The organism is Noviherbaspirillum aridicola, from assembly GCF_019656455.1.
Classification (GTDB): Bacteria; Pseudomonadota; Gammaproteobacteria; order Burkholderiales; family Burkholderiaceae_D; genus Noviherbaspirillum; species Noviherbaspirillum aridicola.
Genome location: NZ_BPMK01000017.1, coordinates 53,432 through 109,360 on the forward strand (window position 1 = coordinate 53,432; position 55,929 = coordinate 109,360).

Below are 55,929 nucleotides of genomic sequence, written 5' to 3' on the forward strand. Positions count from 1 at the left end.
CAGCTCCAGCGTCACGTTGCGCAGGTTGTTGCCGGAGGCGCCGGCGATCACCAGCTGGCGCTCCGGGTCGGCCGGCGTGCGCTTCTTCGGCACGTGGATGGCCAGCGTGCCGTTCAGGTACTTGGCGGTCAGCGATTTCTTGTTCTTCAGGATGTCGTTGAGCGGGCCGCGCGCGATGACCTCGCCGCCATGCACGCCGGCGCCCACGCCCATGTCGACGATATAGTCGGCACAGCGGATCGCATCTTCGTCATGCTCCACCACCAGCACGCTGTTGCCGATGTCGCGCAGGTGCTTGAGGGTGGCGATCAGGCGGTCGTTGTCGCGCTGATGCAGGCCGATGGACGGCTCGTCGAGCACATACATGACGCCGGTCAGACCGGAGCCGATCTGCGACGCCAGGCGGATGCGCTGCGCCTCGCCGCCGGACAGGGTGTCGGCGCTGCGTTCCAGCGAGAGATAGTCGAGGCCGACATTGTTGAGGAACTTCAGGCGCGAGACGATTTCCTTGATGATCCTGTCGGCGATCTCCTTCTTGGCGCCGGTCAGCTTGAGCGATTCGAAGAATTCCAGCGTCTCGCGCAGCGGCGTCGCCGATACCTCGTAGATCGCGCGCTGCTGCTTGCCGTTGCCCACCTTGACGTGGCAGGCCTCCAGCCGCAGGCGCGCGCCCTTGCAGGTCGGACATTCCTTCTGGTTGATGAACTTCGCCAGTTCTTCCTTGACCGCCATCGAGTCGGTCTCGCGGTAGCGCCGCTGGAGGTTGTTCACCACGCCTTCGAAAGTGTGCTCGCGCACCACGGTCCGGCCGCGTTCATTGATGTAGGAGAACGGCACCGTCTGCCGGCCCGAGCCGTACAGCACCACCTGCCGCGCCGATTCCGGCAGCTTGTCGAACGGCGTGTCGATATCGAAGCCGTAGTGCTCGGCCAGGTTCGACAGCATCTGGAAATAGAACTGGTTGCGACGGTCCCATCCCTTGACCGCGCCGCTGGCGAGCGACAGGTTGGGGAAGGCGACGATGCGCTTGGGGTCGAAGAACTCGATGTGGCCGAGGCCGTCGCACTCCGGGCAGGCGCCCATCGGATTGTTGAACGAGAACAGGCGCGGCTCCAGCTCCTGCAGCGAATAGCCGCAGACGGCGCAGGCGAACTTGTTGGAATAGAGATGTTCCTTGCCGCTGTCCATTTCCAGCACGATCGCGCGCCCGTCGGCGAGGCGCAGCGCCGTTTCGAAGCTTTCGGCCAGCCGCTGCTTGGCATCGGCCTTCACCTTCAGGCGGTCGATCACGACGTCGATGGTGTGCTTTTCGGTTTTCTTCAGTTTCGGCAGGTCGTCGACCTCGTAGATCTTCGCCGCGTGCGTGCCGCTCTGAATGCGGAAACGGATGAAGCCCTGCGCCTGCATTTGTTCGAACAGGTCGACGTGCTCGCCCTTGCGGTTGGCCACCACCGGCGCCAGGATCATCAGCTTGGTGTCTTCAGGCATGCCCAGCACCGCGTCCACCATCTGCGATACCGACTGCGCGGCCAGCGGATGCTCATTGTGGTCGGGGCAGTAGGGCGTGCCGACGCGGGCATACAGCAGGCGCAGGTAGTCGTGGATCTCGGTGACGGTGCCGACGGTGGAGCGCGGATTGTGCGAGGTCGCCTTCTGCTCGATCGAGATCGCGGGCGACAGGCCCTCGATCAGGTCGACATCCGGCTTTTCCATCAGCTGCAGGAACTGGCGCGCATAGGCCGACAGCGATTCGACATAGCGCCGCTGGCCTTCCGCATAGAGCGTGTCGAAGGCGAGCGACGACTTGCCGGAACCCGACAGGCCGGTAATCACGATGAGCTGGTTGCGCGGTAATTCGAGATTGATGTTTTTCAGGTTGTGGGTACGGGCACCACGAATTCTGATTTCTTCCATGAACAGCCTTTACTTGTTACAAGTCCTTCAAGTCCTTGCAGGCAGCCGCTTGTTGCGGGTCAACCTGTTACTATAACGGGTTTTGAAGCCCGTCGTATCAGGCCGCACCCTCCATGTCTTCCAGCCCCGCCGTCGCTCCCGGCTCCCGCATGAGCGCAACCGAAATCCGCGCCAGCGTCTCGCTGGCGTCGATTTTTGCGCTGCGCATGCTCGGCATGTTCCTGATCCTCCCGGTGTTCTCGGTCCATGCGCGATCCATGCCCGGCGGTGAGAGCGCGACCCTGGTCGGACTGGCGCTCGGCATCTACGGCCTGACGCAGTCCTTCGGCCAGATTCCCTATGGCATGGCGTCGGACAAATACGGGCGCAAGCCGGTCATCGTGATCGGGCTGTTGTTGTTTGCACTCGGTTCCTTCATCGCCGCCGTCGCCGAGACCCTGCCCTGGGTCATCGCCGGCCGCGCGATACAGGGCGCGGGCGCCATCTCCGCCGCGGTTACCGCCTTCATCGCCGACAGCACGCGGGAAGAGCACCGGACCAAGGCGATGGCCATGGTCGGAGGCTCGATCGGACTGACTTTCGCGTTTTCCCTGATCGCGGCGCCGGCGATGTATGCGGCGATCGGCATGGGCGGCATCTTCGCGCTCACCGGCGTGCTCTCGCTCCTGGCAATCCTGGTGGTGATCTATGTGGTGCCGCCGGCGCCGCAGGTGATCGCGACCAGTCGCGTGCCGTTCAGCGAGATATTGCGCAATCCCGAACTGATGCGTCTGAACTTCGGCGTATTCGCGCTGCACATGACGCAGATGGCCATGTTCGTCGTGGTGCCCTCCGCCCTGGTGCAATATGCCGGTCTGCCGGTGGCCGCGCACTGGAAGGTCTATCTGCCGGTAGTGCTGGCATCGTTTGCGCTGATGCTGCCGCCTGTTTTCGCCGGCGAGCGGCACGGCAAGATGAAGCAGGTCTTCGTCGGCGCCGTGGCGCTGATGCTGCTGGTGCAGCTCGGCCTTGCCGCCTTCCTCGGTGCCGGCAGCCTGCACTGGTCGCTGCTGGTGGCGCTGCTGCTGGCATTCTTTGTCGCATTCAACATTCTCGAGGCCTGCCAGCCCTCGCTGGTGTCGCGCATTGCGCCGCCCGCGGGCAAGGGCAGCGCGCTCGGCGTCTACAACACCCTGCAGGCGCTCGGCCTGTTCTGCGGCGGCGCGGTCGGCGGCTGGCTGCAGCAGCACGCGGGCGCGGCTTCGGTGTTCGTCCTCGGGGCGGTTCTCACTATTGCCTGGCTTATAATTGCCGCGCGCATGAAAGAATTGCCGCGCCGCGCCGCCGCGGCAGCCGCCTGAGCCTTCGCTCTCATCACTATCGATTCCGCTTTAGGAGAAATTTATGGCATCAGTCAACAAAGTCATCATCGTCGGCAACCTCGGGCGGGATCCGGAAACGCGTTACATGCCCAATGGCGACGCGGTCACCAACGTTGCCGTCGCCACCACCGAAAGCTGGAAGGACAAGAACACCGGCGAGAAGAAAGAACTCACCGAGTGGCACCGCATCACCTTCTATCGCAAGCTCGCGGAGATCGCCGGCCAGTACCTGAAGAAGGGCAGCCAGGTCTACGTCGAAGGCCGCCTGCAGACCCGCAAGTGGACCGACAAGGATGGCGTCGAGCGCTACACCACCGAAATCATCGCCGACACCATGCAGATGCTGGGCAGCCGCCAGGGTTCGGGCGGCGGCGGCGCGCCGGCCGGCGGCGGCTACGGCGGCGGCATGGACGACGACTATGGCAGCCCGGCGCCCGCCCAGCGCCAGGGCGGTGGCGGCGGTTCCGCTCCCCGCAGCGCCCCGCGTCCGGCGCCGAACTTCAGCGACATGGATGACGACATCCCGTTCTGATCGGCTCGCTTCACCGTGCCCCCGAAAAGCCCCGCAATCTGCGGGGCTTTTCTTTTTTAAATCAGGCACATGTTTCTTTTTGTGCAGTTTCTCGTTTAAGATTTCCCGATATCATCTTTCTTGACTACAATCTGTTAGTAAGCGCAACAGTTTCGGCTGGCGCTGCCGCTAATCAGGGTATGCGGCACGCCCCTTTACCCACTTGACATGTTTTCCGTTCGCCGAGACCGCCAGCAACTGGGCCCGACCCAGGTAGACAGCCTCATGGAAGCCGCCGGTGATGCGGTTTTTCGTCTTGGCACGGACGGCCGCATTCTGTTTGCCAGCAAGCGGGCCCGCGCGCTGACGGGATGCGAAGTCGGCCTGGAAGGCAGGCTGATGGCGGAACTGATCCCGCGCGACAACCATCCCGCCGTGCTTGCCGCCCTGCGCGAGGCGCTCGAGTCTCCGGGGCTTCCGAGCCGGGTCAACGCCCGCCTGAACACCCCCACGGTCGCACTCTGGATGGAGCTTCAGGTCAGCGCCTATCGCAACGAAGCGGGCCACGCCGAACTGCTGGTGGTGGGCAGGGATATCTCGGGGCAGCTGGCGACCGAGGAAAGGCTGCGGCACATGGCGACCCACGACGCGCTGACCGGCCTGCCGAACCGCTCGCTGCTGTCCGACCGCATCCGCATGAGCATCAGCCAGGCGCGCCGCACCGGCCGCGGCTTTGCCATCCTCGCGCTCGATCTCGACGGTTTCAAGAAAGTCAACGACGCGCTCGGCCATCCCGTCGGCGACGCGCTGCTGCGGATAGCGGCTTCACGCCTGGCCGAGACGCTGCGGCACGTGGATACCCTGGCGCGCGTCGGCGGCGACGAGTTCGTCGCGGTGCTGCCCGGCGCCGTTTCGGAACCCGAGATACAGATGATCGGACGGCGCATGATTTCGACCATGCAGCTGCCGTTCGAAATCGACGGCCACACGTTATACGTCGGCTGCTCCATCGGCGGCGCCGTCTTCCCCGAACATGGCGACAGCGAGGTCAAGCTGCTCGCCCACGCCGACGCCGCGATGTACCGCGCCAAGGAGACCGGCAAGGCGCGCTGCGTAGTCTACAACCACGCACGCTTCACCCAGCCGGAGCATGACGTGTCGATGGAAGCCGCGATGTTCCAGGCGGTGCGCGACGGCGAATTCCTGCTTCACTACCAGCCCATCGTCGATGCCCGCACGCGCCAGATCATGGGCTTCGAGGCGCTGATGCGATGGAACCGGCCCGGCCAGGGCATGGTGTCGCCGGCGCAGTTCATTCCCATGGCCGAGAGCAACGGGCTGATCAACCTGCTCGGCGCCTGGGCGATGAAGGCCGCCTGCGTGCAGATCAAGCGCTTCGAGGAAATCGCGGGCCGTCCGCTGTATGTGTCGGTCAACGTCAGCCCGCGCCAGTTCCGCAACGACCAGTTCATCGATGTCGTGGACGAGGCGCTGGCCCTGTCCGGCCTGGACGGCGAGAAGCTGCTGCTGGAGATTACCGAAGGCATCCTGATGGCCGATCCGGAGCATGCCGAGAGTCTGCTGACGGCGATGACCGCGCGCCGGCTGAAGATCGCCATCGACGACTTCGGCACCGGCTATTCGTCGCTGGCCTACCTCAAGCGCTTCCCCATCGCCACGCTCAAGATCGATCGCGCCTTCATCAAGGATTTGCCGTCCTCGGTCAAGGATGTGGCCATCTGCAACGTGATGCTGAGCCTGGCCAGCCACTTGAACCTGAACACCGTGGCCGAAGGCGTGGAGAAGGAAGAACAGATGGACTTCCTTGCCGCCCACGGCTGCAGCATGATCCAGGGGTTCCTCACCGGCCGGCCCCTGATGCCGTCCGACGCCGCCGCCCTGCTCAAGGCCCAGGCGGCGGCGGAAACCGCGGCGCACCAGATCGGATAGGGAATGGATATTCAGGTAGCCTCCCACGCCGACATCGCCCAGCAGACCATGCAGCTGCTGTGGTCGCGCGTGCGCCAGCGCGGCGACCTGCCGGGTTTCTCCAAGGTCGTGAGCGCCATCATCGGCGCCATGCGCGGCGACGATGACCGCGAGTTCAGCATGACCAGCACCGTGCTGCAGGATCCCGCCCTCACGCAGAAAGTGCTGCGCCTGGCCAACAGCGCCATGTACTCGGTGTTCGGCCAGGGCATCAATACGGTGTCGAAAGCGGTGATCGTGCTCGGCACCGAGGCGATCGGGCATCTCGCGCTCGGGCTGAAACTGGTGGACGGACTGTCGGCGGCGTCGGCGGGATCCGAGCATGCGCGCGCTGAGATGGAAAACGCCGTGCTGGCGGGCCATATCGCCCGGCAGCTCACCAGCGGCGCCGCCACCCGCGATTCGGAAGAGGCCGTCGTATGCGCAATGCTGCATTCGCTCGGGCGCATGATGACCACCTTCTACCTGCCCGACAGATGGCAGCAGGTGCTCGCGCACAGCGCCGCCAACGGTTGCGACGAAAACGAATCCGCCTTCGTCCTGCTCGGCATGGGCCTCGACGACATCGGCCGCGAGGCCGCCCGCCACTGGGGATTGCCCACGCCGCTGGTGCAGAGCATGGCCGACATGCCGGCGCAGTCCAGCGGCGACCCGCTCGACCATCAGGACTGGCTGTGCGCCGTGTCCACGCTGTCGTCGCGCTGCGCGACCGTGCTCAACAGCGAGGAGGGCGACACCGACGGCGAACTGGCGCGCCTGGCCGGCAGCTATGCCGACATGCTGGGCATGGATGCCGCCCATGTGCAGGCGGCGCTGGCCGCGGCGCAGCGCACCGCAGCGGAAGAAGATTCACTGGTGCCGCGCTCACAGCGGCGCGAGGACGTGCAGCCTGCGCCCGCGCTGGCCGGCAAGCCGGCCGACTGCATCGCGATGCTTGCGCGCGGCGTGGTCGACGTCAAGAGCGCGCTCAGCACCGCCAGCAGCGGCCAGATCATGTCGATGGCCCTGGAAACCATCTACCAGGCCTACGGATTCTCCCGCAGCATCGCCTTCCTGCGCGACCGCGACCGCCGCCAGTACATCGCCACCATGTCGCTGGGGGAGGGCGTGCAGGAAAGAGTGTCGCGGCTGGCGTTCGGCGACGCCTACGAGCCCAATGTCTTCCATGCCGCGCTCGCCAACGACAAGATGATCTTTGTCGAGAACGCCCGCGACCCGAAACTGCACAGCAAACTGCCGCGCTGGTGGAAGACTTCTCTGCCCGAGGTGCGCAGCTTCCTGCTGCTGCCGCTGACGGTCAACCGCCAGCCCGTGGGTTTCCTTTACGGCGACTGGGACCAATGCAAGCCGCCGGGCCGGATCGAGCAGCGCGAGATCGCGCCGCTGACCGCGCTGCGGGTGCTCGTGGTGCGCATGCTGGAACAGCGCCGCCGCGCGGAACCGACCTGGCTGCGCAAACTCTGACTTCGCGCGCTTCGGTGTGACCGGCGTCAAGACGCGCCGACCCCGTGCCCGGCAAGCTGCTTGGCATCCTCCATTTCGCGCTTCCACCGCCCGGCAATGACTGAGCCGCTCGTCCAATCCTCCCCGGCGCAAGCCGCCGCCCGCGATATCACAGTCATCCTCAATCTCGGCTCCGGCTCGGCCAGCAAGCAGCAGCTGCGCGAGCAGATCGAGCAGGCCCTGTCCGCGCATGCGGGCAGCTGGCGCGTCATCGCCGTGAAACGGGGGAGCGACATCGCCAGGATCGGTGCAGAAGCGGTGGAAGCCGCGCGGCGCAACGGCGGCATCGTCGTCGCCGCCGGCGGCGACGGCACGATCGGCACCATCGCCAGCCTGTGCTGCGGCAGCGGCGTTCCGCTCGGCATCATTCCCGCCGGGACCTTCAACTATTTCGCGCGTGAACTGAATATCCCCGGCGATGCCGCCGGCGCGGCGACCCTGCTGATGACCGGCACCCCGAGGCGGGTGGCCGTCGGCTTCGTGAACGATCGCCTGTTTCTGGTCAACGCCAGCTTCGGCCTGTACAGCAAGGTGATCCGTTCCCGCGAGCAGGACGTGTCGCGATTCGGCCGTTCGCGCATCGTCGCCGTGCTTTCCGCGCTCGGCGCCCTGCTGCGCGGCCGTCATCGCTACGCCGTCAGGATCAGCGCCAACGGCGTCGAGCAGGTGCGGCGCACGGCCATGGTCTTCGCTGGCAACAGCAGCCTGCAACTGGAAAAGCTGGCCCTGGAGATCGCCCGCTGCACCGAGGAGGACAGGCTCGCGGTGCTGGTGCTGCGGCCGGCTTCCCCGCTGGGGATGCTGCGGCTGTTGCTGCGGGCCGCCCTCAAGACGCTCGATGGCGATGAACTGCTGGAAGCCTTCTGCGCCGATGCCTTCGAAATCGAAACCCGCAGGCGCTACGTGGATGTGGTGGCCGACGGCGAAATCGTGCGCTGCCGTACGCCGCTGCGCTTCCGGGTGGAGCGGTCCGCGTTGCAGGTGATCGTCCCGCCGGAGCCGCAGTGACGCGCATTGCGCACCTGTCCGATACCCATTTCGGCACCGAGCTGCCGCAGGTCGCCGAGGCCCTGCTGGATTGCCTGACCGGCCTCAGGCCGGACCTCACCGTGGTCAGCGGCGATGTGACGCAGCGCGCCCGGCCCAGCGAATTCGCCGCCGCCGTCGACTATTTCCGGCGTCTGCCGTCGCCGTTCATGGTCCTGCCCGGCAACCACGACATTCCCCTGTTCGATCTCGCCTCGCGGCTTTTGCGCCCATACAGGAATTTCCGCGCCGCCTTCCGCGCCGGCGCCGAACTCTGGCAGGGCGAGGCCGCGGCAGTGCTCGGCCTCGATACCACGCTGCCGCTGCGTCATACCCGCGGGCGCCTCGACACGGCCCAGCTTTCGCGGCTCACGGCGCAACTGCCGCAGGAGGCCGCAGGGAAGATGCGCATATCCGCCGTGCACCAGCCGTTGCATGCGGCCTGGCCGGAGGATCGCGACGAAGTGCTGCTCAATGCGGAAGAAGCGGCGCATGCCTTCGCAAGGGAGCGGATCGACGTCGTCCTCAGCGGTCACGTCCACGTACCGGTGGTCACCACCACCCGGCAGCTGTTTCCGCGCCTGCGCCGGCACTTCATCCTTGCCGGCGCGGGCACCGCGATCTCCTACCGCACGCGCCCGGGAGCGCCCAATTCCTTCAACCTGCTGTCCTGTGAGCCCGGGCAGGGGAGCGTCGAAGTGCAAAGCTTTCACTTCGCCAAAGACAGCCGCGCCTTTCACCCGCACGCCCGCTTCGCGTTCAGCCTTGCACTGGACGGCTGGACGGAAAGTTCCGTCTGACCCTGCTCAGTGTTTGATTCGCGACAAAAAGAATAAAAAAGACAATTCGGAATATAGCCAAAAAGGTAACGAAATGTTAAATTCTTGTTGAATAAATAAGAATCAGGGGGTGCCATGCCCGACGCTATTCTTTTCTTCGGCATTGTGTTCGCCGGCCTGGCGGGCTGGTTCTTCTGCCATCGCGAGCAGAAGCCGCGGTTTCGCCAGAAGCAGATTCTGACCGGCAGCGAAGCCGAACTTTTCGAATCCCTTCGCGCCGCGCTGCCGGATTGCGTGGTGGCGCCCCGCGTCGCGGTGTCGTCGCTGATCGAGCCGACCGGGGCGCTCGCCGCCCGGCGCGCAGGTCGCCGCAGGCTGGCGGGACAGCGCGTCGATTTCGCGGTCTTCGACGAGGGCATGCACCTGCTGGCGGTGATCGAGGTCGTGCATCGCTCCCGCCGCAGCCGGGAGGAAGCGGAGCGGGAGCGGTTTTTCTCCACCGCCGGCGTCGCCGTCATTCGGCTCCGCGCCGGGCGGCTGCCGTCCGACCTGAAGATACGTGCGGCGGTCTTCGGCAAGTCCCGGCGCTCGCACCCGGCCGCCGAGGCGCTCGCCTACACCCCCGTGCGGACGCCCTGGCGCAACACCGTCAACGCGCATATCTGATCCCGGCGGGCGGCGCGGGCCGTACAATGCCGCCATTCGCAACGCGCCGTTACTCGCCATGGCCCGACTTCCCAGGCTGGTCGCGCCCGACCAGCCCCACCATGTAATCCAGTCCGGAATAGACGGCCTGACCATCTTCCGGGACGACGAAGACCACCAGGCTTTCCTGCGCTTTCTGCGCGACGCCGCCCGTCAGTTCGGCCTGGCCGTTCACGCCTATGTGCTGCTGCCGGGCCGCGTGCATCTGCTCGCCACGCCGCGGCAGTCGGACACGCTTGGCCGGGTCATGCAGTGGGTCGGGCGCCAGTATGTTCCTTATTTCAATGCGAGATACGGACGCAGCGGCACGCTCTGGCAAAGCCGCTACAAGGCGACGGTGGTGGAGTCGGAGCGCTACTTCCTGTTGTGCAGCAAGTATGTCGAGGCGCTGCCCATGCTCGAGAACCTGGTCGCGTCGCCGGAGGACTATCGCTGGTCGAGCTGCGGACACCATGCCGGCGTCCGGTCCGACCCGCTGATCACGGATCACCCGCTTTTCTGGGCGCTCGGCAACACCCCCTTCGAGCGGGAGGCCGCGTACCGCGCGGTGCTCGAACAGATTCCTACTGCGAGCGAAACCAGGCTGATCGACGAAGCGACGCGCAAGGGCTGGGCACTGGGTTCCGAGCAATTCAAGGCCGGCCTGAGCAGACAGCTCAGCCGCCGCGTGGCCCCGGCAAAACGCGGAAGGCCGCGCAAAGTCAGCGCGGACGCACCGGGATGACTCTGTCCCTTTTTATTTTGGTGCGAAATTCCCGGGTGCGGCAATTCTACTCTGACCCCATTTTATTTCGGTTGATCTAACTATTGCACTGCACTATCCTTCAACTTCGAATTTAACCGAAGTTGCGGAGAAAGTTATGCACGCGCAAGGTCTGTACGATCCTTCCAACGAACACGATGCCTGTGGCGTCGGTTTCATCGCCCACATCAAGGGCAAAAAAAGCCACTCCATCGTTGAGCAGGGTCTGCTGATCCTCAAGAATCTCGACCACCGGGGCGCCGTCGGCGCCGACAAGCTGATGGGCGACGGCGCGGGCATCCTGATCCAGATCCCCGACCAGTACTACCGCGAAGAGATGGCCAGGCAGGGTGTGACCCTGCCGCCGCCCGGCGAATACGGCGTCGGCATGGTCTTCCTGCCGAAGGAAAACGCCTCCCGCATCGCCTGCGAACAGGAAATCGAACGCGCCGTGCTGGCCGAAGGCCAGGTGGTGCTCGGCTGGCGCGACGTGCCGGTCGACAGCGAAATGCCGATGTCGCCGACGGTGCGCGCCAAGGAACCGGTGATCCGCCAGATCTTCATCGGCCGCGGCCCGGACATCATGGTGACCGACGCGCTCGAGCGCAAGCTGTACGTCATCCGCAAGTCTTCCGGCCACGCGATCCAGGCGCTCAATCTGTTGCATGGCAAGGAATTCTTCGTGCCGTCCATGTCCGCCCGCACCGTGGTCTACAAGGGCCTGCTGCTGGCGGACCAGGTCGGCCTGTATTACAAGGATCTGCAGGACGAGCGTTGCGTGTCGGCCCTGGCCCTGGTCCACCAGCGCTTCTCCACCAACACCTTCCCCGAGTGGCCGCTGGCCCACCCGTACCGCCTGATCGCCCACAACGGCGAAATCAACACCGTCAAGGGCAACTTCAACTGGATGCGCGCACGCGAAGGCGTGATGAAGTCCGCCGTGCTCGGCGACGACCTGCGCAAGCTGTTCCCGCTGATTTATGAAGGCCAGTCCGACACCGCCTGCTTCGACAACGCGCTCGAACTGCTGCTGATGGCCGGCTATCCGCTCGCCCAGGCGATGATGATGATGATCCCGGAAGCCTGGGAAAACCACACGCTGATGGACGACAACCGCCGCGCCTTCTATGAGTACCACGCGGCGATGATGGAGCCGTGGGACGGCCCCGCCGCCATGGCCTTCACCGACGGCCGCCACATCGGCGGCACGCTCGACCGCAACGGCCTGCGTCCGGCCCGCTACATCGTCACCGACGACGACCTCGTCGTCATGGCGTCCGAATCCGGCGTGCTGCCGATCCCGGAATCCAAGATCATCAAGAAATGGCGCCTGCAGCCGGGCAAGATGTTCCTGATCGACCTGGAAGCCGGCCGCATCATCGACGACAAGGAACTCAAGGACACCTACGCCAACGCCAAGCCGTACAAGCAGTGGATCGACTCGGTCCGCATCAAGCTCGACGAACTGGACAAGGAGCCGGAAGAGGCGAAGTCCACGCTGCCGCTGCTGGACCGCCAGCAGGTCTTCGGCTACACGCAGGAAGACCTCAAGTTCCTGATGGCGCCGATGGCCATGAACGGCGAGGAAGCCGTGGGATCGATGGGCAACGACTCGCCGCTGGCAGTCATGTCCAACAAGAACAAGACGCTGTACCACTACTTCAAGCAGCTGTTCGCCCAGGTCACCAACCCGCCGATCGACCCGATCCGCGAAGCGATGGTGATGTCGCTGGTGTCCTTCATCGGCCCGCGTCCGAACCTGCTCGACACCAACAACATCAACCCGCCGATGCGCCTCGAGGTGTCGCAGCCCATCCTCGACTACGCGGACATGGCCAAGCTGCGCAACATCAGCAGGCATACCGGCGGCAAGTTCAAGTCCTACGAACTCAACATCTGCTACCCGGTCGCCTGGGGCAAGGAAGGCATCGAAGCGCGTCTCGCATCGCTGTGCGCGAAGGCGGTCGACGCGGTCAAGTCGGGCCACAACATCCTGATCATCTCCGACCGCAAGTTCGATGGTGAAAACGTCGCGATCCCGGCGCTGCTGGCCACCTCCGCCATCCACCTGCACCTGGTGAGCAAGGGCCTGCGCACCTCCACCGGCCTGGTGGTGGAAACCGGCTCCGCCCGCGAGACGCATCACTTCGCACTGCTGGCGGGCTACGGCGCCGAGGCCATCCATCCCTACCTCGCGATGGACACCCTGTGCGAAATGGCCAAGGGCCTGTCCGGCGAGCTGTCGGCCGACAAGGCGATCTACAACTTCCAGAAGGCGATCGGCAAGGGCCTGATGAAGGTGATGTCCAAGATGGGCATTTCCACCTACATGTCCTACTGCGGCGCGCAGATCTTCGAAGCCATCGGCCTGAACAAGGCGCTGGTCGACAAGTACTTCAAGGGCACCGCGTCCAACGTCGAAGGCATCGGCGTGTTCGAAGTCGCCGAGGAAGCCCTGCGCCTGCACAAGCTGGCCTTCTCCAACGACCCGGTGCTGGCCAACGCGCTCGACGCCGGCGGCGAATACGCATTCCGCGTGCGCGGCGAAGAGCACATGTGGACGCCGGACGCGATCGCCAAGCTGCAGCATTCGACCCGCGCCAACAACTTCAACACCTACAAGGAATACGCGCAGATCATCAACGACCAGTCCAAGCGCCACATGACGCTGCGCGGCCTGTTCGAGTTCAGGATCGATCCTTCGAAGGCGATTCCGCTGGATGAAGTCGAGCCGGCGAAGGATATCGTCAAGCGTTTCGCCACCGGCGCCATGTCGCTCGGCTCGATCTCGACCGAGGCGCATGCCACGCTCGCCATCGCGATGAACCGCATCGGCGGCAAGTCCAACACCGGCGAAGGCGGCGAGGACGAAAACCGCTATCGCCAGGAACTCAAGGGCATCCCGATCAAGAAGGGCGCCACGCTGGCGTCGGTGATCGGCGAGGACCGCGTCGAAGTCGACCTGCCGCTGCTGGAAGGCGATTCGCTGCGCTCCAAGATCAAGCAGGTTGCATCGGGCCGCTTCGGCGTCACCGCCGAGTACCTGACCTCGGCCGACCAGATCCAGATCAAGATGGCGCAGGGCGCGAAGCCGGGCGAGGGCGGTCAGCTGCCGGGCCACAAGGTTTCCGAGTACATCGCCAAGCTGCGCTTCTCGGTGCCGGGCGTGGGCCTGATCTCGCCGCCGCCGCACCACGACATCTACTCGATCGAGGATCTGGCCCAGCTGATCCACGACCTGAAGAACGTCAATCCGAAGGCATCGATCTCGGTCAAGCTGGTCTCCGAAGTCGGCGTCGGCACCATCGCCGCCGGCGTCGCCAAGGCCAAGGCCGACCACGTCGTAATCGCCGGCCATGACGGCGGCACCGGCGCCTCGCCGCTGTCCTCGATCAAGCACGCCGGTTCGCCGTGGGAGCTCGGCCTGGCCGAGACCCAGCAGACCCTGGTGCTCAACCGCCTGCGCAGCCGCATCCGCGTGCAGACCGACGGCCAGATCAAGACCGGCCGCGACGTCGTCATCGGCGCGCTGCTCGGCGCCGACGAGTTCGGTTTCGCCACCGCGCCGCTGGTCGTCGAGGGCTGCATCATGATGCGCAAGTGCCATCTCAACACCTGCCCGGTCGGCGTCGCCACCCAGGATCCGGTGCTGCGCGCCAAGTTCCAGGGCAAGCCCGAGCACGTGGTCAACTACTTCTTCTTCGTCGCCGAAGAAGTCCGCCAGATCATGGCCCAGCTCGGCATCCGCAAGTTCGACGACCTGATCGGCCGTTCCGATCTGCTCGACAAGACCAAGGCGGTCGCCCACTGGAAGGCCAAGGGCCTCGATTTCGGCAAGATCTTCTATCAGCCGGAGATCGGCTCCGACGAGCCGCGCTACCAGGTGGAAGAGCAGGATCACGGCCTCGAAAAGGCGCTCGACCACAAGCTGATCGCGCAGGCGCGCGCCGCGCTGGACAAGGGCGAGAAGGTGTCCTTCATCTCCCCGGTCAAGAACCTCAACCGCACCGTCGGCGCCATGCTGTCGGGCGAAGTGGCCAAGAAATACGGTCACGAGGGTCTGCCGGACGACACCATCCACATCCAGCTGCAGGGCACCGCGGGCCAGTCGGCCGGCGCCTTCCTTGCGCACGGCATCACGCTGGATCTGGTCGGCGAGGGCAACGACTACGTCGGCAAGGGCCTGTCGGGCGGCCGCATCATCGTGCGTCCGAACACCGAGTTCCGCGGCTGGGCGGTGGATAACATCATCGTCGGCAATACCGTGCTGTACGGCGCGATCTCGGGTGAAGCCTTCATCAACGGCGTCGCCGGCGAGCGCTTCGCCGTGCGCAACTCCGGCGCCATCGCGGTGGTGGAAGGCACCGGCGACCATGGCTGCGAGTACATGACCGGCGGTACCGTGGTCGTGCTCGGCGCCACCGGCCGCAACTTCGCCGCCGGCATGTCGGGCGGTATCGCCTACGTGTACGACCCGGACGGCGAGTTCGCGAAGAAGTGCAACATGGCGATGGTCGCACTCGATCCGGTGCTGTCGTCCGCCGACCAGGAAGCGAAGATCGACCGCGCGATCTGGCACGCCACCACCCGCGGCGGCGAAGGCCAGACCGACGAGGCGATCCTCAAGGGCCTGATCGAGCGTCACTTCAAGTACACCGGCAGCACCCGCGCCCGCAACCTGCTCGACGACTGGGCCAACGGCCGCGCCAAGTTCGTGAAGGTCTTCCCGACCGAATACAAGCGCGCGCTCGGCGAGATCAACGCCGCCGCTCAGGTCAAGGAAAAGGTTGCCGCCTAGGTCGCCAGCGATTCACCGATAAACAAAGCCAGACCGGGGTTCCGACGAACCCCGGCGCCAACGATGTGAGTAAAAAATGGGAAAAGTAACCGGCTTTCTGGAGTACCAGCGCCTGCAAGAGGCGAGCGAAGCGCCGCAGCTGCGCAAGAAGCACTACAAGGAATTCGTCGTCCACCTGAGCGACGCCGATGCCAAGGTCCAGAGCGCGCGCTGCATGGACTGCGGCATCCCGTTCTGCAATAACGGCTGCCCGGTCAACAACATCATCCCCGACTGGAACGACCTGGTTTATCACGGCAACCTCAAGGAAGCCCTCGACAACCTGCACTCGACCAACAACTTCCCCGAGTTCACCGGCCGCATCTGCCCGGCGCCCTGCGAGGCCGCCTGCACGCTCGGCATCAACAACGACCCGGTGGGCATCAAGTCGATCGAGCACTACATCATCGACAAGGGCTGGGAAAACGGCTGGGTGATTCCGCAGGTCCCCGTCGCCAGGACCGGCAAGAAGGTCGCGGTGGTCGGCTCCGGCCCGGCCGGCATGGCCGCGGCGCAGCAGCTCGCCCGCGCCGGCCACGACGTGACCGTGTTCGAAAAGAACGACCGCGTCGGCGGCCTGCTGCGCTACGGCATCCCCGACTTCAAGATGGAAAAGAGCCTGATCGACCGCCGCGTCGAGCAGATGAAGGCCGAGGGCGTCACCTTCCGCACCGGCGTCTTCGTCGGCAAGGACTTCACGCCCAACGTCTACAACTGGGCCAAGGAAACCATCTCCCCCGAGCAGCTGAAGAAGGACTTCGACGCCGTCGTCATCTCAGGCGGCGCCGAGCAGCCGCGCGACCTGCCGGTTCCCGGCCGCGAGCTCAAGGGCGTGCACTTCGCGATGGAATTCCTGCCGCTGCAGAACAAGGTCAATGCCGGCGACAAGGTCAAGGACCAGATCATGGCCACCGGCAAGCACGTCGTCGTGATCGGCGGCGGCGACACCGGTTCCGACTGCGTCGGCACCTCCAACCGCCATGGCGCGGCGTCCGTCGTCCAGTTCGAGCTGCTGCCCCAGCCGCCCGAGCAGGAAAACAAGCCGCTGGTGTGGCCGTACTGGCCGACCAAGCTGCGCACCTCTTCTTCCCACGAGGAAGGCTGCGAGCGCGACTGGGCAGTGGCGACCAAGCGCCTCGAAGGCAAGAACGGCAAGGTCGAAAAGCTGATCGCCGCCCGCGTCGAATGGAAGGACGGCAAGATGGTCGAAGTGCCGGGTTCCGAATTCGAACTGAAGGCTGACCTGGTGCTGCTGGCCATGGGCTTCGTCTCGCCGGTGCAGACCGTGCTCGACGCCTTCGGCGTGGACAAGGATGCGCGCGGCAACGCCCGCGCCACGACCGACGGCGACGGCTGCTACAAGACCTCGGTCGACAAGGTTTTCGCGGCGGGCGACATGCGCCGCGGCCAGTCGCTGGTCGTGTGGGCGATCCGTGAAGGCCGGCAGTGCGCGCGCGCGGTGGATGAATACCTGATGGGCAGCAGCGTCCTCCCTCGCTAAGCGCATGACGCCGGTCACCCCGGCGCCGGAAGAACTTGAAAAGCCTGCAATATCCTGTGGATTTGCGGGCTTTTTAACTATTCCTCCGTGTTGTTATCCAACCGGCCGTCCGATGCCAATCCCTTTTCTGAACTACAATCTCGGTTTTGCAAAAAAAACTTCTGTTTGTGCCGAACCTCGTTGAAATCCGCGACCTCCATTTTGCCTACGGCGACCGTTCCATCCTCAGCGGACTGGAAATGGACTTCCCGCGCGGGAAAGTGGTGGCCGTCATGGGCGGGTCCGGCTCCGGCAAGACGACCATCCTGCGCCTGATCGGCGGGCAGGTGCGCGCCCAGCGCGGCGCCATCAGCGTCGACGGACAGCCGGTCGACACGCGCGATACCCGGGGGCTGTACGTCATGCGCCGCAAGATGGGGATGCTGTTTCAGCACGGCGCGCTGTTCACCGATCTCTCGGTGTTCGAGAACGTGGCGTTTCCGCTGCGGGAGCACACCGATCTGCCCGAGCCGCTCATCCGCGACCTGGTGCTGCTGAAGCTGCATGCGGTCGGCCTGCGCAATGCCGCGCAGCTCAAGCCTTCCGAAATCTCCGGCGGCATGGCCCGGCGCGTGGCGCTGGCGCGGGCGGTGGCGCTCGATCCGCAGCTGATCATGTACGACGAACCCTTTGCCGGCCTCGATCCGATTTCCATGGGCGTGACCGCCAACCTGATCCGCCGTCTCAACGATGCGCTCGGCTCGACCTCGATCGTGGTGTCGCATGACGTGCATGAGACCTTCCACATCGCCGACTACGTCTATTTCCTGTCGCAGGGGAAGATCGTCGCGCACGGCACGCCGGCGCAGATGCAGACCTCCGACCATCCCTACGTGAAGCAGTTCGTGCATGCCGAAGCCGACGGCCCGGTGCCTTTCCACTATCCCGGCCGCAGCCTGGCGGACGACCTGATGCAGGAGCACCGGAAATGAAGCGGCTGCTTGAGGCAATCGGGCGCGGCGCGCGCGAGTGGCTGCAGAATCTCGGTTACGGCACGCGCACCTTCTTTTCGCTGCTGTTCGCCACGGGCGGCATGCTGCGGCGGCCGCGGCTGGTGACCGACCAGATTCATTTCATCGGCAACTACTCGCTGGTGATCATTGCCGTATCCGGCCTGTTCGTTGGTTTCGTGCTCGGCCTGCAGGGTTACTACACCCTCAACCGTTACGGCTCGGAACAGGCACTCGGCTTGCTTGTGGCATTGTCGCTGACACGCGAGCTCGGTCCGGTCGTGACCGCGCTGCTGTTCGCCGGCCGGGCAGGAACCTCGCTGACGGCGGAAATCGGCCTGATGAAGGCGGGCGAGCAACTGTCGGCGATGGAAATGATGGCGGTCAACCCGATGCAGCGGGTGATCGCGCCCCGTTTCTGGGCAGGCGTCATCGCGATGCCGTTGCTGGCGACCATCTTCAGCGCGGTCGGCGTGCTCGGCGGCTACGTGGTCGGCGTGCAGATGATCGGCGTCGACGAAGGCGCGTTCTGGTCGCAGATGCAGGCCGGCGTCGATGTCTGGGACGATATCGCCAACGGCTTCATCAAGAGCGTGGTGTTCGGTTTCGCGGTCACCTTCATCGCCCTGTTCCAGGGCTATGAGGCGCAGCCGACACCGGAGGGTGTATCGCGTGCGACGACGCGCACCGTGGTGATCGCGTCGCTGACGGTGCTGTGGCTGGACTTCCTGCTCACCGCATTGATGTTCAACTGAATTCGAGTGAAATGGCGCAGCCGATCGCGGTTGCGCCACCTATGATGAGTAATCGGTCATGCAAAGAAAATCCTTAGACTTGTGGGTGGGGCTGTTCGTGCTGCTCGGCGCGGCGGCATTGTTTTTCCTTGCCATGAAAGCAGGGAACATGAGCACCATTTCCTTCGCCGAAACCTATCCTGTCATCACCAAGTTCGACAACATCGGCGGACTCAAGCCGCGTGCACCGGTCAAGAGCGCCGGCGTGGTGGTCGGCCGGGTCGGCGACATCAGCTTCGACGACAAGACCTTCCAGGCCGTGGTCACGCTCAATCTCGAGTCGAACTACAAGTTTCCCAAGGATTCGTCCGCCAAGATCCTGACCTCCGGACTGCTCGGCGAGCAGTACATCGGCATCGAACCGGGCGGGGACACCAACAATCTGGCGGCCGGCGACCGCATTCGCATGACCCAGTCGGCGGTGGTGCTCGAAAGCCTGATCAGCCAGTTCCTCTACAGCAAGGCCGCCGAGGGCAAGGAGGGCGACCAATGAAATCCCGTCATTCCGCGGCAGTCATTCTGCTCGCGCTCGCGATGAGCGGTTGCGCGACCACGGGCGGCGACCCCCGTGACCCGTTCGAGGGATACAACCGCGCGGTGTTCAGCTTCAACGACAAGCTCGACGAAGTGGCGGTCAAGCCCGCCGCCGAAGCCTACCGCGCCGCCCTGCCGCAATTCGTGCAGACCGGCATCAGTAACTTCTTCGGCAACCTCGGGGATGTCTGGATCGCCGCCAACAATTACATGCAGGGCAAGTTCGAGCATGGCGTCAATGACACCATGCGCTTCGCGGTCAATTCCACTCTCGGCATTTTCGGCGTGCTCGACATCGCCACCGAGGCCGGGCTGCCCAAGCATAGCGAGGACTTCGGCCAGACGCTGGGCAAGTGGGGCGTCGCCTCCGGTCCGTATTTCGTTCTGCCGCTGCTCGGGCCCTCGACGGTGCGGGATTCGCTCGCGACGCCGGTCGACCTGGCCGGGGACGGCTGGGCCTATGTTTCCTCGCAGCCTTGGACGGCCGCCGGCACCGTGACCCGGGTGGTGGACCTGCGTGCCCGCGCGCTCGACGCATCGAATCTGCTTGAAGAAGCGGCGCTCGATCGTTATGTATTCGTACGTGACGCCTACCTGCAGCGGCGCCAGAGCCGGGTGTACGATGGCGAGGTGCCGACGTCGAAATACGACTATGACATCGGACCGACACAGGAAACGAGCCACGCCGGCGCGCCGGCATCGGAACCCGGCAAGGAGTCGGTTGTCAAACTGGAAAGCAATGGCGCGGCGGAAAGCAGTGCCGCCGGCAGCAAGTAGCGGCGGCGCCCGGACATGAAGCACGCGCGCGTCTCCCACTCAATCCTCTATCGATAATCAACGCCATGAATCTGTTGAAGAAACTATTTGCCGTATTCAGTCTGGTCAGCGCGGCGGCATTCGCGCCGTCCGCCCACGCGCAGGAGGCGGCGGACGCCTTCATCAAGCGCATCACGCAGGAAGTGATGGAAGCCGCCAAGACCGACAAGGACGTGCAGGCCGGCAATCACAAGAAAGTGCTCGACCTGGTGGAATCCAAGGTCCTGCCGCACGTGGACTTTCAGCGCATGACCGCACTGGCGGCCGGCCGCTACTGGCGCGAGGCCACGCCCGAGCAGCAGAAGCAGCTGACCAGTGAATTCCGTTCGCTGCTGGTCTATACCTACTCCGGCGCGGTCTCCCAGGTGCGCGACCTGCAGGTGGAGTACAAGCCGCTGCGCGCCGAGCCGACCGACACCGACGTCGAGGTCCGTTCGCAGGTCGTGCAGCCGGGCCGCGGCGAACCGATCCAGCTCAGCTACCGGCTCTCCAGGCAAAACGGCGGCTGGAAGATCTACGACGTCAATGTGCTGGGTGCCTGGCTGGTCGAGACCTACAAGGGCAATTTCGCATCCGAGATCAGCAAGGGCGGGATCGACGGTCTGATCAAGACCCTGGCCGAACGCAACAAGCGTCTCGCCGCCAGCGCGGCCAAGGCCCCGAGCAAGTCCTGATGCCGATGTTCCGACCCGACGCCAGCCTCACTGTCGGCAATGCCCGGGCCGTGCTTGCCGCCGGCCTCGAGGCAATCCGCGGCGGACAGACCGAGTTCGACCTGGGCGGCCTGGCCGCCGTCGACTCGTCCGCCGTCGCGACCCTCATTGCCTGGCAGCGCGCCGCGCGCGAAGCCGGCCGGCAGCTCGCCTTCATCGGCCTGCCGGCCAACCTGCGCTCCCTCGTCGACCTGTACGGCGCGGCGGAGCTGTTGCATCTCTCCGCGGACCCGCTGCATCGCCGCGACCTGCCGCATCACTGATCCCCGCGCATCTCCCGTCCCGGTTTCTCACCGGGAAATCCCATATAATCAAGGGTTTCGCCGTCGCCGCCATCCGGGCGGCTCCCGGCTTCCCCGCTAAACTGAACGAGCCATCATGGCTGCCCTCCAGATCCTCAATGTCGAGAAACGCTACAAGTCGCTGCAGGCGCTCGGCGGCGTCACGTTCTCCGTCGAACCGGGAGAATTCTTTGGCCTGCTCGGGCCGAACGGCGCCGGCAAGACGACGCTGATCTCCATCATCGCCGGCCTGTCGCGCGCCGATGCCGGCACGGTCAGCATTCTCGGGCACGACGTGGTCAGCGATTACCGCGAGGCCCGCAGCAGGCTCGGCGTGGTGCCCCAGGAGCTGGTGTTCGATCCCTTCTTCACCGTGCGCGAAACGCTGCGCATGCAGTCCGGCTACTTCGGCCTGCGCAAGAACGACGCGTGGATCGACGAGGTGATGGACAATCTCGACCTCACCGACAAGGCCGATACCAACATGCGCGCGCTTTCCGGCGGCATGAAGCGCCGCGTGCTGGTGGCGCAGGCGCTGGTGCACAAGCCGCCGGTCATCGTCCTCGACGAACCCACCGCCGGCGTCGACGTCGAGCTGCGGCAGACCTTGTGGAAGTTCATCTCCCGCCTCAACCGCGAGGGGCACACCATCGTTCTCACGACCCACTACCTCGAGGAAGCGCAGGCCTTGTGCAACCGCGTGGCCATGCTCAAGGCCGGCAAGGTGGTGGCGCTGGACAAGACCTCGTCGCTGATCCGGCGCATCTCCGGCTCGCAGCTCGTCGTCAGCCTCGCACGGGGCACGCTTCCCGATGCGCTCAAGCCGCTCGTCTCGCATCCCGACGAACTCGTCAGCGGCAGCAAGTACACCCTGCGGGTGAACGAGTACAGCGACGTGGAACCCATCCTGGCGACGCTGCGCCAATCCGGCGCGGTGATCGAAGACATGCAGCTGCAGCAGGCCGACCTCGAGGATGTGTTCATCCAGATCATGGAGGGCGAGAAATGACGGGCTTCCAGACCCTGTTCTACAAGGAAGTGCTGCGCTTCTGGAAAGTCGCGACGCAGACGATCTCGGCACCCATCCTGACCGCGATGCTGTACCTGCTGATCTTCGGCCACGTGCTCGAAGAGCATGTGCAGGTCTATCCGGGCGTCAGCTACACCTCCTTCCTGATCCCGGGCCTGGTGATGATGAGCGTGCTGCAGAACTCCTTCGCCAACAGCTCGTCCTCGCTGATCCAGTCCAAGATCACCGGCAACCTGGTGTTCGTGCTGCTGCCGCCGCTGTCGCACTGGGAGCTGTTCGGCGCCTATGTGCTGGCGTCGGCGGTGCGCGGCCTGACGGTGGGCGCCGGCGTGTTCCTGATCACAGCCTGGTTTGCCGACCTGTCGTTCGCCGCGCCGTTGTGGATCGGCGCATTCGCGCTGCTGGGCGCGGCCATCCTCGGCACCATGGGCCTGATCGCGGGCATCTGGGCGGAGAAGTTCGATCAGCTCGCCGCTTTCCAGAATTTCCTGATCATGCCGGCAACCTTCCTGTCCGGCGTGTTCTATTCGATCCACTCGCTGCCGCCTTTCTGGCAGGGCGTGTCGCACTTCAACCCGTTTTTTTATATGATTGACGGCTTCCGGTACGGCTTCTTCGGCCAGTCCGACGTCAGTCCCCTGTTCAGTTTTTCCATCGTCAGCGTGTTCTTCCTGCTGCTGGCGGCTTTCGCAATCCGCATGCTCAGGAGCGGCTACAAGCTGCGCCACTGAGCGGCACCCTGCGCACGAAAGGAAACACCCATGCTGCCCACACCCGATCTCGTCAAGAGCTATATTGCCGCCGGCCTCGAATGCACCCACCTCGAAGTGGAAGGCGACGGCCAGCATTTCAACGCCGTCATCGTCTCGCCCGCGTTCGCCGGCAAGCGACCGATCCAGCGCCACCAGCTGGTCTATGCCGCGCTCGGCGACCGCATGCGCCAGGAAATCCACGCGCTGTCGATGAAGACACTCACCCCTGAAGAATTCCAGCAACAGTAATGGACAAACTGCTCATCACGGGCGGTCGCCGCCTGTCCGGCGACATTCCCATCTCCGGCGCCAAGAACGCCGCGCTGCCCATCCTCTGCGCGGGCCTGCTTACCGCCGACACGCTGCAACTGTCCAACGTGCCGCACCTGCAGGACGTCAACACCATGCTCAAGCTGCTGAGGCAGATGGGCCTGGGCGTCGAGCAGGACGGCGAGCGCATGGCGCTCAACGGCGGCAGCGTCGACAAGTACGAAGCGCCGTATGAAATGGTCAAGACCATGCGCGCGTCCATCCTGGTGCTCGGCCCGCTGCTGGCGCGCTTCGGCGAAGCCAAGGTGTCGCTGCCCGGCGGCTGCGCCATCGGCTCGCGGCCGGTCGACCAGCACATCAAGGGCCTGCAGGCGATGGGCGCCGAGATCAGCATCGAAGCCGGCTACATCAATGCGCGCGCCAAGCGGCTGCGCGGCGCGCGCATCGTGACCGACATGATCACCGTCACCGGCACCGAAAACCTGCTGATGGCCGCCGTGCTGGCCGACGGCGAGACCGTGCTGGAAAACGCCGCGCGCGAGCCGGAAGTCACCGACCTCGCCAACCTGCTGGTGGCGATGGGCGCGAAGATCGACGGCATCGGAACCGACCGCCTCGTGATCCAGGGCGTGGAGCGCCTGCATGGCGCGTCCCACACCGTGATCGCCGACCGCATCGAGACCGGCACCTTCCTGTGCGCGGCGGCCGCGGCCGGCGGCGACGTCACGCTCACCCGTACCCGCAGCGATATCCTCGAGGTCGCGCTCGACAAGCTGCGCGAAGCCGGCGCGGTGATCACCACCGGGCCCGACTGGATCCGCCTGCAGATGGCGGCGCGGCCGAAGGCGGTCAGCTTCCGCACCACCGAATACCCGGGCTTCCCGACCGACATGCAGGCGCAGTTCATGGCGCTCAACTGCATCGCCGACGGCAGCAGCCGCATCACCGAGACCATCTTCGAGAACCGCTTCATGCACGTGCAGGAGCTCAACCGTCTCGGCGCCTCGATCGACATCGACGGCCACACCGCGCTGGTGCAGGGCGTCGAGCGGCTGGTCGGCGCGCCGGTGATGGCGACCGATCTGCGCGCCTCGGCCTCGCTGGTCATCGCCGGCCTGGTCGCGCAGGGCCAGACCCTGGTCGACCGCATCTATCACCTCGACCGCGGCTATGACCGGATGGAAGCGAAGCTTTCCGCCGTCGGCGCCGACATCCAGCGAGTCAAGGAATGAGCCGCCAGCTGACCCTGGCCCTGTCCAAGGGCCGCATCTTCGAAGAGACGCTGCCCCTGCTGCAGGCCGCCGGCATCACCGTCGCCGAGGACCCGGAAAAATCGCGCAAGCTGATCCTGCCGACCAACGATCCCGATGTGCGCGTGATCATCGTGCGCGCCTCAGACGTGCCGACCTATGTCCAGTACGGCGCCGCCGACTTCGGCGTGGCCGGCAAGGATGTGCTGCTCGAGCACGGCGGCGAGGGCCTGTACCAGCCGATCGACCTCAATATCGCCAGGTGCCGCCTGTCGGTCGCGGTACCCGCCGGCTTCGACTACGCCAGCGCGGTGCGCCAGGGCGCGCGCCTGCGCGTGGTCACCAAGTACGTCAAGTGCGCGCGCGAGCATTTCGCCGCCAAGGGCGTGCACGTGGACCTGATCAAGCTCTACGGCTCGATGGAACTCGGGCCGCTGGTCGGCCTGTCGGATGCGATCGTCGACCTCGTCAGCACCGGCAGCACGCTGCGCGCCAACAACCTGGTCGAGGTCGAACACATCCTCGACATTTCCTCGCGCCTGGTGGTCAACCAGGCCGCGCTCAAGCTCAAGCGCGAGCGTCTGCAGCCCATCCTCGACGCGTTCGAAAAAGCCTCGGCCAATCGCTAAACCTGACCGCCATGCCCGTCCAGATCCGCAAACTCGACTCCAGCACCCCCGGCTTCCGGGAACAACTCTCCGCCGTCCTCGCCTTCGAAGCGGGCGAGGATGAAGCCATCGACCGCGCCGCGGCGACCATCCTCGCCGACGTCAAGGCCCGCGGCGACGCTGCCGTGCTCGAGTACACCAACCGTTTCGACAAGCTCGAAGCGCAGGCGGTGGCGGCCCTGGAGATCGGCCGCGAGGAACTGCAGGCGGCGCTGGCCGGCCTCGCGCCGCAGCGCCGCGAAGCGCTGCAGATCGCCGCCGATCGCGTGCGCGACTACCACCAGAGGCAGAAGCAGGAGACCGGCGGCGACGGCTTCACCTACACCGAAGCCGACGGCACCGTGCTCGGACAGAAGGTCACGCCGCTGGACCGCGTCGGCATCTACGTCCCCGGCGGCAAGGCCGCCTATCCGTCCTCGGTGCTGATGAACGCCATCCCGGCCAAGGTCGCCGGCGTGCAGGAAGTGATCATGGTGGTGCCCACGCCGGCCGGCGTGAAGAACGAACTGGTGCTGGCGGCCGCCGCGCTGGCGGGTGTCGACCGCGTGTTCACGATCGGCGGCGCGCAGGCCGTCGGCGCGCTCGCCTACGGCACCGCCACCATCCCCCAGGTGGACAAGATCGTCGGTCCCGGCAATGCCTATGTCGCCGCCGCCAAGCGCCGCGTGTTCGGCATCGTCGGCATCGACATGATCGCCGGCCCGTCGGAAATCCTGGTGCTGTGCGACGGCACCACCGATCCCGACTGGGTGGCGATGGATCTGTTCTCCCAGGCCGAGCATGACGAACTCGCGCAGTCCATCCTGGTATGCCCCGACGCCGCCTACATCGACAAGGTGGAAGCCAGCATCAACCGCCAGCTCGATGGCATGCCGCGCAGGGACGTGATCCGTACCTCGCTGACCAACCGCGGCGCGATGGTCAAGGTGCGCGACATGGACGAGGCCTGCGAGATCGCCAACCTGATCGCCGCCGAGCACCTCGAAATCTCCGCCGAGCAGCCGCAGCAATGGGCGGACAAGATCCGCCACGCGGGCGCGATGTTCCTCGGCCGCTTCTCGTCCGAGTCGCTCGGCGATTACTGCGCCGGACCCAACCACGTGCTGCCGACCTCGCGCACCGCGCGTTTTTCCTCGCCGCTGGGCGTCTACGATTTCCAGAAGCGCTCGTCCATCATCCACGTGAGCGAAGCGGGCGCCCGCACCCTCGGCAAGGTGGCGGCCGAGCTCGCCTATGGCGAAGGCCTGCAGGCGCACGCCGGCAGCGCGGAGTACCGACTCAAATGAGCCTGACGCGGTCCGCGGGCGGGCGGCGCTGAATGGGCGCCTGGCTCAACCGCATCTGGTGCGAGGACGCACTTCAGGGGCTGGCGCGCATTCCCGACGCCAGCGTCGACCTGCTGATCGCCGATCCGCCCTACGGGCTCGGCAAGGATTACGGCAACGACTCCGACAAGCTCGACGCCGGCGCCTACCTGGAATGGACGCGGCAGTGGGTCGATGCGGCGCTGCCCAAGCTCAAGTCCAACGGCAGCCTGTACATCTTCCTGACCTGGCGCTATTCGCCGGAGATTTTCGTCATGCTCAAGCAGCGCATGACGATGATCAACGAGATCATCTGGGACCGCCGCGTGCCCTCGATGGGCGGCAGCACGCGCCGCTTTTCATCGGTGCACGACACGATCGGCTTTTTCGCCCGCGCCCGGGATTATTATTTCGATCTCGACGCGGTGCGCATCCCCTATGACGCCGAGACCAAGAAGGCGCGCTCGCGCTCCATCTTCGTCGGCGCCAAGTGGCTGGAGATCGGCTACAACCCGAAGGATGTCTGGAGCGTGTCGCGCCTGCACCGGGAGCACCGCGAGCGTGCCGACCATCCGACCCAGAAGCCGCTCGAGGTGGTGGAGCGGATGGTGAAAGCCTCCTGTCCGCCGGGCGGCGTGGTGCTCGATCCCTTCATGGGCAGCGGCACCACCGCGGTCGCCGCCCGCCGCTGCGGCCGGAATTACGTGGGCTTCGAACTGAATCCCGACTACTGTGCACTCATAGATAACCGCCTCGCCGGCCTGGACAAGCCGGAAGCGGCCTGAAAAACGCCATGTCACTCATCGAAAACATCATCCGCCCCGAAATCCGCGCGCTCGCCGCCTATCACGTGCCCGAATCGGAAGGCTTCATCAAGCTCGATGCGATGGAAAATCCCTACGAGCTGCCGCAGGACCTGCGGGCGGAACTCGGCCGCCGCCTGGCCGACGTCGCGATGAACCGCTATCCGGTGCCGTCCTATGCCGCGCTCAAGGCCAGGCTGTCGGCCGCGTTCGGCGTGCCGGCCGGCTACGGACTCACGCTGGGCAACGGCTCCGACGAGCTGATCAGCATGCTGTCGGTCGCCTGCGCCCGCCCCGGCGCGAAGGTGCTGGCGCCGTTGCCGGGCTTCGTCATGTATTCGATGTCGGCCCGCTTCGCCGGCCTGGAATTCGTCGGCGTGCCGCTCAGGCCCGACTTCAGCCTCGACAAGCCGGCGATGCTGGCGGCGATCGCCGAACACCGCCCGGCCATCACCTATCTCGCCTATCCGAACAACCCCACCGGCAACCTGTTCGACGCGGCCGACATGGAAGACATCATCCGCGCCGTCGGCGACAGCGGCGTGGTGGTGGCGGACGAGGCCTATCAGCCCTTCGCCCAGGCCAGCTTCATGTCCCGCCTGCCCGCGTTCCCCAATCTGGTGGTGATGCGCACCGTGTCCAAGCTCGGCCTGGCCGGCATCCGGCTCGGCTACATGTCGGCGTCCGAGGCGCTGCTGGCGGAGTTCGAAAAAGTCCGTCCGCCCTACAACATCAATGTCCTGACCCAGGCGGCCGCCGAATTCATGCTCGAGCACGTCCCGGTGCTGGACGCGCAGGCCGCGCAGCTGAGGGAGCAGCGCGCACTGCTGGCGCAGGCGCTCGCCGCGCTGCCGGGCGTGGAAGTCTTCCCCTCGGCCGCGAATTTCTTGCTGGTCCGCATCAAATCCGCGGCGGCGAATGCCGACACCGTCTACTCCGCGCTGCTGGCGCGGAAGGTTTTGGTGAAAAATGTCGGTAAAATGCACGCATTGCTCGAAAACTGCCTGCGGGTGACCGTCAGCACCCCTGAAGAGAACCGGATTTTCCTCGATGCCTTCCAGGCATCGCTCGCATCAACATCAACCGCACCCGCTTAACATGTCCACGCCACGCGTTGCAGAGGTCACACGCAATACCAACGAGACGCAGATCCGCGTCCTGCTCAACCTCGACGGCACCGGCCAGCAGAAGCTGAACACCGGCGTCCCCTTCCTCGACCACATGCTCGACCAGATCGCCCGCCACGGGCTGATCGACCTCGACATCGAGGCCAGGGGCGATCTGCATATCGACGCCCACCACACCGTGGAAGACACCGGCATCACGCTAGGCCAGGCGTTCGCCAGGGCGCTCGGCGACAAGAAGGGGGTGCGCCGCTACGGCCACGCCTACGTGCCGCTCGACGAGGCGCTGTCGCGGGTGGTGGTCGATTTCTCCGGCCGCCCGGGGCTGCATTTCAACGTGCCGTTCACCCGCGCCATGATCGGCGGCTTCGATGTCGACCTCACACGCGAGTTCTTCCAGGGCTTCGTCAATCACGCGCAGGTCACACTTCACATCGATAATCTGCGTGGGGACAACGCGCACCACCAGTGCGAAACCGTGTTCAAGGCCTTCGGCCGCGCGCTGCGCATGGCGGCCGAACTCGACCCGCGCGCGGCGGGCACCATCCCCTCGACCAAGGGCAGCCTGTAACGCCGCCGCGGGCGGCATTGCGATTTCAGACATGAACAAGATCGTTGTAGTGGATTACGGCATGGGCAACCTGCGCTCGGTGGCACAGGCCTTGCGACATGTCGCGCCGGAGGCCGACGTGCGCATTTCCGGTGCGCTGGAGGACATCCGCGCCGCCGACCGCCTGGTGCTGCCGGGGCAGGGCGCCATGCCCGACTGCATGCGCAGCCTGCGCGAGTCCGGCCTGCAGGAGGCCGTCATCGAATCGACCCGCAGCAAGCCGCTGCTCGGCGTATGCGTCGGTGAGCAGTTACTGTTCGACTGGAGCGAGGAAGGCGACACGCCCGGCATCGGCCTGATCCCCGGGAAGGTGGTGCGCTTCCAGCTCGATGGCATGCTGCAGGAGGACGGCTCCCGCTTCAAGGTGCCGCAGATGGGCTGGAACCGGGTCCGCCAGACCCTGGATCATCCGATGTGGGCCGACATACCTGATGACAGCTACTTCTATTTCGTGCACAGTTATTACGCAGTGCCCGCCTCGCCGGAATTCACGGCGGGCGAAACGACCTACGGTGCCCCGTTTACGTGCGCGGTCGCCAGGGACAATATCTTCGCTACCCAGTTTCACCCGGAAAAAAGCGCAGCTGCCGGTCTGCAGCTGTACAGGAATTTCGTACACTGGAATCCGTAGTCGCAAGCCATTGAAGAAGAAGTCAAACCTCACTCACTCGACCCAACCGTAGCCATGCTGCTGATACCTGCCATCGACCTCAAGGACGGTCATTGCGTACGCCTGAAACAGGGCGACATGGACCAAGCTACCGTTTTCTCCGACGATCCCGGCCAGATGGCGCGCCACTGGCTGGCCCAGGGCGCGCGCCGGCTGCACCTGGTCGACCTCAACGGCGCCTTCGCCGGCAAGCCGAAGAACGAGCCCGCGGTCAAGGCCATCATCAAGGCCGTGCGCGACTTCGCCGCGGAGAACGGCACCGAGGAAATCCCGATTCAGCTCGGCGGCGGCATCCGCGATCTCGACACCATCGAGCGCTTCCTCGACGACGGCCTGTCCTACATCATCATCGGCACCGCCGCGGTCAAGAACCCCGGCTTCCTGCACGATGCCTGCAGCGCCTTCCCGGGCCAGATCATCGTCGGCCTCGACGCCAAGGACGGCAAGGTCGCCACCGACGGCTGGAGCAAGCTGTCCGGCCACGAAGTGATCGACCTCGCCAAAAAATTCGAAGACTACGGCTGCGAAGCCATCGTCTACACCGACATCGGCCGCGACGGCATGATGGGCGGCGTCAACATCGACGCCACCGTCAAGCTCGCGCAGAGCATGACCATTCCCGTCATCGCCTCCGGCGGCGTGCACAACATCAAGGATGTGGAAGCCCTGTGCGCGGTGCAGGACGAGGGCATCGAAGGCGTGATCTGCGGCCGCTCCATCTACGAAGGCACGCTCGACCTGGGCGCCGCGCAGAAGCGGGCCGACGAACTGAGCGGCCTCGAACAGGCCGAAGAAGAGTAAGCATGACCCTTGCAAAACGCATCATCCCTTGCCTCGACGTGACCGCCGGCCGCGTCGTCAAGGGCGTCAATTTCGTCGAGCTGCGCGATGCCGGCGACCCGGTCGAGATCGCGCGCCGCTATGACGAGCAGGGCGCCGACGAACTCACCTTCCTCGACATCACCGCCACCTCCGACGACCGCGACCTGATCCTGCACATCATCGAGGACGTCGCCTCCCAGGTCTTCATTCCGCTCACCGTCGGCGGCGGCGTGCGCACCGTCGACGACGTGCGCCGCCTGCTCAATGCCGGCGCCGACAAGATCAGCATCAACAGCGCCGCGGTGGCCAATCCGCAGATGGTGCAGGACGCGGCCCACAAGTACGGTTCGCAGTGCATCGTGGTCGCCATCGACGCCAAGCGCACCGGCGAAGGCAAGTGGGAAGTCTTCACCCACGGCGGCCGCAAGCCGACCGGGCTGGACGTCATCGAGTGGGCCCGCAACATGGAAAGCCGGGGCGTGGGCGAGCTGCTGCTGACCAGCATGGACCGCGACGGCACCAGGAGCGGCTTCGACCTCGACCTGACGCGCGCCGTATCGGATGCGGTCAACATCCCCGTGATCGCTTCCGGCGGCGTGGGCGGCCTGCAGGACCTGGCCGACGGCGTGACCCGCGGCCGCGCCGACGCGGTGCTCGCCGCCAGCATCTTCCACTACGGCGAGCACACCGTGGGCGAAGCCAAGGCCTTCATGGCCCGCCAGGGCATCGCCGTGAGGCAGGCATGAATCCCGACTGGCTCGACAAGATCCGCTGGGATGAAAACGGCCTGGTGCCGGTGATCGCCCAGGAAGCCGGCACCAACGACGTGCTGATGTTCGCCTGGATGAACCGCGAGGCGCTCGCGCGCACCGTCGAACTGGGCGAGGCCGTGTACTGGAGCCGTTCGCGCCGCAAGCTGTGGCACAAGGGCGAGGAATCCGGCCATACCCAGAAAGTGCACGAGATCCGTCTCGACTGCGACGAGGACGTGGTGCTGCTCAAGGTCGAGCAGGCCGGTGCCATCGCCTGCCACACCGGCCGCCATTCCTGCTTCTTCCAGAAGCTCGAGGCGGACGGCTGGCAATCCGTCGAGCCGGTGCTCAAGGACCCGCACAGCATCTACAAGTAAGCAAGCTAACTCCCGCACGGGCGCAGGACCGGCCCTCCAGACATCATGAGCGAAACCCTCAAACGCCTGTCCGCGGTGATCGAATCCCGCAAGCTCGCCAACGGCGGCGACCCGGACAAGTCCTACGTGGCGCGCCTGTTCCAGAAGGGCGACGACGCCATCCTGAAAAAGATCGGCGAGGAAGCCACCGAAACCGTGCTCGCCGCCAAGGACGTGCGCGCCGGCGGCGACAAGTCCAAGCTGCTCTACGAATGCGCCGATCTCTGGTTCCATTCGATGGTCATGCTCGCGCATTTCGACCTCAAGCCGCAGGACGTGCTGGACGAACTCGCCCGCCGAGAGGGCATCTCAGGCATCGAAGAGAAGGCCAGCCGCGGCTGACACCGGCCCTGACATCCAGACAACCGACCAACGCAACCGGGAGACGACATGACCGACTGCATTTTCTGCAAGATCGCATCCAGGCAGATTCCGTCCAAGACGGCCTATGAAGACGAGGAGCTGATTGCCTTTCACGACATCAATCCCGCGGCTCCCGTGCATTTGCTGATCGTCCCGAAAAAACATATCCCGACCTTGGCAGATTGTGATCGCAGCGATGAAGCGTTGTTGGGTAGAATGATGCTCCTCGCGCCGAAGCTGGCGCAGGAGCACGGATGCGGCTATCAGCCCGACGGCGACGGCGGCACCGGCAGCGGCGGTTTCAAGACGCTCTTCAATACCGGACCCGATGGCGGACAGGAGGTGTACCATCTTCACCTGCACGTGATCGGCGGTCCGCGTCCCTGGCGCGGCCAGCGCTGAAGACGCGCAAGCATTTTGATTTCGGGGCGGCAGCGCCCCTCACAGGAGAAAGCAATGGGTTCTTTTAGCATCTGGCACTGGCTGATCGTGCTGGTGGTTGTCATGCTGATCTTCGGCACCAAGAAGCTCGGCAACGTCGGCTCCGACCTCGGCAAGGCGGTCAAGGGCTTCAAGGATGGCGTCAAGGGCGAGGAAGAAAAAACCGCCCAGGAAAAGTCGACCATCGACGTCGACGCCAAGGAAAAGAAGAGCTCCTGATATCCCTTTCGGGACACCGGGCAGCGCGCGCAGGCGCGGCTGCCTCGCCCCCATTTCATAGCCCATGATAGATCTCGGTCTTGACAAACTTGCACTGATTGGCGTCGTCGCGCTGGTCGTGATCGGCCCGGAGCGCCTGCCCAAGGTGGCGCGCATGGCCGGTACGCTGATCGGCCGCGCGCAGCGCTACATCAATGACGTCAAGTCCGAGGTCAGCCGCGAGATCGAGCTCGAAGAGCTGCGCAAGATGCGCACCGACGTGCAGGAAGCCGCCAGCGATGTCGAGCAATCCGTCGCCCAGGAACTGGCGGGCCTCGAGGGCGACATGCGCGACGCGCTGAGCAACCCGCTGCTCGAGCCCGGGCAGGAATACAGCGCGCCCGACCCGGTCGCGGTCAAGGCCAAGGATTTCCGCAAGAAGCGGCTCGCGCGCACCTCCGCCATTCCCGCCTGGTACAAGAAGCAGCACGGCCGCCGCACCCGCGTCATTTCCGGCGCGGCGCGGGTGGCCCGCTACCGGCCAGCCGGCGCGCGCAAATCCACCGTCTCCTTCCATTGATGACCGAAGATCAAAAAACGCCGGGCGAGGGGGATACCTTCATCTCGCATCTGGTCGAGCTGCGTACCCGGGTGGTGCGCGCTTCGATCGCCGTCATTGTCGTATTCCTGTGCCTGATGCCCTGGGCCGGCGCCATCTACGACCTGCTGGCCGCGCCGATGATGCTGGCCCTGCCCGAAGGCAGCCGCATGATCGCCACCGGCGTCATCACGCCCTTCCTGATTCCGGTGAAAGTGACGCTGCTGGTGGCCTTCCTGGTCGCCCTGCCGGTGGTGCTGTACCAGGCCTGGGCCTTCATCGCGCCCGGCCTGTACACGCACGAGAAGAAGCTCGTCATGCCGCTGGTGATTTCCTCCTCGGTGCTGTTCCTGGTCGGCATCGCCTTCTGCTATTTCTTCGTGTTCGGCGTGATCTTCAAGTTCATCAATGAATTCGCGCCGAAGTCGATCGCGGTGGCACCGGACATCGAAAGCTATTTCAGCTTCGTCATGACCCTGTTCATCGCCTTCGGCGTGACCTTCGAAGTGCCGGTGGTGGTGATCGTGCTGGTGCGCATGGGCCTGATGACGGTCGAGAAGCTCAAGCAGATCCGCCCGTACGTGATCGTCGGCGCGTTCGTGATCGCGGCAGTGATCACGCCGCCGGATGTGATGAGTCAGCTGCTGCTGGCGGTGCCGCTCTGCCTGCTCTATGAACTGGGCATCCTGCTGGCGCCGATGTTCGTGCGCGCCACCCGGGCACCGGAAGAAGCCGCCTGAACCTAAGCGGCCTGGCGCAGCCAGGCCACCAGCGGATAGGCATCCCTGAAGCCGGCCGCGAGTTCCTTGCCGAGATCCGCCGGCACCCGCTTGCCGATCGCGGTTTCCTTCCAGACGATGAAGCTCTTCAGCTTCAGGTATTCGATGTGCGGCGCATCGGCGTCGAATCCCTTGGGCGGCCGCGCCAGCTTGCCTTCCTGCTGCAGGTCGCCGTAGGTCTCCTTCAGCTTCCTGTTCTTCAGCATCTTCGAAAAGCCGTCGGCATCGGCGACCACGTGCTGCCGGATCGCGCGCAGCCTGTCCGGCGGCGGCATGTATTCGCCGCCCGCCACCAGCAGCTTGCCCTCGGCATCGACATGGAAGTAATAGGCCGGCCCGCCGCCCTGGCTGGGCTTCTTCAGGCCGCTGGCGGTGATCGCGGCCGAGAACGTGGTCTTGTAGGGGCTCTTGTCGCGCGAGAAGCGCATGTCGCGATTGATGCGGAACAGTGCCTTTTTCGGATTGCAGCCCGCCACTGCCGGATCGAACTTCACGATCTGCGGAATCAGCGCCGTCACCAGTTCCAGAAACTCCGCCCGCAGAATGTCATAGCGCGGCTTGTTCATCACAAACCAGGCGCGGTTGTTGTTCTCCGAGAGTTCGGACAGGAACTGGATCAGGTCGCGGGTATGCATCGATTACTCCCGTTCTTCGCGCCGCGGCTTGGGCCGCTTGCCGACCACCACGTCGATCGTCGACTCCTGGTTCCTGCGCAACACCGTCAGCCTTGCCTTGCTGCCCGGCGTGAGCTGGGCGATCAGGTTGAGCATCGCGGTGGTGTCGGTCACCGGCTTGCCTTCCACCTGCAGCAGGATGTCGCCGGGCCGGATGCCGGCCTTGTCCGCCGGGCCGTTCTTCAGCACGCCTGCGATGATCGCGCCCGATTTGCGCGACAGGCCAAAGCTTTCCGCCAGTTCCGGCGTGATGTCCTGCGGTTCCACGCCGATCCAGCCGCGCACCTTCTGCCCGGTGGCGATGATGGATTCCATCACGTCCTTGACGGTACTCACCGGGATGGCGAAGCCGATGCCGAGCGAGCCGCCGCTGCGGGAGTAGATCGCGGTATTGATGCCGAGCAGATTGCCGTGCACGTCGATCAGCGCGCCGCCGGAATTGCCCGGATTGATCGCGGCATCGGTCTGGATGAAGTTCTCGAAGGTGTTGATGCCGAGATGGCTGCGGCCGAGCGCCGAGACGATGCCCATGGTGACGGTCTGGCCGACGCCGAACGGATTGCCGATGGCAAGCACCACGTCGCCGACCTTGGCCTGGTCCGCGTTGCCGAGCGTGATCGAGGGCAGGTTGTCGAGATTGATCTTGATGACGGCGAGGTCGGTCTCGGGATCGGTGCCGACCACCTTGCCGTCGGCCTTGCGGCCGTCGGCGAGGGCGACTTCGATCTCGTCCGCGGTTTCGATCACGTGGTTGTTGGTCAGCACATAACCCTGCGGGCTGACGACCACGCCGGAGCCCAGGCTGAACTGCTGGTCATCCTGCTGGTCGCCGAAGAAGCGGCGGAACAGCGGGTCGTCCATGAACGGCGATTTGGGCTGGCGCGAACCCTTGGTGGTATAGATGTTGACCACCGCCGGCATCGCGCGCTGGGCCGCCTCCCGGTAGGACGCCTGGGCGCCGGAGGAGGGCGTGGCCTGCAGCACCGGCACTTCGGTGGTGGTTACCTGGCCGCTCTGGCGTGCGGCGCCCACCAATGCCCCGGCCCACTGCGGCTTGAGGCTGGCTACAATGAACCAAAGCGCAAGACCGACGGTGACGGTTTGCGCGAACAACAACCAGAGACGTCGCATAAAGGGTTGAAGATGAGTGGATCAGTCAGCAGGGAAGAATTTGCAAAATACCTTGAGCAAACGCTCGATATTAACCGGTTTCGCGACTATTGCCCAAACGGCCTGCAGGTCGAAGGCAGGTCCGAAATCCGAACGGTCATCAGCGGCGTGACCGCCAGCCTCGCGCTGCTCGAAGCGGCCGCCGAGGCCGGCGCCGACGCCATCCTGGTCCATCACGGCTACTTCTGGCGCGGCGAGGACGCGCGGGTGGTCGGCCCCAAGCACAAGCGGCTGCGCCTGCTGCTGGCGCGCGACATCAACCTGTTCGCCTATCACCTGCCGCTGGACTCGCATCCCGAGTTCGGCAACAACGTGCAGCTGGCCGCGCGGCTCGGGCTGCAACCCGACGGGCGTTTCGGTGAAAACGATATCGGCTGGCTCGGCGCCGCGCAGCCGGGCGGGCCGCAGACGGCGGGCGGATTTGCCCGGCTGGTCGAAGAGCGGCTCGGCCGTGCGCCGATGCTGATCGGCGATCCGGAGCGGCCGGTGCGCCGCGTCGCCTGGTGCACCGGCGCCGCACACAGCATGCTCGACGCCGCGATCGCCGCCGGCGCCGACATCTACCTGAGCGGCGAAATCTCCGAGCCGACCGTCCACCTGTCGCGCGAGAGCCACGTCCCCTACCTCGCCTGCGGCCATCACGCCACCGAGCGCTACGGCGTGCAGGCGCTCGGCGAGCACCTCGCCGAGCGCTTTGGCATCGCTCACCGGTTTATCGACATTGCCAATCCAGTGTAAAAGAATTGAACCAGAAGTAGACCGAATCCCCTATCATATTGAAGATAAGAAACTAGGGAATCATCATGCTGGAGGAAGCAAAGCGCCCGCCGGTCGGCGTCCTGATCGTCGAAGACGAAGCGGTGACCCGCAAGTCGCACTGCCTCGCGGTGGAGTCGTCGCCCGAACTGCGCCTGCTCGACGCGCTCGACAATGTCGGCGCCGCGGTCGCCTGGCTCAAGGAGCGCGGGCCGGATGTGCTGCTGGTCGACCTCGGCCTGCCCGACGGCAGCGGCCTCGATGTGATCCGCGCCTGCGCGGCGAACTGGCCGGCCGCCGACATCATGGTCGTCAGCGCCGACAGCGACGAGGCCAGCGTTCTCTCATGCATCGAGGCCGGCGCCAGCGGTTACGTGCTCAAGAATGCGGTCGGCCCCGACCTGGTGCGCGCGATTCTCGACCTGCGGCAGGGCGGCGCGCCGATGAGCCCCGCCATCGCCCGCATGGTGCTGACCAGGATTCGCGGCAACGCCGCTCCCGAGCCGGCGCCGGTGCCGCAGGCGGAGGAGGCCGCGTCAACCCGGCTGACCAAGCGCGAAACCGTCATTCTCGACCTGATCGCCAAGGGCCAGAGCTACGGCGAGGTGGCCCGCCTGCTGGCCGTCTCGGTCGGCACCGTCCAGACCCACATCAAGAACATCTACGGCAAGCTGTCGGTCCACTCCCGCGGCGAGGCCGTGTTCGAGGCGCACAAGCGCGGCCTGCTGCAATTCGAACAGGCCCGCGGCCAGAAGTGACGGCGGCCTCTACTGTTTTCTGAGCGCGTCGCGGATCTCGCGCAGCAGCAGCGTGTCTTCCGGCGGCGGCGCCGGCTCGGTCTTCTCCGGCGCCGGGTTGCGCCTGGCCTTGTTGATCGCCCTGACCATCTGGAAGATCACGAAAGCCAGGATCACGAAATTCAGCAGGATCGTCGCAAAGCTGCCATAGGCCAGCACCGCGCCCGCTTTCTTGGCCTCGGCCAGCGTCAGCTCGGCGCTCTGGCCGTTGAGCGGCAGGTAGTAGTTGCTGAAATCCAGTCCGCCGACCAGCTTGCCGACCAGCGGCATGATCACGTCGTGCACCAGCGAATCCACGATCTTGCCGAATGCGCCGCCGATGATGACGCCTACCGCCAGGTCGATGACATTGCCCTTGATCGCGAACGACCTGAATTCCGACAGCATTCCCATGTTCTTCCTCCCCGAATACGATGACTGAAAAGCAAGCCGGCGGCCGATGCCGCCGACTCTTGCCGGATTGTCACAGAAAAGCCGGGGAGCGGCGTGGCGGGGCGGTGAAAAGTTCCCTTCAATTGCCCTGGCACATCTTGTATTCGCTTTAATTCGGAAACGCCGTCCGCTATAATCTAAGGTTGCTAGAAGTTTTATTCAGGTTTTTCTTAGATATGGGGTCGGTATGAGTAACGAAAAGCAGGTCGATTCCGGTCGACGCGGCTTGCTCGTCGCCACTGCAGCGGCGGGCGGTGTGGCTGGTTTGGCCACTGCGGGGGCCTTTGTGTCCACCTTCCAGCCGTCGGAGCGGGCAAAGGCCGCCGGCGCGCCGGTCGAAGTGGATATCGCCGGTCTCCAGCCGGGCGAAATGCGGACCGTCGAATGGCGCGGCAAGCCGGTATGGATCCTGAAGCGTTCGCCCGAAATGGTCGAATCGCTGAAGAAGACCGATAACCTGGTCGCCGATCCCAACTCCGAGCGCAATCCGACCGAACTGACCCCGGAATACGCCCGCAACCAGTACCGTTCCCGCAAGCCCGACATCCTCGTCGCGGTCGGTATCTGCTCCCACCTCGGCTGCTCGCCGACGACCAAGCTGCAGTCCGGTCCCCAGCCTTCCCTGCCCGACGACTGGGCCGGCGGCTTCCTCTGCCCGTGCCACGGCTCCACTTTCGACCTGGCCGGCCGCGTGTTCAAGAACGTCCCTGCGCCCGACAACCTCCAGGTTCCGCCGTACATGTTCGAAGGGGACACCAAGCTGGTCATTGGCAAAGACGAGAAAGGCGAGGCGTAATAAATGGGACAACCGACACAACACAAACCGCACGGCACGCCGGTGCCGCTTTCCGGTCGCGCGCTGCAGTGGGTCGATGAGCGCTTCCCGCTGTCCTCCACCTGGAAGGCGCACGTCTCCGAGTACTACGCGCCCAAGAACTTCAACTGGTGGTACATCTTCGGCTCGCTGGCGCTGCTGGTGCTGGTGATCCAGATCGTCACCGGCATCTTCCTGGTCATGCACTACAAGCCGGACGCCAACCTGGCGTTCGCCTCGGTCGAGTACATCATGCGCGACGTGCCCTGGGGCTGGCTGGTGCGCTACATGCACTCGACCGGCGCCTCGGCCTTCTTCATCGTGGTCTACCTGCACATGACCAAGGCGCTGCTGTACGGTTCCTACCGCAAGCCGCGCGAACTGCTGTGGCTGTTCGGCGTGGGCATCTTCCTGGCGCTGATGGCCGAGGCATTCTTCGGCTACCTGCTCCCGTGGGGCCAGATGTCCTTCTGGGGCGCGCAGGTGATCGTCAACCTGTTCGGCGCGATCCCGTTCATCGGTCCGGACCTGTCGCTGTGGATCCGCGGCGACTACGTGGTCTCCGACGCGACCCTGAACCGCTTCTTCTCGTTCCATGTGATCGCCATCCCGCTGATCCTGATCGGCCTGGTGCTGGCGCACATCGTCGCGCTGCATGAAGTCGGTTCCAACAACCCGGACGGCATCGAGATCAAGAAGAACAAGGACGCCAACGGCGTGCCGCTCGACGGCATCCCGTTCCACCCGTACTACTCGGTGCACGACATCTTCGGCGTCTCGATCTTCCTGATCGTGTTCTCGGCCGTGGTGTTCTTCGCGCCGGAAATGGGCGGCTACTTCCTGGAGTACAACAACTTCATCCCGGCCGACCCGCTGAAGACGCCGCCGCACATCGCGCCGGTCTGGTATTTCACGCCGTTCTACTCGATCCTGCGCGCAACCACGTCGCAGTTCATGTACGCGCTCGAAGTCGGCGTCATCGCCTACGTCGCACTGGTCGTCCTGAAGACCCGCCTGGCAGGCGCCGTCAAGATCGGCATCGTGATCGCCGGCGCGGTGCTGCTGATCGCAATGTTCATCTTCGACGCCAAGTTCTGGGGCGTGGTGCTGATGGGCGTGTCGGTGCTGATCCTGGCCGCGCTGCCATGGCTCGACCACTCGCCGGCGAAGTCGCTCCGCTATCGTCCGACCTGGCACGGCTACATCTACCTGGTCTTCGGCATCGCCTTCCTGGTGCTCGGCTATCTCGGCATCCTGCCCCCGACCCCGGGCCGCACGATCGTCGCCCAGATCTGCACCTTCATCTACTTCGGCTTCTTCCTGCTGATGCCGTGGTGGAGCACCATGGGCAAATTCAAGCCCGTGCCCGACCGTGTCACGTTCAAGCCGCACTAAGCCGCAAGGGATAGAACAAGATGAAATTGCTGAAAAAACTGATTGCGGTCCTGGCCCTGGCGCCGATCATGGCGCTGGCTGCCGAAGCCACTTTCCCGCTCGACAGGGCGCCGGACCGTACGCGTGACCTGCCGGCGCTGCAGAACGGCGCCAAGCTGTTCGTCAACTACTGCCTGAACTGCCACTCGGCGTCCGCCATGCGCTACAACCGCCTGCGCGACATCGGGCTGACGGAAGACCAGATCCGCAACAACCTGCTCTTCACGTCGGACAAGGTCGGCGACCTGATGACGATCTCCATGACCGCCAAGGATGCGAAGGACTGGTTCGGCGCCGTGCCGCCGGACCTGTCGGTGATCGCGCGCGCCAAGGCATCCGGCGCGGGATCGGGTGCGGACTGGCTGTACACCTACCTGCGCACCTTCTACAAGGACGATACCCGCCCGACCGGCTGGAACAACCTGGTCTTCCCGAACGTCGGCATGCCGCACGTGTTGTGGGAACTGCAGGGTGTGCGCGCGGCCAAATTTGCGGAGGAAAAAGATCCTCACGACGCCTCGAAGACGGTGCACAAGTTCGTCGGCTTTGAGCAGGTGAAACCCGGTCACCTGTCCAGCATCGACTACGACAACGCGACCGCCGATCTGGTGGCTTACCTCCAGTGGATGGGTGAGCCGGCACAGAACGCACGCGTGCGTCTCGGCGTTATCGTGCTGCTGTTCCTCGGCGTATTCATGGTGCTGGCATGGCGCCTGAACGCGTCGTACTGGAAGGACATCAAGTAAGTTTGTGTCCCGTCAGCCGAGCGAGGCCGACGGGCGTTTGTTTCGGGGTGAGCCGCAAGGTCTCACCCCTTTGTTTCTAAGGAACTGCGACATGATGGTTCTCTATTCGGGCACGACCTGCCCATTTTCCCAGCGCTGCCGACTGGTCCTGTTTGAAAAAGGCATGGACTTCGAGATTCGCGACGTCGACCTGTTCAACAAGCCGGAAGACATCTCGGTCATGAACCCCTATGGCCAGGTACCCATCCTGGTCGAGCGCGACCTGATCCTGTACGAGTCCAACATCATCAACGAGTACATCGACGAGCGTTTCCCGCATCCTCAACTGATGCCGGCCGACCCGCTGATGCGCGCGCGCGCGCGCCTGATGCTGTTCAATTTCGAAAAGGAACTGTTTGTCCACGTCCACACGCTCGAGAACGACAAGAGCAAGGGCGCGGAAAAGGTCCATGACAAGGCCCGCGCGGAGATCCGCGACCGCCTGACCCAGCTGGCACCGCTGTTCCTCAAGAACAAGTACATGCTCGGCGACGAGTTCTCCATGCTCGACGTGGCGATTGCGCCCTTGCTCTGGCGCCTCGACCATTACGGCATCGAACTATCGAAGACGGCTGCGCCTCTGATGAAGTATGCCGAGCGCATCTTCTCGCGCCCGGCGTACATCGAAGCGCTGACGCCTTCTGAAAAGGTCATGCGCCGCTGATCCGGCAAACCAGAACGCCGCGGTCCGCCGCGGCGCCACAACAGGGCAGGCCAACATGTCGGAAATCTCTACCAAGCCATATCTGTTGCGCGCCATTTACGAATGGTGCACCGACAATGGCTACACGCCGTATATCGCGGCGGCGGTCGATGCACATACCCGGGTCCCGCGCGAATTCGTCAAGAATGGCGAAATCGTGCTCAACATCAGCTTCACCGCCACCAGCGGCCTGAAGCTGGGCAACGACTACATCGACTTCAACGCGCGCTTCGGCGGCGTGTCGCGGGAGATTTCGATTCCGGTGTCGAACGTGGTGGCGATCTACGCGCGCGAGAACGGCCAGGGCATGGCCTTCGAGGCCACCCCAATTCAGGCGGAGGAAGCATCCGACGCAGCCGACGAGGGTGCCAGGGCGCCGGCGCTGTCCGCCGTCCCGAGCGCGGAGGCGGAGGGCGCGGACAAGGACAAGCCCGGACCCGACGACGGCGGCGAACCGCCGAAGAAGGGTGGCCGCCCGACACTTACCCGCATCAAATAAAGTACAATACGAAGCTTCAAGTTTTGCCGGCTTAGCTCATCAGGTAGAGCAGTTGATTTGTAATCATCAGGTGGCGGGTTCGAGTCCTGCAGCCGGCACCACCATTCCAGAACTCGCTGCCCAGGCAGCGAGTTTTTCTTTTCAGCGATCGGTTGTGGTAACCGGCCCGCTTCCCTCCGTGCAGCAATTCTCCCGCATGTCGCTAGAATAGTGCTTCGTCGCACAAAGCGGAGCAGCAAAATTAAGACCATACACATCATCGGCAGCGCCGAACTCGGCGGTGCGGAGAGCTTCTTCATCCGGTTCGTCGACGCACTCGCGCAGGCCGGCCATGAAACCATCGCGGTCTCCCGGAAAGGCGGTCCGATCGCGAAGCTGCTGTCGCCGGCGGTCAGGCAGGTTCACCTGCCCTTTGCCTCGAAGTGGGATTACTGGACCCGGTGGCAGCTCGGCCGCCTCATCAAGGCCGAGCAGCCGGCGGTGGTGCAGACCTACATGAGCCGGGCGACCCGACTGACCAGGATGCCCGCGGGCAGCACGGCGGTTCATGTCGCCCGGCTCGGCGGCTACTACACCATCCCGGGCAACTATGACCATGCCGAGGCCTGGGTGGGAAATACCCGCGACATCTGCGACTACCTGATCAAGCAAGGCTTGCCGGCCGAGCGTATATTCCACATCGGGAATTTCGTGCCGCAGCCGCGGAACGTTTCCGCCGACGAGCTCGCCTCGCTGCGCGCTGCCTTGCAACTGCCGGATGACGCCGTCGTTGTCTTCGCGCTCGGCAGGATGATCGAGAAGAAAGGTTTCCAGGATCTGATCGAAGCGTTTGCGACGCTGCCTCCCGACCACGACGGCCGGCCGCTGCGCTTGCTGCTCGTCGGCGACGGCACCGAGCGCGAACGCTATGAAACGCTCGCGAAAAAGCTGGGCGTGATCGACAGGGTGCGCTTCGCCGGCTGGCAGACGGACCCGGTGCCGTATTTCAGGCTCGCGAATGTTTTCGTCTGCCCGTCGCGTCACGAGCCTCTCGGCAATATCCTGCTCGAAGCCTGGACCCACAGGCTGCCGGTGCTGACTACACGTAATGAAGGCGCGCAGGAACTGGTCGGCGATGACGAGAGCGCATTGCTGGTGCCGGTGCGCGACCCGGCGGAAATGGCAAACGGTCTGCGGCGCATGCTGGCGCTGACGGACGCCGAGCGAACGAAGATGGTTGCCGCCGGCGTCGAGACGGTCAGGGTCCACAGCGGCGACGCGGTCATCCGCAAGTACCTCGAACTCTATGAAGAACTGCAACGCCGCAAGAGCAGCGGGTGGGTGAAGGTCGCCTGAGCTACTCGCCCATGCCGCGCCAGCGCGGCGCAAGATGGTGGGCCAGTCCGTACAGGTCGAGCACCCGACCGAGCGTATGGTCGACCATTTCGGCGATGTTCTGCGGCCGGTGGTAGAAGGCGGGCAGCGGGGGGAAGACGATGCCGCCCATTTCGGTCACGGCTGTCATGTTGCGCAGGTGGGCGAGATTGAACGGCGTTTCCCGCACCATCAGCACCAGCCGCCGGCGCTCCTTGAGCACCACGTCCGCTGCGCGGGTGATCAGATTGTCGGAGAGGCCGTGGGCGATCGCGGCCAGGGTCTTCATCGAGCACGGGGCGACGATCATGCCTTCGGACTGGAAGGAGCCGCTGGCGATCGCGGCGCCGACATCGCGCACATTGTGGACGACATCGGCCAGTGCCTCGACTTCCTTGCGGCCCATGTCGAGTTCCTGGTGCAGATTGAGCACGCCGGCGTCGGAGACCAGCAGGTGGGTCTCGACCTCCGGCGCTTCGCGCAGGACCTGCAGCAGGCGCACGCCGTAGATCGCGCCGGTGGCGCCGGTGATGGCAACGATCAGGCGCATCGGGCCGCGGCCGTGATCAGGACTTCAGCAGCGTCTGCAGTTCGCCCGACTCGTACATCTCGGTCATGATGTCGGAGCCGCCGACGAATTCGCCCTTCACATACAGCTGGGGGATGGTCGGCCAGTTCGAGAATTCCTTGATGCCCTGGCGGACTTCCGCGTCTTCCAGGACGTTGACGGTGACGATGTTCTCGACGCCGCATGCGTTCAGGATCTGGATGGCACGGCCGGAAAAGCCGCACTGCGGGAATTGGGCGGTGCCCTTCATGAACAGCACGACCGGGTGCTGGGTAACGGTTTCTTTGATCCAGTTTTGTACATCGCTCATGGCATTGCCTCGGCTAGGTTGGTTTAGGACGTCATTATAGGGAAAAGGCGCGCGCCACGCCGGACGCGAGAACCCTTCTGCAGGCCCCCGCAAACAAAAAAGGGATGCCGGAATGGCATCCGTGGTCCCGGGCCGAAGCCGGGTCAGCGCTTGAGCTTGGCGAAGGCGGCGGCCATGGCATTGTTCGCCGCCGGCTGGGCCCGCTGCTGATGCTGCTGCAGACGGCGCGCATCATTGCGGTCGCCGCGCTGCTCCGGGCGTGCCCCCGCCGGCGCCGGCGTGTCGTTCAGGCGCATGGTCAGGGCGATGCGCTTGCGCTTTTCATCGACTTCCAGCACCTTGACCTTGACCACCTGACCGGCCTTGACCACGGTATGCGGGTCTTTCACGAAGGTGTTGGACAGCGCGGAAATATGGACCAGTCCGTCCTGGTGCACGCCGATGTCGACGAAGGCGCCGAAGGCGGCGACGTTGGTGACCACTCCCTCCAGGATCATGTCCGGGCGCAGGTCGCGGATGTCTTCCACGCCGTCCTTGAAGGTCGCGGTCTTGAACTCCGGCCGCGGATCGCGCCCCGGCTTTTCCAGTTCCTTCAGGATGTCGCTGATGGTCGGCACCCCGAACTTGTCGTCCGCGTACTTGGCCGGCGTGATCGACTTGAGCAGCCGGCCGTCGCCGATCACTTCCTTCACGTTCTTCCGGATGTCGGCCAGGATCTTTTGCACCAGCGGATAGGATTCGGGGTGGACCGCGGAGGCGTCGAGCGGGTTGGCGCCGTTCATGATGCGCAGGAAGCCCGCCGCCTGCTCGAAAGTCTTGTCGCCGAGACGCGGCACCGCACGCAGGTCTTCGCGCGAGGCAAACATGCCCTTCATGTCGCGGTAATTGACGATGCTTTGCGCGACGCTCGCATTGAGGCCGGAAACCCGGGCCAGCAAGGGCACCGAGGCGGTGTTGACGTCGACGCCGACGGCGTTGACGCAGTCTTCCACCACCGCGTCCAGCGAGCGCGCGAGCTGGTTCTGGCTGACGTCATGCTGGTACTGGCCGACGCCGATGGATTTCGGGTCGATCTTCACCAGTTCGGCCAGCGGATCCTGCAGGCGGCGCGCGATCGAGACCGCGCCGCGCAGCGAGACGTCGAGCTCGGGCAGCTCGCGCGAGGCGAATTCGGATGCCGAGTAGACCGAGGCGCCGGCTTCCGACACCACGATCTTGGTCAGCTGGAGTTCCGGATGCTGCTTGATCAGGTCCTGGGCCAGCTTGTCGGTCTCGCGCGAAGCGGTGCCGTTGCCGATCGAAATCAGCGCGACATCATGCTTCTTCGCGAGCGCGGCGAGGGTGTGGATGGAACCGTGCCAGTCGTTGCGCGGCGCGTGCGGATAAATCGTCGTGGTGTCGACCACCTTGCCCGTCGCATCCACCACCGCCACCTTGACGCCGGTGCGCAGGCCGGGGTCGAGGCCGATGGTCGCGCGCGGGCCGGCCGGCGCGGCCAGCAGCAGGTCCTTGAGATTGCGCGCGAAGACATTGATCGCCTCGATTTCGGCGCGCTCGCGCAGCGCCGTCATCAGTTCCGTCTCCAGGTGCATGAAGACTTTCACGCGCCATGCCCAGCGCACGGTATCGGCCAGCCACTTGTCGGCGGGACGGCCCTGGTTGCTGATGCCGAAACGCACCGCGATGCGGCCCTCGCAGGGATTGTGCGGCGCATCCCACTTCGGCTTTTCTTCCTCGCTGTCGAGCCGCAGCGCGACGTTGAGGATTTCCTCGCGGCGGCCGCGGAACAGCGCCAGCGCGCGGTGCGAGGGGATGGTCGAGATGGTCTCGGAATAGTCGAAATAGTCGGCGAACTTGGCGCCTTCATCCTGCTTGCCCTCGACCACCTTCGATTCGACCACGCCGTGCTCGTTCAGGTATTCGCGCAGCGTCTGCAGCAGCGTGGCGTCTTCGGCGAAGCGCTCCATCAGGATCTGGCGCGCGCCGTCGAGCGCGGCCTTGGCATCGGGCACGCCCGGGTTGTCGCCGTTGGCGGTGGAGAACGCGGGCTTGATGTATTTGGCGGCTTCCTCGTCCGGATTGAGGGCCGGGTTCGCCAGCAGCGCGTCGGCCAGTTCGGTCAGTCCGGCTTCGGCCGCGATCTGCGCCTTGGTGCGGCGCTTGGGCTTGTAGGGCAGGTAGAGGTCTTCCAGCCGGGTCTTGTCCTCGGCGTGGACGATGGCGTCGAGCAGCTCCGGCGTCATCTTTCCCTGCTCCTCGATCGAGGCGATGATCGCGGCGCGCCGGTCCTCCAGTTCACGCAGATAGCGCAGGCGCTCTTCCAGCAGCCGCAGCTGGATGTCGTCCAGGCCGCCGGTGGCCTCTTTCCGGTAGCGCGCGATGAAGGGCACGGTGGCGCCTTCGTCCAGCAGGGCAATGGCGGCGGCAACCTGGGCCGGCTTGGCGGCGAGCTCGAGGGCGAGACGTTGTTCGATCGATGGCAGCATGAAAATCGTGAATGAAGAAAAACAAGCGGGTGATGATACGCAATTTCTTTCGGCGCGCCAGTCTTGACAGCCTAAATCCGACGCCCGCCGCTCACGCGCTCTATGCCGGCCAGGTCTTGCCAGCTTTGCACGTCGGCGAAGCCGGCCGCCTGCAGCAGCGCCCGCACCGCGGATGCCTGGTCGTAGCCGTGCTCCATCAGCAGCCGGCCGCCGGGAGCGAGCCGGGGCGCCCCGCCGGCGACGATCTGCCGCAAGGCGCCGAGACCGTCGCCATGGTCGGTCAGCGCATCGATGGGCTCGTGACGCAGGTCGCCCTGCGACAGGTGGGGGTCGCCGGCGACGATGTAGGGAGGATTGGAGACGATCAGTTCGAACGCGCCCGGCGGAATGGCCGCATACCAGTCGCTTTCGATGAAGGCCACGCGCGCATGGTGACGGGCGGCGTTGGCGGCGGCGATGCGCAGGGCGGCGGTGCTGCGGTCGCTCGCCGTGACCTGCGCATCCGGCCGCTGGTGCGCGATGGCGATGGCGATGGCGCCGGAGCCGGTGCCGAGGTCGAGCACCCGGCCGCCCTGCGGCAGGTATTGCAGCGCGAGTTCGACCAGCAGCTCGGTTTCCGGCCGCGGGATCAGGACATCGGGGGTGGTGTGCAGCATCAGGCCGAAGAATTCGCGCTCGCCGACCAGGTAGGCGATCGGTTCGCCGGCGATGCGGCGCCGGAACAGCGATGCGAGGCGCAGCGCCTCGTCCTCGGTGCAGGGCTGGTCGGCGCGGGTAATCAGCTGCACCCGGGTCAGGCCGAGCGCGTGCGAGACCAGGATGCGGGCTTCCAGCGGATCGATCGGCGGCTGGCGCAGCAGTTCGCCGATCGGCGTGCCGGGAAGAACGTCGAACACGGCCGTCCGGCTTATCGCGCCTGGCGGAAGGCGGCCCAGACCAGCAGCAGCGCCAGCAGGATGAACCAGGCCAGCGACCACTGCGGGATCGACAGGCCGAGGATCGGTTCGTACTCCGCCGAGCACAGCCCCTCGGCCTTGAACAGGAAGGGCATCAGTTCGGCGGTGGGGATGCGGTTGAGCGAGGTTTCCAGCGGGTCGATGCCGCAGGATACCGCGGGATGCGCCTTGACCCAGTTGTGCCAGCCGGCGATGCCCGCCCCCGTCACGGCGCCGAGCGCGGCGAGCAGGGCGCCGGTCTTGGTCGCGCCTTTCGGAAGCAGCGCGAACACCAGGCAGATCAGGGCGACGGCGATGAAGGCATAGCGCTGCAGCACGCACAGCGGGCAGGGCAGCATTTCCTTCACATGCTGCAGATAGAGCGCATAGCCGACCAGTCCGAAGCAGACCAGGGCGATGACGAACAGAACGGGGCGTGAAGTCTTCATGAGCATGCGTGTCGTCTAGGGATGCCGTTTGAACAAAGCCGCCGCAGGAAGGTTCCTGCGGCCAATATTGTCGATTATGCCTCTTCCGCCAGCGCGGCGAGCTGTTCAGCCTGGTGCTCGGCCATCAGGGCGCTGGTGAGCTCGTCCAGGTCGCCGTCCATGATGAAGTCCAGCTTGTAGAGGGTGAGATTGATGCGGTGATCGGTCATGCGCCCCTGCGGGAAGTTGTAGGTGCGGATGCGCTCGCTGCGGTCGCCCGAGCCGATCAGCGACTTGCGGGTGGCGGCTTCCTTCGCCTGCTGTTCGCGCAGCTGGACGTCCTTGATGCGCGCGGCCAGCACCTTCAGCGCCGATGCCTTGTTCTTGTGCTGGCTGCGGTCGTCCTGGCATTCGACCACGATGCCGGTCGGGATGTGCGTGATGCGCACCGCCGAATCGGTCTTGTTGATGTGCTGACCGCCGGCGCCCGAGGCGCGGAACGTGTCGATGCGGATCTCGGACGGATTGATGTCGACATCCTCGACCTCATCCGCCTCCGGCATCACGGCCACGGTGCAGGCGGAGGTATGGATGCGGCCCTGGGTTTCAGTGGCCGGCACCCGCTGCACGCGGTGACCGCCTGACTCGAATTTCAGCCGCGAATACGCGCCATGCCCGACCACGCGCACGATGACTTCCTTGTAGCCGCCGATCTCCGACGGCGACTCCGACACCATCTCCACCTGCCAGCGGTTGCGTTCCGCATAGCGCGTGTACATGCGCAGCAGGTCGCCGGCGAACAGCGCCGCTTCGTCGCCGCCGGTGCCGGCGCGGATTTCGAGATAGATGTTGCGCTCGTCGTTGGGGTCCTTCGGCAGCAGCATCTTCTGCAGTTCGCCCTCGAGCTGCTCGATGCGCGCTTTGGCCGCCGCGATCTCTTCCTGCGCCATCTCCTTCATCTCGGGATCGGCCAGCATTTCCTGCGCGGTCTCGATATCGCGGCCGGCCTGGACATAGTCCTTGTACAGCGCGACCAGGGGGCCGAGTTCGGCATGTTCGCGGGTCAGCTTGCGGTACTGCTCGATGTCGGCGGTCACGCCTTCCTGCATCAGCAGGTTGTTCACTTCTTCCAGCCTTTCGCTGAGCTGGTCGAGCTTGGCGAGCATTGAGGGTTTCATCTTGTCCTGTGAGTCTGCGGTAGGAATGGGGCGCCGAACGGCATGCGGCGCGGCCGGCGCGGCCGGCGGGGAAAGCGCAGCTAGCGCTTGGTGCGGAAAAGCTGCGGCAGCAGCTGCGCCAGGCGGGCGCGGTCGTCGCCCTGCGCGTTGTGCAGCGCCTGCTGCGGACCGTGCAGGAACTTGGCGGTGAGGCCTTTCGACAGCGCGTCGAGCACCGAGTCGATGTCCTCGCCCCTGGCCAGCAGCTTGCGGGCGCGCTCCAGCTCCGCCAGGCGCATCGCTTCGCTGCTGTCGTGCAGTTCGCGGATCAGCGGCACCACGGTGCGGCTGTCCATCCAGTGCATGAAGGCCTTGACCCGGGTCTCGATGATGGCTTCGGCCTGCGCCACCGCGGCCTGCCGGTTTTCGATGCCGGTCTGCACGGTGCTGGCCAGGTCGTCGACCGTGTACAGGAAGACATCGTCGAGGCGTGCGACTTCGGACTCGATGTCGCGCGGCACCGCCAGGTCCACCATGAACATCGGCTTGTGGCGGCGTGCCTTGATGGCCCGCTCCACCATGCCCAAGCCGATGATCGGCAGCGACGACGCGGTGCTGGAGACGACGATGTCGAACTGCGACAGCATGTCGGGCAAGTCCGCCAGGCGGATCGCGCGGCCGCTGAACCGGTGGGCCAGCGCTTCGCCGCGCTCGAGCGTGCGGTTGGCGATGGTCAGCGATCTGGGATTCTGCGCCGCGAAATGCGTCGCGCACAGCTCGATCATCTCGCCGGCGCCGATGAACAGCACGTTCTGCTCCGACACGGTGTCGAAGATGCGCTGCGACAGCCGCACGGCCGCCGCCGCCATCGATACGCTGTGCGCGCCGATCTCGGTGGTGGAGCGCACCTCCTTGGCCACCGCGAAGGTGCGCTGGAACATCTGGTGCAGATAGGTGCCGAGCCCGCCGGCCGCTTCGGCCCGGCGCACCGCTTCCTTCATCTGCCCGAGGATCTGCGCCTCGCCCAGCACCATGGAATCGAGACCGGAGGCGACGCGGAATGCATGGCGCACCGCATTGTCCTGGGGCAGGGTGTAGAGATAAGGGCGCAGTTCGCCGTAGGGCAGCTTGTGATATTGCGCGAGGAAATGCGCGGTGGCGTCGATGGCGGCATCGACGCCGCCGGGAATCTGGCTAGCGGCGTACAGCTCGGTGCGATTGCAGGTCGACAGGATCGCCGCCTCGTCGGTGGAGCCGGGGGCCGCCGCCGCGCCGAACCACGAGCGCGCAGCCGCCACCGCATGACCGATCTGATCAGCGGGGAAGGCCACTTTCTCGCGCAGGGAAACCGGCGCGGTCGTGTGGTTGAGGCCTACGGCGAGGAGCTGCATTCGGAGAACCAGGTTTGCGGGGCCTCTATTTTAGCCCTTGTTGTGCAGGGGCACAAAACGAGGCGCCACGGTATTGGCAAAGTTGAAAACGGAAACCGGGCCGGCCGCGCATCACGGTCCGCCCATGCGATAGACAGAGACTGGCGGCAATACGTTCTCGATGCGCGCGCTGCATCGTCGCGTCCCGCCGCACTCTTGCCGTAACGGAAACGGGGCGTCGTCAGCCCCCGAGACGCTCCAGCCGGTAGCCGAAGCTGTACACCGGCGCCAGCCTGAAACCGTGCGCCGGGCGCAGATCCAGCTTGCCGCGCACCCGGGAGACGTGGGTGTCGACGCTGCGCCCGGCGTCTTCCTGGCCGGGCCAGATGGCTTCCTGCAAATACGCGCGCGACAGGGGGCGTCCGAGATGACGGAAAAACAGCAGCGCCAGGTCGAACTCCTTCTGCGTCAGCGTCACCGCCTGTCCGCGAGCGGTTACCCGGCGCTGCCCGATGTCGAATGCATAGTCGCCGAATACTTCCTGCTGCTGCGGCTGCGGATGAAAGCGCGCCAGCAGTATCGCGACCCGAGCCGCGAGTTCGCCGCGGCGCAGCGGCGTGAGCAGAAAGTCATCGGCCCCGTCCGCGAGCGCGGCCGCGATGCCCGCCTGCTCGTCCGCCCCCGCGACCAGCAACAGCGGCAGCAGTGCGCCATCGTCGCGCAGCCTGCGCAGCGCGGGCAGCACATGGCGCGCCTGATGCAGATCGGACAGCGCCAGCGCGCTGTCCCGCAGCGCCGGCTCCAGCTCCCGCATCCCCGGCACCTCGCAGGCATGGCCGCGCGCGCGAAGGATGTCGCAGGCGAGGGCGGCCTCGCGCTTGTCATGGATGAACACGGCGATCTGCATGGCGGCGGCGTGACTTCCTAGGCGAAGCAGACCGCTTCGTCCGTCGTGTCGGCGGCGACGGTGACGCGGTTGCGCCCGGCTGTCTTGGCGCGATACAGCGCGGCGTCGGCGCGCCGCAGCAGTTCATTCGACGTGAGGGCATGGGCCGGGAAGCCGGCGACGCCAGCAGACAGGGTCGCATGCACTTTGCCGTCGCCTGCCGCCACGCTGCAGGCCGCGAAGGCCCGGCGCCATTCATCCACCCGAGCGGACGCGACCTCGGGAGGCGCCGACGGCAGCAGCACCAGGAATTCCTCGCCGCCGTAGCGGCAGGCGATATCGGAGGCGCGCACCTGCTGCTGCAGCAGTTCCGACAGCGCCTTGAGCACCTCGTCGCCGACCGGATGGCCGTGGCGGTCGTTGATCTGCTTGAAATGATCGACGTCGATCATCACCAGCGACAGCGGCAGGCCCTCGCGCTGGCAGCGTGCCAGCTCCCGCTCGAACGAGGCGTCGAAGTAGCGGCGGTTGTACAGGCCGGTCAGCGGATCGCGGTTGGCCTGCTCGCGCAACTGCGCCTGCAGGCCGCTGATTTCCTCCAGCTGCCGCTTGAGCGCGAGTTCGCGCTCGCGCAACTGGGCGCGCGCCTCCTGCAGGCCGAGGGCGCGGGCATAAGCGTTCTCGGCGACGATCATCACATAGACGCCCACCGTCAGGATGGCCAGCAGCGTGGCCGGCCAGCCGGTCTCCGGGGAAAACCTGGCGCCGAACGCCAGCCAGGCCGGCACCGCGCCGGCGGACATGGCCGCCGCCGCCTGCCAGAAACCCCGCCGGCCGCGGAACACGGTGACGTTGATGGTGACCGTCACCAGAAGGATGAAGGTGATCCAGACCGGAAAGCCGAGCCCCGCCGCCCACAGGCCGCCGCAGAAGCCGTCCAGCAGCAGGTTGCGTATTTCCGCCTCGCGCGGACGCGTCGATCCGCGCGCGACCAGGTAAAGCAGCTGAGGGTAGATCAGGTACTGCACGCTGGCCAGGGCCCAGACGACGGGCCCGGCGCCCTTGTCGAACAGATGGGCGCCGATGGTGGCCAACAGCAGGAGCGAGCAGAGCGACCGGTTCCGCCGGTTCATCCTGACCATCCAGTGGACATGTGTTTTTGTTTGCATGTCCGCAAGGATAACCCGGGGCGGGCAGCTTCAGGCAGGCAGCGCGGCGACGGTCGGGAACGCGGTGGATGCGGTCACATCCGGATTGAGCAGCCGGCTGAAGTCGTCGCCCGACATCGGCCTGCCGAGCAGGTATCCCTGGGTCTGGTCGCATTGCAGTTCCTGCAACAGGCGCAGCTGCTCGGGCGTCTCCACGCCTTCCGCCACCACCTCCATCTCCAGTGCATGCGCGAGCCGGATGATCGCGGTGACGATTGAACGCGCCTGCGGGTTTTCCTCCGCCAGCGTGCGGATGAACGCCCTGTCCACCTTCATCTGCTGCACGCCGAACTCCTGCAGGTGACTCAGGCTGGAATAACCGGTGCCGAAGTCGTCGATGGCCAGCGCGAAGCCGGCCGCCTTCAGGCGGTCGACGGTCTTGCGGGTTTCGTCCGCATTCTCCATCGCCGCCGACTCGGTGATCTCGAACATCAGCAGGTCGGGCGCGATGCCGTGCCGTCGCTTCGTGGCGAGGATATCTTCCACCAGCCCCGGCGAGCGCAGCTGAATCTGCGACAGGTTGACGGCGATCGGCGCCACGCTTCTGCCTGCATCCTGCCAGGCGCGCATTTCCCGGCAAACCTGCTCCAGCACCCACTGGCCGAGCGCCAGGATCTGGCCCGACTTCTCCGCCACCGGAATGAACTCCGCGGGGGAAATCAGGCCCAGCTCCGGATGCCGCCAGCGCAGCAGCGCCTCGGCGCCGACGATGCTGGCGCCGCTGCAATCGAACTTTGGCTGATAGTGCAGAAAGAACTGGTCATGCTCCATGCCGGCGCGCAGTCCCTGCTGAATGGAGATCGTGCGCAGCGTGGCCGCATTCATCGAGGTTTCGAAGAACCGGAAGTTGTTGCGCCCGTTGCCCTTCACCACATACATCGCCGCATCCGCGTGCGACAGCAGCATGTCCACCGTGTCGCCGTCTTCCGGGAACATCGCAATGCCGATGCTCGGTGAAATCGACATCGCCGCGCCCGGCAGATCGAAGTGCGCCTTGAAGGCGTCGAGCAGCTTTTCGGCGAGCCGGGCGGCCGATGCCGGGTCGGGCACGCGGTCCGCGAACACGACGAATTCATCGCCGCCGAAACGCGCCACCATGTCCTCCCGCCGCACCGCCAGCCGCAGGCGCTGCGCCAGTTCCTTGAGCACCGCATCGCCGACGTTGTGGCCGAGCGAGTCATTGATCGCCTTGAAGCCATCGAGGTCGATGAAATACACCGCGAACTGCTCGCCCGATTCCCGCGCCGTCTGGATCGCCGCCTGGATCCGCTCGGCCAGGCGGGTGCGGTTCGGCAGACCCGTCAGCGCGTCGTGCGTGGCCTGGTGCTGCAGCCTTTCCACCAGCTGGCTGGTGCGCACTTCCATGCGCGAGTCGAGCAGCGACAGCACCATGGTGATGGCGAGGATGCCGAGCGTAGCGCCGCTGACCGAAATCGCCAGCCAGCCCGAATTGACGCCATTGGCCGCACGGCAGATCGAGTCGGCCGGAAATTCCGCCGCCGCCATGCCGGTGTAATGCATGCCCGTGATCGCTATCCCCATCACCAGCGCCGCGCCGAAACGCCGCACCCGCATCAGCCCCGGCCGCGCGCCGCGCAGCGCATGCGCGATCCACAGCGCCGCGATCGACGCGACGATCGCGATACCCACCGACGCCAGCAGGATCGGCAGCACATACCGGATCGACGGCTCCATGCGCAGCGCGGCCATGCCGGTGTAATGCATGGCCGCGATGCCGAGTCCCATCAGGATGCCGCTGCCGACCAGGCGTGTCGGAGAAAGGGTGCCGCGCGACACCAGGTCGAGCGCGAAATAGGCCACCAGGGTCGCGATCACCAAGGACGCGAAAGTGATCGCCGCGTCATAGCCGAGCGGGATCGGCAGAGAGAACGACAGCATGCCGACGAAATGCATCGACCACACGCCCAGCCCCATCGCGATGGCCCCGCCCACCAGCCACCAGAAGCGGCGCGCGCCGCCACGCAGCGTCGCGATGCGGCCGACGAGATCGAGCGTGGTATAGGAGGCGACCGTCGCGATGAACAACGACGCGAACACCAGCGGATAGCTATAAGACCCTTGCAGCATGTGAGCGTAGGCCGGCGCGCGCCGGCGTGATGCGAATCAGTGAACAGGTGCCGCGAACAGGCGCGCGCATGCGCCGCTGCAGGGGCGGCGGGACGCGGTCGTCAATCGGGCGGATATTTATTCAGGATGCTTCGCGCCGCGTGCGTAGTAGCGCGTACGCGGCGGCACGATGCAGCTTGCTCAATACGGCGGGGGTGCGGACGGATCGAGGCGTACTGCGATGTTTCCCAGAAGCAGGCATTAGGTTATGCGAAGACCATTCTCGCGTCCATGGTTTTCGGGATTGAAGTTTTTTATTGTTGCGATTGGTGCTTGCCGAAATGGCAGGGGAAGGTGGGACGCGAAGACGCGAGCGGCGCCTCATGGAGGACAAGGCGTGGCCGATGGGAAGGGAGGGGCGCGAACGTGATCGGCGGCCGAAGATGAACAAGCAGTCCGGCATACAACGACCAGGATGACGACCAAAACAAAAGGGCCCAGCCGAAGCTGAGCCCTTTTTTAAACTTGGTGGCCCGGGGCGGAATCGAACCACCGACACAAGGATTTTCAATCCTCTGCTCTACCAACTGAGCTACCAGGCCAAGGCGCGCAAGTATAGCAAAGCTATTGGAATATGCAAGACCTTTCTTCCGCCCGGCATCGAAGCAGCAGATATAATGGCCCGAACTTCGCTTCTGCACAGGCTCGAATCTCTATGCCATCACAAGGAAAGGTTTGCGTCATCGGCAACGGCGCGGTCGGCAAGGCCGCCGCGCTTGCCTTCGCCCAGGCCGGGCTGGATGTGACGCTGCTGGCGCCGCCCGCGCGGCAGGTTGCGCCGGATCCCGCCAGCTGGGATCTGCGCGTCTATGCGCTGAATCACACCGCGCACGCGCTGCTGTCTTCGCTGCGCGTCTGGCAGGCGATGGACGCCGCCCGCGTGGCGCCGGTCGACGTCATGGATGTCAATGGCGACGGCGAGGGCGCGGGTCAGCTGGTGTTCGATGCCTGGGGGGCGCGTACCGACACGCTCGCCTGGATCGCCGAAGACCGCAACATCAATCAGGCGCTGGACGCCGCGCTGCGTTTCGCGCCCGGACTGCGCATCGTGAACGGCAGCGCCACCGCCCTGCGCCAGCTTCCCGACCGCGCCGTGGTCGAACTGGCCGGCGGCGAGACGATCGAGGCCGAACTGGTCGTCGGTGCCGACGGCGCGGAATCCTGGGTGAGGGGGCAGTGCGACATCGGCCTC

The 55,929-nt window shown here is 65.2% G+C and carries 57 protein-coding genes and 2 tRNA genes (2 of these 59 only partly in view); 44 read left to right on the forward strand and 15 right to left on the reverse strand.

Annotated elements, in window-relative coordinates; genetic code table 11:
- Window positions 1-1,914, reverse strand: the 5' portion of a protein-coding gene (uvrA, locus tag NCCP691_RS17560) for an excinuclease ABC subunit UvrA (protein ID WP_220809862.1). 939 nt of this gene lie to the left of the window's left edge; 1,914 of the gene's 2,853 nt are visible here — the first part of the coding sequence; the start codon lies at window positions 1,912-1,914; the stop codon falls past the left edge of the window.
- Window positions 1,915-2,063: 149 nt separating this feature from the next.
- On the opposite strand from uvrA, the gene NCCP691_RS17565 reads away from it, so the two are divergent.
- The 34 genes from NCCP691_RS17565 (at window position 2,064) to tatC (ending at window position 33,806) form a co-directional block, all read left to right on the forward strand.
- The gene (locus NCCP691_RS17565; RefSeq protein ID WP_220809863.1) at window positions 2,064-3,254 is read left to right on the forward strand and encodes an MFS transporter; all 1,191 of its coding nucleotides are present in this window, start codon (window positions 2,064-2,066) and stop codon (window positions 3,252-3,254) included.
- A gap of 43 nt (window positions 3,255-3,297) precedes the next feature.
- Entirely contained in the window at window positions 3,298-3,807 is a 510-nt protein-coding gene (gene ssb / locus NCCP691_RS17570) for a single-stranded DNA-binding protein (protein WP_220809864.1), read from the forward strand.
- Window positions 3,808-4,071: 264 nt separating this feature from the next.
- Entirely contained in the window at window positions 4,072-5,736 is a 1,665-nt protein-coding gene (locus NCCP691_RS17575; protein WP_220809865.1) for a putative bifunctional diguanylate cyclase/phosphodiesterase, read from the forward strand.
- Between the two features lie 3 nt (window positions 5,737-5,739).
- Complete coding sequence (locus NCCP691_RS17580) at window positions 5,740-7,239, forward strand: HDOD domain-containing protein (RefSeq protein WP_220809866.1); 1,500 nt, start codon at window positions 5,740-5,742, stop codon at window positions 7,237-7,239.
- 96 nt (window positions 7,240-7,335) lie between these two features.
- Window positions 7,336-8,286, forward strand: coding sequence for a diacylglycerol/lipid kinase family protein (locus tag NCCP691_RS17585; protein WP_220809867.1), 951 nt, complete (start codon window positions 7,336-7,338; stop codon window positions 8,284-8,286).
- On the forward strand, window positions 8,283-9,104 hold the full coding sequence (locus tag NCCP691_RS17590) for a metallophosphoesterase family protein (protein WP_220809868.1): 822 nt from the start codon (window positions 8,283-8,285) through the stop codon (window positions 9,102-9,104). The genes NCCP691_RS17585 and NCCP691_RS17590 overlap by 4 nt, the downstream gene beginning before the upstream one ends.
- A 114-nt stretch (window positions 9,105-9,218) precedes the next feature.
- Window positions 9,219-9,749, forward strand: a complete 531-nt coding sequence (locus NCCP691_RS17595; protein WP_220809869.1) for a DUF2726 domain-containing protein — start codon at window positions 9,219-9,221, stop codon at window positions 9,747-9,749.
- Window positions 9,750-9,807: 58 nt separating this feature from the next.
- Window positions 9,808-10,512: a transposase gene (locus tag NCCP691_RS17600; RefSeq protein ID WP_220809870.1), complete on the forward strand. Its 705-nt coding sequence runs from the start codon at window positions 9,808-9,810 to the stop codon at window positions 10,510-10,512.
- A gap of 136 nt (window positions 10,513-10,648) precedes the next feature.
- Window positions 10,649-15,328, forward strand: a complete 4,680-nt coding sequence (locus tag NCCP691_RS17605; RefSeq protein ID WP_220809871.1) for a glutamate synthase-related protein — start codon at window positions 10,649-10,651, stop codon at window positions 15,326-15,328.
- Between the two features lie 76 nt (window positions 15,329-15,404).
- Window positions 15,405-16,868: a glutamate synthase subunit beta gene (locus NCCP691_RS17610; protein WP_220809872.1), complete on the forward strand. Its 1,464-nt coding sequence runs from the start codon at window positions 15,405-15,407 to the stop codon at window positions 16,866-16,868.
- A 167-nt stretch (window positions 16,869-17,035) separates the two neighbouring features.
- Window positions 17,036-17,839, forward strand: coding sequence for an ABC transporter ATP-binding protein (locus NCCP691_RS17615; RefSeq protein WP_220809873.1), 804 nt, complete (start codon window positions 17,036-17,038; stop codon window positions 17,837-17,839).
- The gene (gene mlaE, locus NCCP691_RS17620; RefSeq protein WP_220809874.1) at window positions 17,836-18,612 is read left to right on the forward strand and encodes a lipid asymmetry maintenance ABC transporter permease subunit MlaE; all 777 of its coding nucleotides are present in this window, start codon (window positions 17,836-17,838) and stop codon (window positions 18,610-18,612) included. Before NCCP691_RS17615 ends, mlaE begins: the two co-directional genes overlap by 4 nt.
- Window positions 18,613-18,670: 58 nt before the next feature.
- Window positions 18,671-19,144 (forward strand): outer membrane lipid asymmetry maintenance protein MlaD, encoded by a 474-nt coding sequence (mlaD, locus tag NCCP691_RS17625; RefSeq protein ID WP_220809875.1) that lies wholly within the window; start codon window positions 18,671-18,673, stop codon window positions 19,142-19,144.
- A complete protein-coding gene (locus NCCP691_RS17630) occupies window positions 19,141-19,962 on the forward strand; it encodes an MlaA family lipoprotein (protein WP_220809876.1) in 822 nt (273 codons plus the stop codon). The genes mlaD and NCCP691_RS17630 overlap by 4 nt, the downstream gene beginning before the upstream one ends.
- A 65-nt stretch (window positions 19,963-20,027) precedes the next feature.
- The gene (locus tag NCCP691_RS17635; protein ID WP_220809877.1) at window positions 20,028-20,675 is read left to right on the forward strand and encodes an MlaC/ttg2D family ABC transporter substrate-binding protein; all 648 of its coding nucleotides are present in this window, start codon (window positions 20,028-20,030) and stop codon (window positions 20,673-20,675) included.
- Window positions 20,675-20,977: an STAS domain-containing protein gene (locus NCCP691_RS17640; protein WP_373870372.1), complete on the forward strand. Its 303-nt coding sequence runs from the start codon at window positions 20,675-20,677 to the stop codon at window positions 20,975-20,977. The genes NCCP691_RS17635 and NCCP691_RS17640 overlap by 1 nt, the downstream gene beginning before the upstream one ends.
- A gap of 115 nt (window positions 20,978-21,092) precedes the next feature.
- Window positions 21,093-22,004: an ABC transporter ATP-binding protein gene (locus tag NCCP691_RS17645; RefSeq protein ID WP_220809878.1), complete on the forward strand. Its 912-nt coding sequence runs from the start codon at window positions 21,093-21,095 to the stop codon at window positions 22,002-22,004.
- A complete protein-coding gene (locus NCCP691_RS17650; RefSeq protein ID WP_220809879.1) occupies window positions 22,001-22,756 on the forward strand; it encodes an ABC transporter permease in 756 nt (251 codons plus the stop codon). Before NCCP691_RS17645 ends, NCCP691_RS17650 begins: the two co-directional genes overlap by 4 nt.
- 30 nt (window positions 22,757-22,786) lie before the next feature.
- Entirely contained in the window at window positions 22,787-23,026 is a 240-nt protein-coding gene (locus NCCP691_RS17655; protein ID WP_220809880.1) for a BolA family protein, read from the forward strand.
- Window positions 23,026-24,279 (forward strand): UDP-N-acetylglucosamine 1-carboxyvinyltransferase, encoded by a 1,254-nt coding sequence (gene murA / locus NCCP691_RS17660; RefSeq protein WP_220809881.1) that lies wholly within the window; start codon window positions 23,026-23,028, stop codon window positions 24,277-24,279. Before NCCP691_RS17655 ends, murA begins: the two co-directional genes overlap by 1 nt.
- Window positions 24,276-24,926: an ATP phosphoribosyltransferase gene (hisG, locus tag NCCP691_RS17665; protein WP_220809882.1), complete on the forward strand. Its 651-nt coding sequence runs from the start codon at window positions 24,276-24,278 to the stop codon at window positions 24,924-24,926. The genes murA and hisG overlap by 4 nt, the downstream gene beginning before the upstream one ends.
- Window positions 24,927-24,937: 11 nt before the next feature.
- Window positions 24,938-26,251: a histidinol dehydrogenase gene (gene hisD, locus NCCP691_RS17670; RefSeq protein WP_220809883.1), complete on the forward strand. Its 1,314-nt coding sequence runs from the start codon at window positions 24,938-24,940 to the stop codon at window positions 26,249-26,251.
- A gap of 32 nt (window positions 26,252-26,283) precedes the next feature.
- On the forward strand, window positions 26,284-27,054 hold the full coding sequence (locus NCCP691_RS17675) for a DNA-methyltransferase (protein ID WP_220809884.1): 771 nt from the start codon (window positions 26,284-26,286) through the stop codon (window positions 27,052-27,054).
- A gap of 8 nt (window positions 27,055-27,062) precedes the next feature.
- On the forward strand, window positions 27,063-28,169 hold the full coding sequence (hisC, locus tag NCCP691_RS17680) for a histidinol-phosphate transaminase (protein WP_220809885.1): 1,107 nt from the start codon (window positions 27,063-27,065) through the stop codon (window positions 28,167-28,169).
- A gap of 1 nt (window position 28,170) precedes the next feature.
- Window positions 28,171-28,767 carry an imidazoleglycerol-phosphate dehydratase HisB gene (hisB, locus tag NCCP691_RS17685; protein ID WP_220809886.1) on the forward strand — a complete coding sequence of 199 codons (597 nt, stop codon included), beginning with the start codon at window positions 28,171-28,173 and terminating at the stop codon, window positions 28,765-28,767.
- Between the two features lie 31 nt (window positions 28,768-28,798).
- Window positions 28,799-29,437: an imidazole glycerol phosphate synthase subunit HisH gene (gene hisH, locus NCCP691_RS17690; RefSeq protein ID WP_220809887.1), complete on the forward strand. Its 639-nt coding sequence runs from the start codon at window positions 28,799-28,801 to the stop codon at window positions 29,435-29,437.
- A gap of 54 nt (window positions 29,438-29,491) precedes the next feature.
- Complete coding sequence (gene hisA, locus NCCP691_RS17695) at window positions 29,492-30,277, forward strand: 1-(5-phosphoribosyl)-5-[(5-phosphoribosylamino)methylideneamino]imidazole-4-carboxamide isomerase (RefSeq protein ID WP_220809888.1); 786 nt, start codon at window positions 29,492-29,494, stop codon at window positions 30,275-30,277.
- 2 nt (window positions 30,278-30,279) lie between these two features.
- Window positions 30,280-31,044 carry an imidazole glycerol phosphate synthase subunit HisF gene (gene hisF, locus NCCP691_RS17700; RefSeq protein ID WP_220809889.1) on the forward strand — a complete coding sequence of 255 codons (765 nt, stop codon included), beginning with the start codon at window positions 30,280-30,282 and terminating at the stop codon, window positions 31,042-31,044.
- Complete coding sequence (hisI, locus tag NCCP691_RS17705) at window positions 31,041-31,427, forward strand: phosphoribosyl-AMP cyclohydrolase (protein ID WP_220809890.1); 387 nt, start codon at window positions 31,041-31,043, stop codon at window positions 31,425-31,427. Before hisF ends, hisI begins: the two co-directional genes overlap by 4 nt.
- Window positions 31,428-31,472: 45 nt before the next feature.
- Window positions 31,473-31,808 carry a phosphoribosyl-ATP diphosphatase gene (locus tag NCCP691_RS17710; RefSeq protein WP_220809891.1) on the forward strand — a complete coding sequence of 112 codons (336 nt, stop codon included), beginning with the start codon at window positions 31,473-31,475 and terminating at the stop codon, window positions 31,806-31,808.
- A gap of 48 nt (window positions 31,809-31,856) precedes the next feature.
- The gene (locus tag NCCP691_RS17715) at window positions 31,857-32,231 is read left to right on the forward strand and encodes a histidine triad nucleotide-binding protein (RefSeq protein ID WP_220809892.1); all 375 of its coding nucleotides are present in this window, start codon (window positions 31,857-31,859) and stop codon (window positions 32,229-32,231) included.
- 54 nt (window positions 32,232-32,285) lie between these two features.
- The gene (tatA, locus tag NCCP691_RS17720) at window positions 32,286-32,489 is read left to right on the forward strand and encodes a Sec-independent protein translocase subunit TatA (RefSeq protein ID WP_220809893.1); all 204 of its coding nucleotides are present in this window, start codon (window positions 32,286-32,288) and stop codon (window positions 32,487-32,489) included.
- 64 nt (window positions 32,490-32,553) lie between these two features.
- Complete coding sequence (gene tatB / locus NCCP691_RS17725) at window positions 32,554-33,048, forward strand: Sec-independent protein translocase protein TatB (protein ID WP_220809894.1); 495 nt, start codon at window positions 32,554-32,556, stop codon at window positions 33,046-33,048.
- Window positions 33,048-33,806 carry a twin-arginine translocase subunit TatC gene (gene tatC, locus NCCP691_RS17730; protein ID WP_220809895.1) on the forward strand — a complete coding sequence of 253 codons (759 nt, stop codon included), beginning with the start codon at window positions 33,048-33,050 and terminating at the stop codon, window positions 33,804-33,806. Before tatB ends, tatC begins: the two co-directional genes overlap by 1 nt.
- Window positions 33,807-33,808: 2 nt before the next feature.
- On the opposite strand, the gene NCCP691_RS17735 is transcribed toward tatC, so the two are convergent.
- Both NCCP691_RS17735 and NCCP691_RS17740 read right to left on the reverse strand, forming a co-directional pair.
- A complete protein-coding gene (locus NCCP691_RS17735) occupies window positions 33,809-34,480 on the reverse strand; it encodes a DUF2461 domain-containing protein (protein WP_220809896.1) in 672 nt (223 codons plus the stop codon).
- Between the two features lie 3 nt (window positions 34,481-34,483).
- Window positions 34,484-35,650, reverse strand: coding sequence for a Do family serine endopeptidase (locus NCCP691_RS17740; protein ID WP_220809897.1), 1,167 nt, complete (start codon window positions 35,648-35,650; stop codon window positions 34,484-34,486).
- Between the two features lie 12 nt (window positions 35,651-35,662).
- Between NCCP691_RS17740 and NCCP691_RS17745 the strand changes: the two genes are divergently transcribed.
- Window positions 35,663-36,427 carry a Nif3-like dinuclear metal center hexameric protein gene (locus NCCP691_RS17745; RefSeq protein WP_220809898.1) on the forward strand — a complete coding sequence of 255 codons (765 nt, stop codon included), beginning with the start codon at window positions 35,663-35,665 and terminating at the stop codon, window positions 36,425-36,427.
- A 65-nt stretch (window positions 36,428-36,492) separates the two neighbouring features.
- Window positions 36,493-37,203, forward strand: coding sequence for a response regulator (locus tag NCCP691_RS17750; protein WP_220809899.1), 711 nt, complete (start codon window positions 36,493-36,495; stop codon window positions 37,201-37,203).
- Window positions 37,204-37,212: 9 nt separating this feature from the next.
- Here the strand turns inward: NCCP691_RS17750 and mscL are convergent, their stop codons facing one another.
- Window positions 37,213-37,635: a large conductance mechanosensitive channel protein MscL gene (gene mscL, locus NCCP691_RS17755; RefSeq protein WP_220809900.1), complete on the reverse strand. Its 423-nt coding sequence runs from the start codon at window positions 37,633-37,635 to the stop codon at window positions 37,213-37,215.
- Window positions 37,636-37,861: 226 nt separating this feature from the next.
- Between mscL and petA the strand changes: the two genes are divergently transcribed.
- The 7 genes from petA (at window position 37,862) to NCCP691_RS17790 (ending at window position 43,244) form a co-directional block, all read left to right on the forward strand.
- Window positions 37,862-38,470, forward strand: a complete 609-nt coding sequence (gene petA, locus NCCP691_RS17760) for a ubiquinol-cytochrome c reductase iron-sulfur subunit (protein ID WP_220809901.1) — start codon at window positions 37,862-37,864, stop codon at window positions 38,468-38,470.
- Window positions 38,471-38,473: 3 nt separating this feature from the next.
- On the forward strand, window positions 38,474-39,883 hold the full coding sequence (locus tag NCCP691_RS17765) for a cytochrome b (protein ID WP_220809902.1): 1,410 nt from the start codon (window positions 38,474-38,476) through the stop codon (window positions 39,881-39,883).
- 20 nt (window positions 39,884-39,903) lie between these two features.
- A complete protein-coding gene (locus tag NCCP691_RS17770) occupies window positions 39,904-40,668 on the forward strand; it encodes a cytochrome c1 (protein WP_220809903.1) in 765 nt (254 codons plus the stop codon).
- Between the two features lie 91 nt (window positions 40,669-40,759).
- Window positions 40,760-41,371 (forward strand): glutathione S-transferase N-terminal domain-containing protein, encoded by a 612-nt coding sequence (locus NCCP691_RS17775; protein ID WP_220809904.1) that lies wholly within the window; start codon window positions 40,760-40,762, stop codon window positions 41,369-41,371.
- A 55-nt stretch (window positions 41,372-41,426) separates the two neighbouring features.
- Window positions 41,427-41,909: a ClpXP protease specificity-enhancing factor gene (locus NCCP691_RS17780; RefSeq protein WP_220809905.1), complete on the forward strand. Its 483-nt coding sequence runs from the start codon at window positions 41,427-41,429 to the stop codon at window positions 41,907-41,909.
- 25 nt (window positions 41,910-41,934) lie between these two features.
- Window positions 41,935-42,010: transfer RNA gene (locus NCCP691_RS17785), tRNA-Thr, on the forward strand.
- Window positions 42,011-42,119: 109 nt separating this feature from the next.
- Window positions 42,120-43,244 (forward strand): glycosyltransferase, encoded by a 1,125-nt coding sequence (locus NCCP691_RS17790; protein ID WP_220809906.1) that lies wholly within the window; start codon window positions 42,120-42,122, stop codon window positions 43,242-43,244.
- A 1-nt stretch (window position 43,245) separates the two neighbouring features.
- On the opposite strand, the gene NCCP691_RS17795 is transcribed toward NCCP691_RS17790, so the two are convergent.
- The 11 genes from NCCP691_RS17795 to NCCP691_RS17845 all read right to left on the reverse strand — a co-directional run bounded on the left by NCCP691_RS17795 (window position 43,246) and on the right by NCCP691_RS17845 (window position 55,279).
- Window positions 43,246-43,812 (reverse strand): UbiX family flavin prenyltransferase, encoded by a 567-nt coding sequence (locus NCCP691_RS17795; protein ID WP_220809907.1) that lies wholly within the window; start codon window positions 43,810-43,812, stop codon window positions 43,246-43,248.
- Window positions 43,813-43,828: 16 nt separating this feature from the next.
- Complete coding sequence (gene grxD, locus NCCP691_RS17800) at window positions 43,829-44,140, reverse strand: Grx4 family monothiol glutaredoxin (protein ID WP_220809908.1); 312 nt, start codon at window positions 44,138-44,140, stop codon at window positions 43,829-43,831.
- Window positions 44,141-44,283: 143 nt separating this feature from the next.
- Window positions 44,284-46,626 carry a Tex family protein gene (locus NCCP691_RS17805; RefSeq protein WP_220809909.1) on the reverse strand — a complete coding sequence of 781 codons (2,343 nt, stop codon included), beginning with the start codon at window positions 46,624-46,626 and terminating at the stop codon, window positions 44,284-44,286.
- 71 nt (window positions 46,627-46,697) lie between these two features.
- A complete protein-coding gene (gene prmC / locus NCCP691_RS17810; protein ID WP_220809910.1) occupies window positions 46,698-47,522 on the reverse strand; it encodes a peptide chain release factor N(5)-glutamine methyltransferase in 825 nt (274 codons plus the stop codon).
- An 11-nt stretch (window positions 47,523-47,533) separates the two neighbouring features.
- Window positions 47,534-48,010: a disulfide bond formation protein B gene (locus NCCP691_RS17815; RefSeq protein WP_220809911.1), complete on the reverse strand. Its 477-nt coding sequence runs from the start codon at window positions 48,008-48,010 to the stop codon at window positions 47,534-47,536.
- 74 nt (window positions 48,011-48,084) lie between these two features.
- Complete coding sequence (prfA, locus tag NCCP691_RS17820) at window positions 48,085-49,167, reverse strand: peptide chain release factor 1 (protein ID WP_220809912.1); 1,083 nt, start codon at window positions 49,165-49,167, stop codon at window positions 48,085-48,087.
- An 80-nt stretch (window positions 49,168-49,247) separates the two neighbouring features.
- The gene (hemA, locus tag NCCP691_RS17825) at window positions 49,248-50,537 is read right to left on the reverse strand and encodes a glutamyl-tRNA reductase (RefSeq protein WP_220809913.1); all 1,290 of its coding nucleotides are present in this window, start codon (window positions 50,535-50,537) and stop codon (window positions 49,248-49,250) included.
- Between the two features lie 220 nt (window positions 50,538-50,757).
- Window positions 50,758-51,423 (reverse strand): response regulator transcription factor, encoded by a 666-nt coding sequence (locus NCCP691_RS17830; RefSeq protein WP_220809914.1) that lies wholly within the window; start codon window positions 51,421-51,423, stop codon window positions 50,758-50,760.
- Between the two features lie 17 nt (window positions 51,424-51,440).
- Window positions 51,441-52,571: a sensor domain-containing diguanylate cyclase gene (locus NCCP691_RS17835; protein WP_220809915.1), complete on the reverse strand. Its 1,131-nt coding sequence runs from the start codon at window positions 52,569-52,571 to the stop codon at window positions 51,441-51,443.
- Between the two features lie 30 nt (window positions 52,572-52,601).
- On the reverse strand, window positions 52,602-54,698 hold the full coding sequence (locus NCCP691_RS17840) for a putative bifunctional diguanylate cyclase/phosphodiesterase (RefSeq protein ID WP_220809916.1): 2,097 nt from the start codon (window positions 54,696-54,698) through the stop codon (window positions 52,602-52,604).
- A 505-nt stretch (window positions 54,699-55,203) separates the two neighbouring features.
- Window positions 55,204-55,279 (reverse strand) — tRNA-Phe (locus NCCP691_RS17845).
- A gap of 113 nt (window positions 55,280-55,392) precedes the next feature.
- Here NCCP691_RS17845 and NCCP691_RS17850 point away from each other — a divergent pair.
- Window positions 55,393-55,929 carry the 5' portion of a UbiH/UbiF family hydroxylase gene (locus NCCP691_RS17850; RefSeq protein ID WP_220809917.1) on the forward strand. The gene runs 651 nt beyond the window's last position, so only the first 537 of its 1,188 coding nucleotides appear in the window; the start codon lies at window positions 55,393-55,395; its stop codon lies beyond the right edge, outside the window.

Coding starts and splice junctions, on each gene's coding strand:
- grxD (WP_220809908.1), bottom strand. CDS start 44,140: ATGAGCGATGTACAAAACTGGATCAAAGAAACCGTTACCCAGCACCCG.
- NCCP691_RS17830 (WP_220809914.1), bottom strand. CDS start 51,423: ATGCAGATCGCCGTGTTCATCCATGACAAGCGCGAGGCCGCCCTCGCC.
- NCCP691_RS17655 (WP_220809880.1), top strand. CDS start 22,787: ATGCTGCCCACACCCGATCTCGTCAAGAGCTATATTGCCGCCGGCCTC.
- mlaE (WP_220809874.1), top strand. CDS start 17,836: ATGAAGCGGCTGCTTGAGGCAATCGGGCGCGGCGCGCGCGAGTGGCTG.
- NCCP691_RS17575 (WP_220809865.1), top strand. CDS start 4,072: ATGGAAGCCGCCGGTGATGCGGTTTTTCGTCTTGGCACGGACGGCCGC.
- NCCP691_RS17600 (WP_220809870.1), top strand. CDS start 9,808: ATGGCCCGACTTCCCAGGCTGGTCGCGCCCGACCAGCCCCACCATGTA.
- mscL (WP_220809900.1), bottom strand. CDS start 37,635: ATGGGAATGCTGTCGGAATTCAGGTCGTTCGCGATCAAGGGCAATGTC.
- hisC (WP_220809885.1), top strand. CDS start 27,063: ATGTCACTCATCGAAAACATCATCCGCCCCGAAATCCGCGCGCTCGCC.
- NCCP691_RS17780 (WP_220809905.1), top strand. CDS start 41,427: ATGTCGGAAATCTCTACCAAGCCATATCTGTTGCGCGCCATTTACGAA.
- NCCP691_RS17815 (WP_220809911.1), bottom strand. CDS start 48,010: ATGAAGACTTCACGCCCCGTTCTGTTCGTCATCGCCCTGGTCTGCTTC.
- petA (WP_220809901.1), top strand. CDS start 37,862: ATGAGTAACGAAAAGCAGGTCGATTCCGGTCGACGCGGCTTGCTCGTC.
- tatB (WP_220809894.1), top strand. CDS start 32,554: ATGATAGATCTCGGTCTTGACAAACTTGCACTGATTGGCGTCGTCGCG.
- NCCP691_RS17675 (WP_220809884.1), top strand. CDS start 26,284: ATGGGCGCCTGGCTCAACCGCATCTGGTGCGAGGACGCACTTCAGGGG.
- NCCP691_RS17715 (WP_220809892.1), top strand. CDS start 31,857: ATGACCGACTGCATTTTCTGCAAGATCGCATCCAGGCAGATTCCGTCC.
- NCCP691_RS17740 (WP_220809897.1), bottom strand. CDS start 35,650: ATGCGACGTCTCTGGTTGTTGTTCGCGCAAACCGTCACCGTCGGTCTT.
- NCCP691_RS17805 (WP_220809909.1), bottom strand. CDS start 46,626: ATGCTGCCATCGATCGAACAACGTCTCGCCCTCGAGCTCGCCGCCAAG.
- tatC (WP_220809895.1), top strand. CDS start 33,048: ATGACCGAAGATCAAAAAACGCCGGGCGAGGGGGATACCTTCATCTCG.
- hisI (WP_220809890.1), top strand. CDS start 31,041: ATGAATCCCGACTGGCTCGACAAGATCCGCTGGGATGAAAACGGCCTG.
- mlaD (WP_220809875.1), top strand. CDS start 18,671: ATGCAAAGAAAATCCTTAGACTTGTGGGTGGGGCTGTTCGTGCTGCTC.
- NCCP691_RS17840 (WP_220809916.1), bottom strand. CDS start 54,698: ATGCTGCAAGGGTCTTATAGCTATCCGCTGGTGTTCGCGTCGTTGTTC.
- NCCP691_RS17645 (WP_220809878.1), top strand. CDS start 21,093: ATGGCTGCCCTCCAGATCCTCAATGTCGAGAAACGCTACAAGTCGCTG.
- hisH (WP_220809887.1), top strand. CDS start 28,799: ATGAACAAGATCGTTGTAGTGGATTACGGCATGGGCAACCTGCGCTCG.
- ssb (WP_220809864.1), top strand. CDS start 3,298: ATGGCATCAGTCAACAAAGTCATCATCGTCGGCAACCTCGGGCGGGAT.
- prfA (WP_220809912.1), bottom strand. CDS start 49,167: ATGAAACCCTCAATGCTCGCCAAGCTCGACCAGCTCAGCGAAAGGCTG.
- NCCP691_RS17605 (WP_220809871.1), top strand. CDS start 10,649: ATGCACGCGCAAGGTCTGTACGATCCTTCCAACGAACACGATGCCTGT.
- NCCP691_RS17650 (WP_220809879.1), top strand. CDS start 22,001: ATGACGGGCTTCCAGACCCTGTTCTACAAGGAAGTGCTGCGCTTCTGG.
- NCCP691_RS17750 (WP_220809899.1), top strand. CDS start 36,493: ATGCTGGAGGAAGCAAAGCGCCCGCCGGTCGGCGTCCTGATCGTCGAA.
- hisB (WP_220809886.1), top strand. CDS start 28,171: ATGTCCACGCCACGCGTTGCAGAGGTCACACGCAATACCAACGAGACG.
- hisG (WP_220809882.1), top strand. CDS start 24,276: ATGAGCCGCCAGCTGACCCTGGCCCTGTCCAAGGGCCGCATCTTCGAA.
- NCCP691_RS17775 (WP_220809904.1), top strand. CDS start 40,760: ATGATGGTTCTCTATTCGGGCACGACCTGCCCATTTTCCCAGCGCTGC.
- NCCP691_RS17610 (WP_220809872.1), top strand. CDS start 15,405: ATGGGAAAAGTAACCGGCTTTCTGGAGTACCAGCGCCTGCAAGAGGCG.
- NCCP691_RS17710 (WP_220809891.1), top strand. CDS start 31,473: ATGAGCGAAACCCTCAAACGCCTGTCCGCGGTGATCGAATCCCGCAAG.
- NCCP691_RS17595 (WP_220809869.1), top strand. CDS start 9,219: ATGCCCGACGCTATTCTTTTCTTCGGCATTGTGTTCGCCGGCCTGGCG.
- NCCP691_RS17765 (WP_220809902.1), top strand. CDS start 38,474: ATGGGACAACCGACACAACACAAACCGCACGGCACGCCGGTGCCGCTT.
- NCCP691_RS17635 (WP_220809877.1), top strand. CDS start 20,028: ATGAATCTGTTGAAGAAACTATTTGCCGTATTCAGTCTGGTCAGCGCG.
- NCCP691_RS17580 (WP_220809866.1), top strand. CDS start 5,740: ATGGATATTCAGGTAGCCTCCCACGCCGACATCGCCCAGCAGACCATG.
- hemA (WP_220809913.1), bottom strand. CDS start 50,537: ATGCAGCTCCTCGCCGTAGGCCTCAACCACACGACCGCGCCGGTTTCC.
- NCCP691_RS17835 (WP_220809915.1), bottom strand. CDS start 52,571: ATGCAAACAAAAACACATGTCCACTGGATGGTCAGGATGAACCGGCGG.
- hisD (WP_220809883.1), top strand. CDS start 24,938: ATGCCCGTCCAGATCCGCAAACTCGACTCCAGCACCCCCGGCTTCCGG.
- hisF (WP_220809889.1), top strand. CDS start 30,280: ATGACCCTTGCAAAACGCATCATCCCTTGCCTCGACGTGACCGCCGGC.
- NCCP691_RS17630 (WP_220809876.1), top strand. CDS start 19,141: ATGAAATCCCGTCATTCCGCGGCAGTCATTCTGCTCGCGCTCGCGATG.
- NCCP691_RS17770 (WP_220809903.1), top strand. CDS start 39,904: ATGAAATTGCTGAAAAAACTGATTGCGGTCCTGGCCCTGGCGCCGATC.
- murA (WP_220809881.1), top strand. CDS start 23,026: ATGGACAAACTGCTCATCACGGGCGGTCGCCGCCTGTCCGGCGACATT.
- NCCP691_RS17585 (WP_220809867.1), top strand. CDS start 7,336: ATGACTGAGCCGCTCGTCCAATCCTCCCCGGCGCAAGCCGCCGCCCGC.
- tatA (WP_220809893.1), top strand. CDS start 32,286: ATGGGTTCTTTTAGCATCTGGCACTGGCTGATCGTGCTGGTGGTTGTC.
- NCCP691_RS17640 (WP_373870372.1), top strand. CDS start 20,675: ATGCCGATGTTCCGACCCGACGCCAGCCTCACTGTCGGCAATGCCCGG.
- NCCP691_RS17735 (WP_220809896.1), bottom strand. CDS start 34,480: ATGCATACCCGCGACCTGATCCAGTTCCTGTCCGAACTCTCGGAGAAC.
- NCCP691_RS17745 (WP_220809898.1), top strand. CDS start 35,663: ATGAGTGGATCAGTCAGCAGGGAAGAATTTGCAAAATACCTTGAGCAA.
- NCCP691_RS17565 (WP_220809863.1), top strand. CDS start 2,064: ATGAGCGCAACCGAAATCCGCGCCAGCGTCTCGCTGGCGTCGATTTTT.
- NCCP691_RS17795 (WP_220809907.1), bottom strand. CDS start 43,812: ATGCGCCTGATCGTTGCCATCACCGGCGCCACCGGCGCGATCTACGGC.
- hisA (WP_220809888.1), top strand. CDS start 29,492: ATGCTGCTGATACCTGCCATCGACCTCAAGGACGGTCATTGCGTACGC.